Origin of the sequence: Mannheimia kashgarensis, assembly GCF_041807705.1 — a bacterium.
Taxonomy (GTDB): Bacteria; Pseudomonadota; Gammaproteobacteria; order Enterobacterales; family Pasteurellaceae; genus Mannheimia.
This window is the reverse complement of record NZ_JBGTYY010000019.1, coordinates 1-43,984: the sequence shown is the minus strand read 5'-3', so window position 1 is coordinate 43,984 and position 43,984 is coordinate 1. Positions and strand designations below refer to the sequence as shown.

Annotated in this window: 49 protein-coding genes, 2 pseudogenes and 1 other annotated feature; of the genes and pseudogenes, 24 read left to right on the top strand and 27 right to left on the bottom strand. The window is 38.4% G+C overall.

Going from position 1 to position 43,984, the window contains the following annotated elements:
* Positions 1-163 precede the first annotated feature (163 nt).
* Positions 164-2,359: a YccS family putative transporter gene (gene yccS, locus ACERCF_RS08550; RefSeq protein ID WP_373625313.1), complete on the top strand. Its 2,196-nt coding sequence runs from the start codon at positions 164-166 to the stop codon at positions 2,357-2,359.
* Positions 2,360-2,410: 51 nt separating this feature from the next.
* Here the strand turns inward: yccS and ACERCF_RS08545 are convergent, their stop codons facing one another.
* A complete protein-coding gene (locus ACERCF_RS08545; protein WP_373611795.1) occupies positions 2,411-3,652 on the bottom strand; it encodes a PqiA/YebS family transporter subunit in 1,242 nt (413 codons plus the stop codon).
* A gap of 286 nt (positions 3,653-3,938) precedes the next feature.
* On the opposite strand from ACERCF_RS08545, the gene ilvC reads away from it, so the two are divergent.
* On the top strand, positions 3,939-5,420 hold the full coding sequence (gene ilvC / locus ACERCF_RS08540; protein WP_373625312.1) for a ketol-acid reductoisomerase: 1,482 nt from the start codon (positions 3,939-3,941) through the stop codon (positions 5,418-5,420).
* A gap of 334 nt (positions 5,421-5,754) precedes the next feature.
* Here the strand turns inward: ilvC and ACERCF_RS08535 are convergent, their stop codons facing one another.
* The 5 genes from ACERCF_RS08535 to ACERCF_RS08515 form a co-directional block, all read right to left on the bottom strand.
* Positions 5,755-6,891: an IS1595 family transposase gene (locus tag ACERCF_RS08535; RefSeq protein WP_373625311.1), complete on the bottom strand. Its 1,137-nt coding sequence runs from the start codon at positions 6,889-6,891 to the stop codon at positions 5,755-5,757.
* Between the two features lie 321 nt (positions 6,892-7,212).
* Positions 7,213-8,295, bottom strand: a complete 1,083-nt coding sequence (locus ACERCF_RS08530) for a restriction endonuclease subunit S (protein ID WP_373625310.1) — start codon at positions 8,293-8,295, stop codon at positions 7,213-7,215.
* Positions 8,283-10,385 carry an HsdM family class I SAM-dependent methyltransferase gene (locus tag ACERCF_RS08525; RefSeq protein ID WP_373625309.1) on the bottom strand — a complete coding sequence of 701 codons (2,103 nt, stop codon included), beginning with the start codon at positions 10,383-10,385 and terminating at the stop codon, positions 8,283-8,285. The genes ACERCF_RS08530 and ACERCF_RS08525 overlap by 13 nt, the downstream gene beginning before the upstream one ends.
* A complete protein-coding gene (locus ACERCF_RS08520) occupies positions 10,375-10,569 on the bottom strand; it encodes a hypothetical protein (RefSeq protein WP_373625308.1) in 195 nt (64 codons plus the stop codon). Before ACERCF_RS08520 ends, ACERCF_RS08525 begins: the two co-directional genes overlap by 11 nt.
* Before the next feature lie 35 nt (positions 10,570-10,604).
* Positions 10,605-10,937, bottom strand: a complete 333-nt coding sequence (locus tag ACERCF_RS08515; RefSeq protein ID WP_373625307.1) for a helix-turn-helix domain-containing protein — start codon at positions 10,935-10,937, stop codon at positions 10,605-10,607.
* A 131-nt stretch (positions 10,938-11,068) separates the two neighbouring features.
* On the opposite strand from ACERCF_RS08515, the gene ACERCF_RS08510 reads away from it, so the two are divergent.
* The 5 genes and pseudogenes from ACERCF_RS08510 (at position 11,069) to ACERCF_RS08485 (ending at position 13,990) form a co-directional block, all read left to right on the top strand.
* Positions 11,069-12,106: an IS1595 family transposase gene (locus tag ACERCF_RS08510; RefSeq protein WP_373625306.1), complete on the top strand. Its 1,038-nt coding sequence runs from the start codon at positions 11,069-11,071 to the stop codon at positions 12,104-12,106.
* Positions 12,107-12,110: 4 nt separating this feature from the next.
* Positions 12,111-12,560, top strand: a complete 450-nt coding sequence (locus tag ACERCF_RS08505) for a hypothetical protein (RefSeq protein WP_373625305.1) — start codon at positions 12,111-12,113, stop codon at positions 12,558-12,560.
* Positions 12,561-12,723: 163 nt separating this feature from the next.
* Positions 12,724-12,855 (top strand): annotated as a pseudogene (locus tag ACERCF_RS08495) (hypothetical protein); the annotation flags it as partial.
* 51 nt (positions 12,856-12,906) lie between these two features.
* Positions 12,907-13,680 carry a type II toxin-antitoxin system RnlA family toxin gene (locus tag ACERCF_RS08490; protein ID WP_373625303.1) on the top strand — a complete coding sequence of 258 codons (774 nt, stop codon included), beginning with the start codon at positions 12,907-12,909 and terminating at the stop codon, positions 13,678-13,680.
* A 1-nt stretch (position 13,681) separates the two neighbouring features.
* The gene (locus ACERCF_RS08485) at positions 13,682-13,990 is read left to right on the top strand and encodes a type II toxin-antitoxin system RnlB family antitoxin (protein WP_148363072.1); all 309 of its coding nucleotides are present in this window, start codon (positions 13,682-13,684) and stop codon (positions 13,988-13,990) included.
* Positions 13,991-14,026: 36 nt separating this feature from the next.
* On the opposite strand, the gene ACERCF_RS08480 is transcribed toward ACERCF_RS08485, so the two are convergent.
* Positions 14,027-14,524: a hypothetical protein gene (locus ACERCF_RS08480; RefSeq protein WP_148363071.1), complete on the bottom strand. Its 498-nt coding sequence runs from the start codon at positions 14,522-14,524 to the stop codon at positions 14,027-14,029.
* Between the two features lie 123 nt (positions 14,525-14,647).
* Here ACERCF_RS08480 and ACERCF_RS08475 point away from each other — a divergent pair, with 123 nt between their 5' ends.
* Entirely contained in the window at positions 14,648-15,058 is a 411-nt protein-coding gene (locus ACERCF_RS08475; protein ID WP_373625302.1) for an HI0074 family nucleotidyltransferase substrate-binding subunit, read from the top strand.
* The gene (locus ACERCF_RS08470; protein WP_373625314.1) at positions 15,051-15,350 is read left to right on the top strand and encodes a nucleotidyltransferase family protein; all 300 of its coding nucleotides are present in this window, start codon (positions 15,051-15,053) and stop codon (positions 15,348-15,350) included. Before ACERCF_RS08475 ends, ACERCF_RS08470 begins: the two co-directional genes overlap by 8 nt.
* A 73-nt stretch (positions 15,351-15,423) precedes the next feature.
* Here the strand turns inward: ACERCF_RS08470 and ACERCF_RS08465 are convergent, their stop codons facing one another.
* Entirely contained in the window at positions 15,424-16,281 is an 858-nt protein-coding gene (locus ACERCF_RS08465) for a phosphoribosylaminoimidazolesuccinocarboxamide synthase (protein WP_373625301.1), read from the bottom strand.
* Between the two features lie 193 nt (positions 16,282-16,474).
* Positions 16,475-16,598 (top strand) — a sequence feature (His leader region).
* Between the two features lie 22 nt (positions 16,599-16,620).
* On the opposite strand from ACERCF_RS08465, the gene hisG reads away from it, so the two are divergent.
* Positions 16,621-17,520, top strand: coding sequence for an ATP phosphoribosyltransferase (gene hisG / locus ACERCF_RS08460; protein WP_373611800.1), 900 nt, complete (start codon positions 16,621-16,623; stop codon positions 17,518-17,520).
* A gap of 88 nt (positions 17,521-17,608) precedes the next feature.
* Complete coding sequence (hisD, locus tag ACERCF_RS08455) at positions 17,609-18,892, top strand: histidinol dehydrogenase (RefSeq protein WP_373611801.1); 1,284 nt, start codon at positions 17,609-17,611, stop codon at positions 18,890-18,892.
* A 29-nt stretch (positions 18,893-18,921) separates the two neighbouring features.
* On the opposite strand, the gene plsX is transcribed toward hisD, so the two are convergent.
* From plsX to yceD, 3 genes are read right to left on the bottom strand one after another with little or no spacing between them, the layout of a single operon-like run.
* A complete protein-coding gene (plsX, locus tag ACERCF_RS08450) occupies positions 18,922-19,953 on the bottom strand; it encodes a phosphate acyltransferase PlsX (protein ID WP_373625300.1) in 1,032 nt (343 codons plus the stop codon).
* A gap of 18 nt (positions 19,954-19,971) precedes the next feature.
* A complete protein-coding gene (rpmF, locus tag ACERCF_RS08445; RefSeq protein ID WP_006251723.1) occupies positions 19,972-20,142 on the bottom strand; it encodes a 50S ribosomal protein L32 in 171 nt (56 codons plus the stop codon).
* Positions 20,143-20,158: 16 nt separating this feature from the next.
* Positions 20,159-20,683: a 23S rRNA accumulation protein YceD gene (yceD, locus tag ACERCF_RS08440; protein WP_373611803.1), complete on the bottom strand. Its 525-nt coding sequence runs from the start codon at positions 20,681-20,683 to the stop codon at positions 20,159-20,161.
* Positions 20,684-20,901: 218 nt separating this feature from the next.
* Here yceD and ACERCF_RS08435 point away from each other — a divergent pair, with 218 nt between their 5' ends.
* The 4 genes and pseudogenes from ACERCF_RS08435 (at position 20,902) to ACERCF_RS08420 (ending at position 25,033) form a co-directional block, all read left to right on the top strand.
* Positions 20,902-21,696 carry a cytochrome C assembly family protein gene (locus ACERCF_RS08435; RefSeq protein WP_373625299.1) on the top strand — a complete coding sequence of 265 codons (795 nt, stop codon included), beginning with the start codon at positions 20,902-20,904 and terminating at the stop codon, positions 21,694-21,696.
* Positions 21,697-21,814: 118 nt separating this feature from the next.
* A complete protein-coding gene (locus tag ACERCF_RS08430) occupies positions 21,815-23,098 on the top strand; it encodes an HlyC/CorC family transporter (protein WP_373611805.1) in 1,284 nt (427 codons plus the stop codon).
* A gap of 392 nt (positions 23,099-23,490) precedes the next feature.
* Positions 23,491-24,935: pseudogene (locus tag ACERCF_RS08425) on the top strand (sodium-dependent transporter).
* The gene (locus ACERCF_RS08420; RefSeq protein WP_373611808.1) at positions 24,935-25,033 is read left to right on the top strand and encodes a methionine/alanine import family NSS transporter small subunit; all 99 of its coding nucleotides are present in this window, start codon (positions 24,935-24,937) and stop codon (positions 25,031-25,033) included. Before ACERCF_RS08425 ends, ACERCF_RS08420 begins: the two are co-directional and overlap by 1 nt.
* A gap of 49 nt (positions 25,034-25,082) precedes the next feature.
* On the opposite strand, the gene ACERCF_RS08415 is transcribed toward ACERCF_RS08420, so the two are convergent.
* On the bottom strand, positions 25,083-25,343 hold the full coding sequence (locus tag ACERCF_RS08415) for a GrxA family glutaredoxin (protein WP_373611809.1): 261 nt from the start codon (positions 25,341-25,343) through the stop codon (positions 25,083-25,085).
* 136 nt (positions 25,344-25,479) lie between these two features.
* Between ACERCF_RS08415 and srmB the strand changes: the two genes are divergently transcribed.
* Positions 25,480-26,814 carry an ATP-dependent RNA helicase SrmB gene (srmB, locus tag ACERCF_RS08410; protein ID WP_373625298.1) on the top strand — a complete coding sequence of 445 codons (1,335 nt, stop codon included), beginning with the start codon at positions 25,480-25,482 and terminating at the stop codon, positions 26,812-26,814.
* A 69-nt stretch (positions 26,815-26,883) separates the two neighbouring features.
* On the opposite strand, the gene ACERCF_RS08405 is transcribed toward srmB, so the two are convergent.
* The 4 genes from ACERCF_RS08405 to ACERCF_RS08390 all read right to left on the bottom strand — a co-directional run bounded on the left by ACERCF_RS08405 (position 26,884) and on the right by ACERCF_RS08390 (position 29,273).
* Positions 26,884-27,177, bottom strand: a complete 294-nt coding sequence (locus ACERCF_RS08405) for a YfcZ/YiiS family protein (RefSeq protein ID WP_006252261.1) — start codon at positions 27,175-27,177, stop codon at positions 26,884-26,886.
* Between the two features lies 1 nt (position 27,178).
* Positions 27,179-28,219 (bottom strand): LLM class flavin-dependent oxidoreductase, encoded by a 1,041-nt coding sequence (locus ACERCF_RS08400; RefSeq protein WP_373625297.1) that lies wholly within the window; start codon positions 28,217-28,219, stop codon positions 27,179-27,181.
* Between the two features lie 82 nt (positions 28,220-28,301).
* Positions 28,302-28,940: a thiol:disulfide interchange protein DsbA gene (dsbA, locus tag ACERCF_RS08395; RefSeq protein ID WP_006248321.1), complete on the bottom strand. Its 639-nt coding sequence runs from the start codon at positions 28,938-28,940 to the stop codon at positions 28,302-28,304.
* Positions 28,941-29,003: 63 nt separating this feature from the next.
* Positions 29,004-29,273, bottom strand: coding sequence for a YihD family protein (locus tag ACERCF_RS08390; RefSeq protein ID WP_006248320.1), 270 nt, complete (start codon positions 29,271-29,273; stop codon positions 29,004-29,006).
* A gap of 86 nt (positions 29,274-29,359) precedes the next feature.
* Between ACERCF_RS08390 and mobA the strand changes: the two genes are divergently transcribed.
* On the top strand, positions 29,360-30,442 hold the full coding sequence (gene mobA / locus ACERCF_RS08385; protein WP_373625296.1) for a molybdenum cofactor guanylyltransferase MobA: 1,083 nt from the start codon (positions 29,360-29,362) through the stop codon (positions 30,440-30,442).
* Positions 30,443-30,486: 44 nt separating this feature from the next.
* On the opposite strand, the gene fbp is transcribed toward mobA, so the two are convergent.
* On the bottom strand, positions 30,487-31,491 hold the full coding sequence (gene fbp / locus ACERCF_RS08380) for a class 1 fructose-bisphosphatase (RefSeq protein ID WP_373625295.1): 1,005 nt from the start codon (positions 31,489-31,491) through the stop codon (positions 30,487-30,489).
* A gap of 138 nt (positions 31,492-31,629) precedes the next feature.
* Here fbp and ACERCF_RS08375 point away from each other — a divergent pair, with 138 nt between their 5' ends.
* The 5 genes from ACERCF_RS08375 (at position 31,630) to ACERCF_RS08355 (ending at position 35,250) form a co-directional block, all read left to right on the top strand.
* Positions 31,630-32,403, top strand: coding sequence for a D-hexose-6-phosphate mutarotase (locus ACERCF_RS08375; protein WP_373625294.1), 774 nt, complete (start codon positions 31,630-31,632; stop codon positions 32,401-32,403).
* Positions 32,404-32,529: 126 nt separating this feature from the next.
* Positions 32,530-33,480 carry a beta-ketoacyl-ACP synthase III gene (locus ACERCF_RS08370; protein ID WP_373611816.1) on the top strand — a complete coding sequence of 317 codons (951 nt, stop codon included), beginning with the start codon at positions 32,530-32,532 and terminating at the stop codon, positions 33,478-33,480.
* 9 nt (positions 33,481-33,489) lie between these two features.
* On the top strand, positions 33,490-34,239 hold the full coding sequence (gene trmB / locus ACERCF_RS08365; RefSeq protein WP_373611818.1) for a tRNA (guanosine(46)-N7)-methyltransferase TrmB: 750 nt from the start codon (positions 33,490-33,492) through the stop codon (positions 34,237-34,239).
* A gap of 30 nt (positions 34,240-34,269) precedes the next feature.
* Positions 34,270-34,611 carry a YggL family protein gene (locus ACERCF_RS08360; RefSeq protein WP_373625293.1) on the top strand — a complete coding sequence of 114 codons (342 nt, stop codon included), beginning with the start codon at positions 34,270-34,272 and terminating at the stop codon, positions 34,609-34,611.
* Positions 34,612-34,716: 105 nt separating this feature from the next.
* Complete coding sequence (locus ACERCF_RS08355; RefSeq protein WP_373625292.1) at positions 34,717-35,250, top strand: YggT family protein; 534 nt, start codon at positions 34,717-34,719, stop codon at positions 35,248-35,250.
* 59 nt (positions 35,251-35,309) lie between these two features.
* On the opposite strand, the gene ykgO is transcribed toward ACERCF_RS08355, so the two are convergent.
* Both ykgO and ACERCF_RS08345 read right to left on the bottom strand, forming a co-directional pair.
* Complete coding sequence (ykgO, locus tag ACERCF_RS08350) at positions 35,310-35,435, bottom strand: type B 50S ribosomal protein L36 (RefSeq protein ID WP_025218041.1); 126 nt, start codon at positions 35,433-35,435, stop codon at positions 35,310-35,312.
* Between the two features lie 11 nt (positions 35,436-35,446).
* Positions 35,447-35,719: a type B 50S ribosomal protein L31 gene (locus ACERCF_RS08345; protein ID WP_373611970.1), complete on the bottom strand. Its 273-nt coding sequence runs from the start codon at positions 35,717-35,719 to the stop codon at positions 35,447-35,449.
* A 196-nt stretch (positions 35,720-35,915) separates the two neighbouring features.
* Here ACERCF_RS08345 and rpe point away from each other — a divergent pair, with 196 nt between their 5' ends.
* Positions 35,916-36,593: a ribulose-phosphate 3-epimerase gene (gene rpe, locus ACERCF_RS08340; RefSeq protein ID WP_373625291.1), complete on the top strand. Its 678-nt coding sequence runs from the start codon at positions 35,916-35,918 to the stop codon at positions 36,591-36,593.
* 196 nt (positions 36,594-36,789) lie between these two features.
* Positions 36,790-37,020: an acyl carrier protein gene (acpP, locus tag ACERCF_RS08335; RefSeq protein WP_159629021.1), complete on the top strand. Its 231-nt coding sequence runs from the start codon at positions 36,790-36,792 to the stop codon at positions 37,018-37,020.
* 47 nt (positions 37,021-37,067) lie between these two features.
* Here the strand turns inward: acpP and ACERCF_RS08330 are convergent, their stop codons facing one another.
* From ACERCF_RS08330 to ACERCF_RS08295, 8 genes are all read right to left on the bottom strand, one after another.
* On the bottom strand, positions 37,068-37,637 hold the full coding sequence (locus tag ACERCF_RS08330) for a DNA-3-methyladenine glycosylase I (protein WP_373625290.1): 570 nt from the start codon (positions 37,635-37,637) through the stop codon (positions 37,068-37,070).
* A 77-nt stretch (positions 37,638-37,714) separates the two neighbouring features.
* The gene (gene nlpD / locus ACERCF_RS08325; RefSeq protein ID WP_373625289.1) at positions 37,715-39,013 is read right to left on the bottom strand and encodes a murein hydrolase activator NlpD; all 1,299 of its coding nucleotides are present in this window, start codon (positions 39,011-39,013) and stop codon (positions 37,715-37,717) included.
* A 17-nt stretch (positions 39,014-39,030) separates the two neighbouring features.
* On the bottom strand, positions 39,031-39,234 hold the full coding sequence (locus ACERCF_RS08320; RefSeq protein WP_373625288.1) for a hypothetical protein: 204 nt from the start codon (positions 39,232-39,234) through the stop codon (positions 39,031-39,033).
* 12 nt (positions 39,235-39,246) lie between these two features.
* The gene (locus tag ACERCF_RS08315; RefSeq protein ID WP_373625287.1) at positions 39,247-39,744 is read right to left on the bottom strand and encodes a LysM peptidoglycan-binding domain-containing protein; all 498 of its coding nucleotides are present in this window, start codon (positions 39,742-39,744) and stop codon (positions 39,247-39,249) included.
* 20 nt (positions 39,745-39,764) lie between these two features.
* Positions 39,765-40,349: a YqaA family protein gene (locus tag ACERCF_RS08310; RefSeq protein ID WP_373625286.1), complete on the bottom strand. Its 585-nt coding sequence runs from the start codon at positions 40,347-40,349 to the stop codon at positions 39,765-39,767.
* The gene (surE, locus tag ACERCF_RS08305; RefSeq protein ID WP_373625285.1) at positions 40,336-41,124 is read right to left on the bottom strand and encodes a 5'/3'-nucleotidase SurE; all 789 of its coding nucleotides are present in this window, start codon (positions 41,122-41,124) and stop codon (positions 40,336-40,338) included. The genes ACERCF_RS08310 and surE overlap by 14 nt, the downstream gene beginning before the upstream one ends.
* A 162-nt stretch (positions 41,125-41,286) precedes the next feature.
* On the bottom strand, positions 41,287-42,306 hold the full coding sequence (gene truD, locus ACERCF_RS08300; protein ID WP_373625284.1) for a tRNA pseudouridine(13) synthase TruD: 1,020 nt from the start codon (positions 42,304-42,306) through the stop codon (positions 41,287-41,289).
* A gap of 18 nt (positions 42,307-42,324) precedes the next feature.
* Positions 42,325-43,984, bottom strand: a 1,660-nt coding sequence (locus tag ACERCF_RS08295) for an autotransporter outer membrane beta-barrel domain-containing protein (RefSeq protein ID WP_373625283.1), incomplete at its 5' end; no start/stop codon positions are given.

The following is a 43,984-nucleotide window of genomic DNA, read 5'->3' as shown; positions in this document are numbered from 1 at the left end:
TTTTTGTGATGAAAGTTATCGGCTCTCTAAGCTACACAACGAAGTGCTTTCAAGGGACGAGACGAGATGCCGATAACGGGTTGTGTTGCTTAGTTTAACTCATTTGAGATATACAAGGGGCGGGTTCAGTGCCCGCTCGTAAATAAAAATTTGCAAATAAAATATGAACAAATTTTTTAAAAACCTGCAAAACAGTTGGCTTTCAGAAAGTGTGATTAAAACCTTGCCGATGTTTATTTCGCTCAATATTGCAGCGGTAAGCATTTGGCAGCTTGGCATTTCACACTTTGCAATGCCGCTGGTGTTAGGCATTATTGCAGGTGGTTTGGTTGATTTAGACAATAGCCTTATTGGGCGAGCGAAAAATCTGATTATCAGCCTAGTGGCATTTTCGCTCTCCTCCATTGGGGCAAGTCTTTCTCTGTATTTAGGCTGGCTTTTTATGCCTGTGCTGATGATAGGAACGTTCTTTCTAGTAATGCTTGGAGCAGTTGGGCAGCGTTATAGTACCATCGCTTTCGGCACGCTGATTGTAGCCGTTTATAACAGCTTAACCTATACCTCTGAAGTATTGTGGTATAATAATGTGGTAATGATTCTGCTCGGCACATTGTTATATGGTTTAGTAGGGATTTTAGTCTATCTGATTTTCCCAAACCGAACGGTGCAAGAAAATTTAGCTTCTGCTTACCTCGCCTTAAGCCACTATTTGCTGGCAAAGTCTGCCTATTTTGACCCCGATGACGACGATCTCAACGCCAAACAGCTTGCCCTTGCCAAAGCGAATAGTGAAGTAATGGCAGCCTTTGATAAAACTCGAGTGTCATTATTTTATCGGTTAAGACGACAACACAAACAGCAACGTACACAACGAATGTTGCGTTACTATTTTACCGCTCAAGATATTTTAGAACGAGCGAGTTCCAGCCACTATCAATATCACGAACTGTTCCAACAATTAAGCAATAGCGATTTAATGTTCCGTTTTCAGCGAGTGATGGAATTACAAGCGATGGCGTGCCAAAAAATTGCGGTGGCGTTACGCCATCGAGAACAGTATGAACACAGCGTGCGTGGCGAAAAAGCCTTGCAGGGGCTGCTTAACTCTTTGGCGTATCATCAAGAACGAGGCTTAAAAAGCATTTACCGATGGGAATCCGTTGCGGAGAATTTAGCTAATATTGAACGTCAATTAGCTCAAATTGAGCAAGGGGCAAGTCGTTCAGAGCATATTGAGCCATTAAGTAAAAATTTCACAAAATCTAACCGCTTGGTAGCCGAAAATATTACGGGTTTAGACAATATTATCCAAGCGATTAAAGGGCATTTAACCTTTGAATCTCAACTGTTCCGCCACGCCGTTCGCCTTTCGATTGTGGTGCTTTTATGTAGTGCTATCGTGCCGCTTTTAGGCTTCGACAACAAAGGCTATTGGATTTTGCTCACTGCGGTTTTTGTCTGCCAGCCTAACTATACGGCAACCAAAACTCGCTTAATCTACCGTGTGATCGGCACAATTTTTGGCGTAATCGTGGGTGGAATGTTTGAGTTGTTTAATGTAACGCTCAGTCCGGAAGCTCAGCTTGGTATTATTGTATTGGCAGGCTCTCTTTATACTTTTTTCCGTTTAGTTCATTACGGTTTCTCGACTTTCTACATTACTGTGCTAGTAATGATGAGTCTTGATATTGCAGGTGTAAGTGTTGAAAGTGGAGTGTCTGCTCGGCTATTAGACACTTTATTAGGAACAGCCATTGCGTGGTTAGCTGTAACATTTTTATGGCCAGACTGGAAATACCTCAATCTGCAAAAGAATTTGCATAATAGCCTGAAAGCCAGCGGAAATTATTTACGGCACATTATTGCTCAACTCCAATTTGGCTATAACGAGCAACTGCCTTATCGCATCGCTCGCCGTGATGTACACAATCATTTATCGGCATTAAGCAATACGATTACCAATATGTACAGCGAGCCACAAAAGTACGCCAATGATTTAGCCTTCGCCCCGAAATTATTAGGCATCGGCTATACCTTGCTAGGTTATATTTCAACATTAGGAGCTTACCGCATCGCTAGCCGTGAAATTAACCGACAAGTGGATTTTTCCGCAATGTTCTTTTCACACGGACGAGAAGTAGCAAATATTATCGACAAAATCGCCGACGACAGCCGTTCATTTGCAAAATTATCGGAAAAATTGACCGCTATCGACCAAGACCTCGCCCAATTCGAGCAAGAACACCAGCAAAAACAAGATGAGTTAGCGTTGGTTTTGATTCAACAACTGAGGTTGATTACTCAGCTATTGCCACAGCTGCAGAGTTTGTTGAGGGTGGAATTACAGAATCAAATTTAATTAAATGCGGACAGGCACAGGACCCGTCCCCGTCCGAAAAATCTTGAATTATTATGATCGAGCTTTCTCATTATCATAATGAATCTTCCACAACATTCGGGCATCTAAATTAGCCGAAGCGAACATTGTCAAAAAGACCGCTGCACCAAAATAGAATGCGGCTTCCCCTACAGAGAAACTTAAGATTTGCCCTCGTTCAAGTAAAGACATCATCAACGAAAGTACAAATAAATCAAGCATCGACCAACGTCCAACGAAGTGAACATAGTGGAGAAGTTTCATTTGTAAGTGAATCGGGTGTTTCCATTTGTAGTGAATAGCAAGCAGTAGATATAAAATAATCGTAATTTTACTGACAGGCACAGCAATACTGGCAATAAACACGATGGCGGCAACCGTATAGCTGCCCATTTCCATAAATAAAATCACCCCTGACATTAATGAATCCCCCGAAGTTTGCCCCACCATTTCAGTCAAAGAGATCGGGAAAATATTTGCAGGGATCATCATAATTGTCCCTGCAATTAAACACGCCCATACTCGTTGAATTTTAGTATTATCGGCAACCGATAAATTGCTCTCGCAACGAGGGCAGCGTTGTTGCCCTTTCAGATCCAAAATGGTTTCATCAAAACAGTATTCGCAAGTAGGACAAAGTGTTGGTTTGCTTGCATGATCGAAAGGTAGCGAATGATATTCAGGGTAAAATCTTTCCCACGCTTGCTTAGGCTCTATTTTGATAAAAAGCAGTGTAGTTAAGATCACAACCAAGACAAAAGCAAGAATATTAATATCAAAAGAGAGATCTGCATAATCTCGAATTTTAAATGCGGCAACGGCGAGGGCAACTAAATACACATCAAGCATCACCCATTCTTTGATTTTGGTAAGGAAAATCAACGTATAACGTGGGCGTTGGCGGAGTATGCGTTGCAGCTGAATAGTGAGAATTAACAGCACGAATGCCACCGGCATGATAACGGCACACACTAATACCATAAATGCAGTGTAAGGATAGCCTGAGGTCGCCATTTTCCAAATACCGTCCCATACGGTTGCATTGATTTTCACACCAAGTAAATCAATGCTAAGTAGCGGAAAGCTAAGTGCGAAGGGGAGCAAAATTAAAATGGCTAGTGCTAAAAATGCGCTACGATGTAAGCTCCAGGTATTGCCTTTTCGTATAACATTATTACAAACAGGGCAAAGGAAGTCTCCTTTTTCGCTCAACGGAACTCTCACACTTTGTCCGCATTCAAGGCAGGTTTGTAGAATGATGCTTTTTATCTTCATTTGTATATATATCTTCTGTGAATTTAAGTAGTTATTTTCTACTTTATGACAGAGATTGCAAGCGGTTACAAAAAGCATCGCTTTTTGAACATTGGCTTTGCCAACGGCAGTGAAGCTATGAACACCCCTTACAAAGGGTTATGAATAAATTTTCAAAAATTTGCAAAATGATAATTCGTTGCGTATTTTGCAATATTAAATACTAATATTTTCAATTTACGCAATAATGCTTTAGTGTATAATCACTTCAAATATCATTCATTGACTCATTATAAGGATCAAACAAATGTCTAACTATTTCAACACATTAAATTTACGTCAAAAATTAGATCAATTAGGATGCTGCCGTTTTATGGACCGTAACGAATTTGCAGATGGTTGCGATTTTTTAAAAGGCAAAAAAGTGGTTATTGTAGGTTGTGGTGCGCAAGGTTTAAACCAAGGTTTAAATATGCGTGATTCGGGCTTAGATATTGCTTATGCCTTGCGTGCAGAAGCAATTGCGGAAAAACGTGCATCATTTAAACGTGCTTCAGAAAATGGTTTCGTAGTAGGTACCTACGAGCAATTAATTCCGGAAGCTGATTTAGTGATTAACTTAACGCCAGACAAACAGCACTCAAAAGTAGTGGCTGATGTAATGCCATTAATGAAACAAGGTGCGGCATTCGGTTATTCACACGGTTTTAACATCGTTGAAGAAGGTGAGCAAATCCGCCCGGATTTAACGGTTGTAATGACAGCACCAAAATGCCCGGGTACAGAAGTGCGTGAAGAATACAAACGTGGTTTTGGTGTGCCTACATTAATCGCCGTTCACCCTGAAAACGATCCGAAAGGCGAAGGTTTAGCGATTGCGAAAGCGTGGGCAAGTGCAACCGGTGGTGATCGTGCAGGTGTGTTAGAGTCTTCATTCGTGGCTGAAGTAAAATCAGACTTAATGGGTGAGCAAACCATTCTTTGTGGTATGTTACAAGCAGGTTCAATCGTATGCTATGACAAATTAGTGGCAGAAGGTAAAGATCCAGCTTACGCAGGTAAGTTAATCCAATTCGGTTGGGAAACCATCACTGAAGCGTTAAAACAAGGCGGTATCACATTAATGATGGATCGCTTATCTAACAGTGCGAAATTGCGTGCATTCGAGCTTTCTGAGCAAATCAAAGAAGAATTAGCGTTCTTATTTGAAAAACATATGGACGATATCATCAGCGGCGAGTTTTCATCAACAATGATGGCTGACTGGGCAAATGGCGATGCTAACCTATTAAAATGGCGTGAAGAAACAGGCAAAACTGCCTTTGAAAACGCCCCACAAGCAGACGGCATCAAAATTTCTGAACAAGAATACTTTGATAATGGTGTGTTAATGGTTGCAATGGTTAAAGCGGGTGTTGAATTAGCCTTTGATACGATGGTTTCAGCAGGTATCTACGAAGAGTCTGCATACTATGAATCACTACACGAATTACCATTAATTGCAAATACGATTGCTCGTAAACGTTTATATGAAATGAACGTGGTAATTTCAGACACAGCTGAATACGGTAACTACCTATTCTCACACGTTGCAAAACCGATTTTAGCGGAAAAAATTATCCCAACTTTAGAGAAAGGCGATTTAGGTGAACCAACGCCAGCGGTTGAAATCGACAACATAACATTACGTGATGTAAACGATGCAATCCGTAACCATCCAATCGAGTTAATCGGTCAAGAATTACGTGGTTATATGACGGATATGAAACGTATTTCATCTCAAGGTTAATTTGATTACGCTATGGGCAAATGGTGATTTGCCCCTACAAGCGGTCAGATTTTCGGAAAATTTTGCAAAAGTGCGGTAGAATAACCCGGTATTATGTAGCAGTTGCACAAAGTCCGAAAATTGACTAATTTACCGCATAAATTTGAATGCCTTTCCGAATGAAAATTGTGAAAGGCATTTCTTTTACCTCAAATTCTAACTTCAACCTCGCAATTTTTCACATTAAATTTCCATTTTTTTAAACTCAAGGCATAGCTATTCCGCTCAACCTTCATTCAGGTAAGCTATTTCTTTCTATATAATTCTATCTAAGTCTATTAACGCCTATACGATTCTATGCTGCCATCAGAATTTCATCGTATGCAGCTTGTTCTTCAAGTCGCTTAAAGTATTGTGATGAAATTTCGTTAGGTGCAAAGGCTTTCATACCGAGAAGCTCACCTTCACGATGATTTCCTTGCCAGTAACCGATCCACTCTTTGAGCGGCAATACCCATAAGCAACGTTTGAGGACATCTTCAAAGAGTTCCCCATTTGATTTACGGCGGTTATCTGAAAAGAATGCAGCTTGATTAGCATAATGTAAGGCATATTTATTATCGGTTTTATGATGTGTGCCACGCATTAAATCACGCATTCTGGCATTAAAGGATTCTGCTAGATTGTTGTTTACACCTTTCGCACTATAAGCCTCTTGATGATTCACCGACCAACGGGTGTAGTGAAAATCAAGACTTTTATAAGCAGGGTTTTCATCACACATAATATCACTGCCTGCTTTCACAAAGCGTTGATTCAATGCAAAAACAGTATCCGCATTTTCGGTGTAATCCATTGCAACAATGGTACGATTTGCTCCAGATATATTACTATCATTTGCAGCACGTTGTGTAATAGCGAATAGACAACGTTTAGTCGTTCTAAATTTAGGATATTTGCGACCTTTCTCATCGGCTTTTTGACGTTGTTTATGATTGTTTTTACGAAAATTAGTTGGACGCAAGGTAAAGTTGATCCACATTCCATCTTCGTGAATTTCGCCTGACAATGAACTTAAATCGCGCGTTTTAAATAAAGCTTCTCGAACTTTCCCACAAAGTACAAATGCCGTTTTGTAGTTCAAATTAAGATGACGACTAACATCAATCGCACTAATGCCTTTTGAGCTATTTACCATCATTAAGATGACAGCAAGAATATCGACTAAATCAACTTTATGAAAGGCAAAGGCTGTATTCGTTGTAATATAAAAATGGCGTTTGCAATGTTTACAACACCAACGTTTACGAGAAGGAAGGAAATAGGCTTCGTGGCGAATACCACAATGCGGACAGCATACATCACGAACATTATCAGGGTTTCCCCAGCGATGAGTTTTTAACAGGTGAAAAGCATCTTCTTCTGTAAGGCGTAAAATATCTTTTAAATTGATGTTTTTTGATTTGCTTGAAAGTAAATAATGTTGAGCCATTGCGAATTTCCTTTGTGTAGTACAAGGCATCCGAGATTTGCTAAACGCCAGACACAAAAAATCGCCCATCTGAAAAATCAGATCGGCTCAAAGCGTTTATGCCTCGAATACCGTTACCCACAAGGAACTTGTGGAAGGCTCATTAAAAATGAGTGAAATTGCGATTGTTAAAACAAGAAATTTACAAGATGAAATTTGCTGCCACCTAAACAATTGCTCGCACACATAATTAATATGTGCTAATTGGTGATTGAATAAAGTTGTATTCTTTGACTAATTATATAATTTAGTAGATTCTCGTCCTTTAGTAAATTCAAGCCATTAAAAACTAATTTCAGTAGATAAAAGCTCACTAACTTTATCATTTAATTGTTTTTTTATTTCTAATATATTAAAATGCTTTTTGGAAACCTCTCTCATTTCATCTAAACAATAGTCACCATTACTATCTATAGGTATTGAAATCTTAACATTATCGATCATTCGTGGTGTTAATTTTGAAAACTCATTTTTATTATTAATGCCTTTTCTACCTTTTGATAGATTTCTTAATATTGGCTCTAAAATATATACAACGTAATCTAAATCGATATCAAATGTTTTAGGTGTTAAAATTACTCTATCTGCATTTATAGAAAAACATCCCTCTATTATTTTTGTAACTCCAGCAATACCATTTATTGATATTGAAACATAACGACCATCATAGTCGTAAGTATTCATATACCCTAAAGGCTCATCATTTGCGGCAGAATAAATAGGGTATTCCCCTGCATTTTGCTTACAATAATTCTTTGTATATAGACTATTTCCTCTAGTTACATAAAAAAGTTTATGAATGGGTTCATTTATATAATTATATTTATCAGAATGAGGTATTTTCACATCAATTCTATTGATATAATTTTGTCTATCTTCAAGCTCTTTCTTTTTAATCTCTATAGACTTATATTTACTAATAATTAGATTTTGTGATTCAATATCGTAGTTCCCATTATCATCAATAGGAACTTCAATTAATAATCCTTTAATATTTCTCCACGATAATGATGGGACATCACCTTTCTTTTTATGGAGAAAAAATATAGGTTGAAGAATATATTTAAAATACTCTAATACCAAATTTTCAACTTTAGGTATTAGAATTGCTCTATGCCCCCCAACATTATGTTTACCATGTAATACTTTCAAAGTACCTGCGTATTCTCCATCTGTTGAATATGTTAAGTTTTCACAGTCATAATCATAAGAATCAATAAATCCAAAATGCCCAATTGTTGTTCCAGTGAAAACTTCGTAATCACCACTATGCTGATTACAATATGTTTTAGTATATTTGCTATTTCCTCTTTTACAATCAAATAGTTTTTCTAGCGTTATACTTTTATAGTTTAATTTAGCCATTCAATTTCTTCCTTAAAATCTTTTAGAGTTGAGATCATATCTGATAATAGATCTTGAAACTCTGTAGGACTTACAAAAGTTTTAGCTTTTTTTAAACCAATTTCAACTTTTTCTTCTTCTGTCCACCAATTTTCGATTATCCAAGACTTGTCAGAGTCAAACTCATCAATTGGTATCAATTTTAGTTTACGATCATCTTCAATATAAGATTTAATTGGCTCAATAAGCTCTTTTTTATTAAAGTTTTTAAAAAAGTTATATTTTATAGCGGCTTCTTTTAAGTCATTATCGTCTATATCAAACCTATAAGAATCTAGACTTTCACCAATAGAGTTAGCTATATATGTAAAAACTGGATAATCTTGTTTTGCATGTTCATTTATTTCTTGATGTGTTTTCTTTCTTATAGTAAGAATATATGTTTTTTTAGGTGTATTAAAGAATGCACCAACAGGTAGTGAAATAATATTTTCTATAAAGAAATTATTTAACATATATTTCTTTAGATTATGATTTATATAATTAGAGAATATTCCATCCGGTAATACAACTGATGCGACCCCGTTATGTGATAAAGACTTCATTATCCACTCTAAAAATAAACTTTCAACTCCTCCTCCGTTTAATTTATATTTATCAGTCTCTTTAGCTGAATCCATCATTGGTTTGGACTGAAAATATGGAGGGTTTGCTAATATTATATCGTATTTATTTTCTTCAAGATTTGATAAAGTACCTAACATAGTTTTATGTAAATTAAAAGTTTTGTTCAATAATTCATTAGCAATATTTTTAACATCTTGTAATGAGTTATTATCTTGAAATAGTTGCGAAAAATAAATAAGCATGTTGGCTTTAGCTAAAATAATAGTTAAATCATCTTTATCTGACATCATTTTATCAAAGCCATAAAGTTCTATCTTACTTTTCAGTTCACCATCATGATAACTGTAAAGATCTTGTATTTTTGTTTCAACAGATTCGAGAAGAAACTTTCCAACACCACAAGCAGGATCACAGATTTTCATACCTTCCTTTATATCGACCATTGAAACCATTTCATTAACAATCTTTAATGGAGTAAAAAACTGCCCCATATTAGAAGTTTCATTTGAATTTTTCATAAATGTTTCAAATAGTTTTGATTTAAAGTCATTTGATATCCTTAAAAATTTCCCATTATTTTTTTCATAGCGTTCAAATTCTTCAATAACTTGTTTAAATATTTTATCAGTATCATCAATACTGATGTATTCATTATAATCACCTCGTTCAACATGAAATACTTGTCCATTAATAATACTGGTCCCATCCTTACCTTCTGGAAACAAAGTTTTCATAGTCTCCCTTGCTCCATCAATATATTTTCCTAAAACATCAGCATCAGTTGTAACTGGATTCTCTCTTTTATATTCATTAGAGTACATTTTAGATATATAAGAAAAAGAGTTTTCTCCTTTTAATACACCAATATCAGACAAGTATTTAAATAAGAATAATTCAACAAATGTATAGAGTGACTTCTTTGATGATGCAAATGTTAGGTTAACTAAAATTCTATTTATCTTTACTGCTAAATCGGTTGGATCTAACTCTTCCTTTTTTAATATCTTATCATTATCATTACTAATAGATTGGCTAATATCATTTATTAATTTAGCTATTTGTTTGGCGTTTTCTTTTGGCTTTATTTGTAAATCAACGATATTCCCATCTTCATCTAATATAGGATTACCAGTATTTGGGTTAACCCAAATAAATCTATCTCCATCATTTACTACATAAATCAGAGCATTAACAGCTTTAGCTACATCAATTTCTTGATTTATTGCATTTGATATGTCTTTATTTGTTTTGAATTTATTAGGATGCTTCTGTTCACAATATATAACGATATTTTTATGGTTATCAATAATCAATACATCAGGTTTTTTTCTTAATAAATTTCTACTTATTGAAAAATTTTTTATGTATTTTGACTTCATTAAGCTTGAGATCGTAGTTGAACCTAAGCTAAAACATTCATATTTATCAAGAATATGAACGCTATGAGAAAACAATTCATTTTGTATTAGTTGCTCAGATTTCATTAACAACCTCCCAAAATAAATTTGCAAGGTTGATATTGAGGGGATAAGCTACTTGTAGGCTTGTAGGCTTGTAGGCTTGTAGGCTTGTAGGCTTGTAGGCTTGTAGGCTTGTAGGCTTGTAGGCTTGTAGGCTTGTAGGCTTGTAGGCTTGTAGGCTTGTAGGCTTGTAGGCTTGTAGGGACATTTTTGTTCCTTATTGAGTTAGTGTCAAATTAGTATTTATTGTTTTTCTGATATTTCTTTAAAAGAAATAGCAAAGGCATCCTTTAAATTTTTAGGCATAGCACGATAGTCTGCAATCAGCTTTTCTTCTTGCTCTGAGATAGTATTTTTTTGCATTACAGCTTGAAACATCTCACCTTCACCACTCACGAGCCAATTTAAATTTACTCCCGCTTTAGCAATGCCTGACATTCCTTCTGCATTAGGTTCACGTTCACCACCGATATAACCCTGCATCGTACGATAAGCTATTCCTGCCTGTTCTGCGAAGTCTGTAATTTTCCAATTTTTAGCTTCACAAACTTGTCTTAATCTTTCTGATATACACATTTGAGCGTTCCATTTTCAATTTACAATTGACAAATTACGCAAATGAGCGTATATTTGTTTTGAATTCAAACGCATTTTATCACGTTTGAGCATATTTAAAATCTCTATTAACATAAATTTTAAACAAGACGATGACCCAGCATTTCTTACTTTCTAGCAAAGCTCGCACGCTTTCTTCTTACGAGATTGCACAACTCTCGGAAGAAGATGCGTATGATTTGCTTTGTGAATTAAGATGGGGTGGAAAAGAATTTATCACTTGTCCTAAATGTGGAGTGCAACATAAGCCTTATTATATTTCTACACGTAAACAATGGCGCTGCAAACATTGTAATCATACTTTCAGTGTCACTTCTGGCACCATTTTTGCCAATCGCAAGAAACCGATTAAGGTTTATCTTTATGCTTTAATGGAATGGGTAAATGCCGTCAAAGGCTTATCTTCCCTTCAATTAGCACGTAATGCAAAACTTAATCCTCACACGGCATTTGTTTTATCACATAAATTCCGCAAGGCATTAGTGGAAAGTCGTGATATAAAACCCCTTTCAGGTGTAGTGGATATGGATGGTACTTATGTTCATCCTGCACCACGTAAAGCAAATAAGAAATCTGACCGTATTGACTATCGCTTAAAGGAAAATCAGAATCCTGATAAACGTTGTGTCATGGTTGCACGTGAGCATTATTCGTCAGAAGAAAAAGCCAGTAATGCGCTGCATTGTGGGGCAAAACGCTCTCACGTTTTTGTGGCACATACGGAATCGCAATCGGTAGTGAAAAATTTTGCCGATAAATTCATTAAACCGAATACGCAAATCAATACCGATGAAAGTACGGCTTATGATGTCTTGTTACCTTACTATAATTTGAGAACTGTAAACCATAAGGAAGAATATCGCAGCGATTTAGGTGTAACAAACAATCAGGCAGAAAGTTTGTTCAGTCGTTTCAAACGTATGTACTACGGACAAGTTCACCGAATTAGTAATGAATACCTACTTAACTATGCTAATGAAATTGCGTACCGTGAGGACAATCGCCGTACCTCAAATAAAGCGCAGTTTATTGATGTATTAAGCCGATGTTTGAAAACATCCAACGATAACAATGAATGGTGCGGTTATTGGCAACGAAAAATTATTCATCAAGAAGTGATTTGGCAGTAGATATATGGCATACAACCTAGATAAGAAGCTCAAAGAATTTGAGTTTGAACGTAAACAGGTATTACATCATCTAGCCTTACTTGATGCAAACATTGCCACATTAAAACGTGCTATTGAGCTTACTCAGCAGGAAAGTGATATAGCACTTTATAATACGGAAAACTTTGTGTACCGTTCCAAATATAAACTCTTTAAAGGTAAAATCCGCAAGTACATCGTACAAATGATGAGAGAAGCACCCAATAAAGCCTTTACAATTGCCGAACTCACTCAGCGCATTTTTGATATTGAACAAAATCCTGATACACCGTCTGAAAAGCACCTTGATTCCGTTCGTAAACAACTGAATGAGTTTTACAAAAGAGAATGGATTGATAGTATTAATCTAGGTTATATGAAGTATTTAAGAAAGCAACCTTTATTTTGTTGTTTTTGTGTGCAAAATCAAAGATAATGACTAGATAGTTTTACTTGATATTATTATGTAATTAGTTGCAGTATATAATGTGTGATAGAAATCAATTTAAGGATCTAAATTTAGACAGAGAGCAATTAGAAAGCTGTTTAAAACAATTTTGTCAGTCTAGACAAGCTACACCAGAGTTAGTAGAGGATAAATCATCAAAATTGTTTATAAAATCATTAAAGCTGGTATCGAGCCAGCTCGCATAGTTTTTCATCTAAAAACTAATGGAACGACGACTATTCAAGTCAGTGAAGGAAAGAATAAAGAGTTAAATATAGAAGTTGCTGAATATATTAGATTAAATTTATGTCAAAATGAAATATCTAGTCTAAATATGTCTATTTCAGGTATTAATGCTAGTATCATTGATTTAATATTAGATGAGATTGAGTCTATTAGAGAAAAAAACGATGTTATAGTTGAGTCAAAACAAATAGCTGGCGGTACGTTATACCAATTAAAATCCTTAACATTTAACGATCAACTTAATATTTCTTTTTATCCATCAAATAATCGATTACTAATTCAGGGCAGACCTTTATCTTGCTATAAAATAGTAGCTTATGCTCTTTCTATGGAAATAGATACTGATACTCTAGCTAAAATTCTTTATAAAAAAGATGAACTTGATAAAGTTATTGTAAGAACAGAAATTTCTGAAGATTTACTAAGAATGAAGTTATGTAAATCATACGATAAGTTACCAAACCTGATTAGAAATCTTCTAGTATCAAGCTATTGTGTTAAGGCTGCCTCGCCCCACTTACTTGAATATTCAATGCTTACATATTGTGAATTAAGAGCTTTAGAAGGTGTCATCAAAGCAAAATTTCTTGAAAATGGAATAGTGGAAATACCAAATAATATTGGAGAATTATTTAACTGTACAGCTACCCCTATTACTTTAAATACAGATATTTTAATTAGGCATGCTAAGTTAAATGGTATACGCTCAAGTCTTGAACAAGCTTATGCTTATTATAGACAGCGGAGGCATTCTTTATTTCACATGGAGGGATTTACTGAGGCAACTGCCAAAGTAAATTCATTGCAGGAAGCGTTAAATATAGGCGATAAAGTTTATGCACTAATAGAGAATCTTTATTAAAATGTTATTTACAATAGATATTTATACTACTCAATCAGGGAATAACCTCGTTGTATGTACTGGAACAGATTACCTGAATCCTTTTTCTTTGTTAAAAGAAATTAAGGAAGAGTGGGTTCGTACCCATAATTCAGCACCTACAGAAATGCTTTTTGATATGTATTATACTAATGGTGATTCTGATAATAGATTTGCAAGAATATCTTTTGATGGTAAATCATTTAACCCCAATACTTTTTCTATCGTGTCACCCCAAAATATTGATAGAGAGATAGTTTATCTACAAAATAAAAAATTCCAAAGTTTATAATAAAATAGAGGTAATTCTACCTCTATTTCTTCATTCTTACTCAAGAGGTTTTAATCGCCATTCAGAACGCCTGAAAAATCTTCGCTTTAGTGTCCGTTTATGTAATTCAACTTCTTTCCGTTCAATAATTCCTTTCTTATACAGTTCTTTCAATACCCGAGCAACAGCTAATTCATGTTCTATTTGGGGTAGAGGATAATTTTTGCCAGTGTCTAATTCCAACGCCGCCTCTGTAATAAAGTATAATGTTTTCCAACTATCACTTTGCTTTAATACTCTTGCAACCAACAATTGAAGATTTTGCTTAAACAATCGAGGTTTTATTAGCCTTGAAACATTAAATTGTGTTTTGATTTGCCTTAAATCGAAATTGGGTTCAATGTATATCAAGGTATTCTCAAAACAAAGTATTTTATCCTCTAAATCTGATTTCTGTTGTTTTAACTGCTCAAGTTGATGTTCAAGAATCGCTTTTTCTTTATAGCTACTTTCGATTAATTTGGTAAGTTGAGAAATAAGGTGGGATTCTGCCATAATAAAAATCTCCATTGAGTTAAACTTTCAATGGAGATTCTAGTATTTTCAAGCGGTTAGGTCTTTGTGCAACTGCTACATAATACCGGAATAACCGCACTTTTGTTTTTTTGGAGCTATAAGATGAGTGATAAGTTAGATATTATGCCACTAATTAGAGCAGTTCAGCGTTTAGATGAAGGATTGCGCTATCAAACAGATATTGGTGATATTCAAATTAGAGATGGTTTAATTCAGCGTTTTGAGTTTACTTATGAATTAAGCCACAAGATGCTTAAACGATATTTAATGTCAAACTCAGCAAGTCCAGCTTTGATTGAACAAATGAACTTTCAAGATATTATCCGAACAGAAAATGAGAAAGATCTATTGTTGGGAAATTGGCTAGATTGGAAAGAATATAGAGATATGCGAAGTAGAACAAGCCATACCTATGATGAGGAAACGGCATTAGAAGTGGTAGCTGGCATCCCTAAATTTTTGGCTGAAGCCCAATTTTTACAAGGCAAATTAGAGAGCTTAATTAATCGCTAATTTAGATATTACTGATAAAGAGCTAGAAATTGTAAAATCCATTCTCAACGAGTTTATTCCTAATTACCCTGTTTGGGCATTTGGTTCAAGGGTAAAGGGAACAGCTCGCCAATATTCCAATTTAGATTTAGCGATTATTACCGAAACGCCTTTGAGTTTTTTAGAGCGAGATAATTTAAAAGAGGCTTTTTCCGAATCGGATTTAGTTTGGAAAGTAGATATTGTCGATTGGGCAACCACAAGCGAAGAATTTAGAAAAATTATTCAGCAGAAATATGTTGAAATTCAATAGTAGAAAACCTGTAAGCTCTTACTTACAGGTTTTCTTTTGCAAAAAATCAATGAAAAATGACCGCTTGTAACCACTATTTCGTTAATAAATCTAACGCTTCTTGGTATTTTGCCACCGTTTTTTCGATTACCTCAGCAGGCACTTTCGGCGCTGGAGCTTGTTTGTTCCAACCGCTGTTTTCCAGCCAATCACGCACGAATTGTTTATCAAATGAGGGCGGATTTGTGCCTTCTTGGTAAGTTTCTACCGACCAAAAACGGCTAGAATCTGGGGTTAGCACTTCGTCCATTAAAGTTAATACACCATTTTCATCTAAGCCAAATTCAAATTTTGTATCACAAATAATAATGCCTTTGGTTAGGGCATAGTCTGCCGCTTCGGTGTAAAGTTTTAATGCGGCATCACGCACTTTGGCGGCTAATTCTGTGCCGATTTGGCGTTCGCACTCTTCATAGCTGATATTAATATCGTGATCGCCTACTTCTGCTTTGCTTGATGGAGTAAAAATAGGTTCTGGTAGTTTGCTGGCTTCCATCAAGCCTTCAGGCAATTTCAAGCCACAAATTGTGCCAGTTTGTTGATAATCTTTCAGCCCTGAACCGGTTAAATAACCACGCACGATAGATTCAATTTTCACCGGTGTTAAACGTTTACATACCACCGCACGGTGTTGAATAGCTTTTGCTTCTTCTTTTGGCAGCACATCAAATACGCTATCGCCCGTAAAATGATTCGGCATAATGTGAGCTAATTTATCAAACCAGAAATTAGAAATTTGCGTGAGAATTTCGCCTTTGCGTGGAATAGGATCATCTAAGATCACATCAAATGCTGATAAACGATCGGTTGCAACCATTAACATTCGTTTATCATCAATTTCGTAGAGATCACGCACTTTGCCAGAGTAGATTTTTTTTAAGCTGATTTGCATTTTCGCTTTCCTATGTGGTCGGGATTGAATTTGTAAAAAATTACTGAAATTATACCGCTTTGCGCAAACGTTTGCCATTGCTTGTTTATAGAACCCAAAAAATTTATGAAAAAAGACTTGCTATTGCCAAAATTTAGGCGTATCTTTTAAATAATTCATTTGGAGAATTAAAAATGACATTTATTCGTACTCATCATCACCATCATTTCCCTGAATAATCTTTCGGGCATTTGGTGTGTGCGGAAGATAAATCTTCCGAGTATGCATAAAGGCAAAATCTAACCCTCTCGGAAGTTATTTCGAGAGGGTTTTTTTCATATTGAAAAGAAGGAAACGACAATGGCAACACAAAATCGATTAAGAATTGCAATACAAAAAAAGGGGCGCTTAAGCCAAGAGTGTAGCGAATTGCTTAAACAGTGTGGGGTGAAAATTATTTGGAATGATCAACGCCTCATCGCTTATTCCGAAAATATGCCGATTGAAATTTTGCGTGTGCGAGATGATGATATTCCCGGCTTAGTGTTTGATGGCGTGGTTGATCTCGGCATTTTAGGCGAAAATGTGTTAGAGGAAGAAGAATTAGGACGTTTAGCCGCGGGCGAAGAGGTTCAATATAAAAAACTTCGCCAGTTGGATTTTGGTGGCTGCCGATTATCGCTTGCTCTTGATCGTGATGCCAATTACCAGAACATCAAAGATTTAGAAAATGCGGCGATTGCTACTTCTTATCCAAACCTTCTAAAACGTTATATGAAAGAGCAAGGAGTGCCATTTAAGAGCATTTTATTAACAGGTTCTGTTGAGGTTGCACCAAGTGCCGGCATTGCTAATGCGATTTGCGATTTAGTGTCATCAGGAGCAACATTAGAAGCGAATGGATTAAAAGAAGTAGAAGTCATTTACCGCTCAACTGCTTGCTTAATCCAACGCCAGGAGCCTCTTTCGGCTGAAAAACAAGCATTGGTAGATAAATTACTTACCCGTATTCAAGGCGTACAACAAGCCTCAGAGTCCAAATACATTATGTTACACGCCCCAAAAGACCGCCTAGCCGACATCACGGCACTTTTACCAGGGGTAGAAAACCCGACTATTTTACCGTTGGCAAGCGATTCCAGCCGTGTGGCGATGCACGTGGTCAGCCAAGAAAATCTGTTCTGGGAAACAATGGAAAAATTGAAAGAGGCAGGAGCGAGCTCGATTCTCGTCTTGCCGATTGAGAAAATGATGGAGTAAAAATCAACGTAGGGGCGGGTCCTGTGCCCGCCCTAAAAGACGTGAAATAACGGGCGGGCACAGGACCCGCCCCTACAAAGGAAAAAATATGCAAACCCTAATTTGGAACACTCTCACTGAAGCCGAACAACACGAAGCCCTCACTCGTCCTGCAATTTCAGCCTCTGACGAGCTGAAAAGTGCGGTAGGAAATATCTTAGATTTGGTGAAAGCTCAAGGCGACAAAGCCTTGTTTGAGCTGACAGCTAAATTTGATAAAACCGAACTCAGCGGCTTAATTGTTCCTGCTGAGCAAATTCAATCGGCGGTCGAGCGTGTCTCGTCTGAACTCAAAGTCGCCATTCAAAACGCCAAGGCCAACATCGCCGCCTTTCACCAAGCCCAAAAACTACAGGAAGTGGATCTGGAAACCCAATCCGGTGTGCGTTGCCAAGTCATTACCCGCCCGATAAATAGCGTGGGGCTTTATATTCCGGGCGGATCTGCCCCACTTTTCTCGACAGTTTTAATGCTTGCTGTGCCGGCAAAAATTGCAGGTTGCAAGCACATTGTGCTTTGCACACCACCACCGATTGCCGATGAAATTCTCTATACAGCAAATTTATGCGGTGTTGAAACTATTTATGCCATTGGCGGCGCACAGGCGATTGCGGCGATGGCATTTGGTACGGAAAGTGTCGCCAAAGTGGATAAAATTTTCGGGCCAGGCAATAGTTTTGTGACAGAGGCTAAACGCCAAGTGGTACAAGAAGGAACGGCAATTGATATGCCGGCTGGTCCGAGTGAAGTATTAGTGATTGCAGATGAATTTGCTGATCCTGCATTTGTGGCGAGCGATTTACTCTCTCAAGCAGAACACGGGGTAGATTCTCAGGTTATTTTAGTCACCCCAAGTAACTCATTAGCCAAAGCGGTTGATGAAGAATTGGAAAAACAGGTTGCGGTACTGCCTCGTGGTGAGACAGCAAGGAAAGCACTTGTTCACAGCCGTACTTTTATTGCAGAAAATCTGCAACAAGCGGTCGAAATTAGTAATAAATATGCACCTGAGCACTTAATTGTGCAAACTGAAAATGCTCGCTCATTGTTAGCAGAGTTAGATAATGCAGGCTCAATTTTCTTAGGAGCATATTCACCAGAAAGTATGGGAGACTATGCAAGTGGCACGAATCACGTTCTGCCAACGTATGGCTACACGAAAACTTACTCCAGTTTAGGCTTGGCTGATTTTAGTAAGCGAATGACGGTGCAAGAGCTAACGCCACAAGGTTTTTTAGCGTTAGCAGAAACTGTAGAGAGAATGGCAAGTGCTGAATTGTTAGAAGCCCACCGTAATGCAGTTAGCTTGAGAGTAAAGAAATTACAGGGCTAAAAGAAAAATAAGCGAACAGATTTGTTCGCTTATTTTATTTCTGTTTGACTTAAACCTTGCAAAATTTTATTCGGAATATCGCCCTTAATTTGCTGAATGGCATAATCAATCGCATAGTAAAAGGCATTAATGTTTGCTCCGCCGTGGCTTTTTACAATCACTTTTGATAAGCCGAGCAGTGTTGCCCCATTGTGTCTGTCTGGGTTGATTTCTTGCAGTTTGCGGTAGTAACGATAGAAAATCAATTTAAGCAAGTATCGTTTGGTATTGCGGCAAATGCTTGAGTCTGCTTTCTCTTTTTTAAATAAGGAAATAATATTTTTTGCCGCACCTTCCAACGCTTTGAGGGCGATATTGCCTGTGTAACCATCACAAACAATCACATCTGTTAAGTAACTGGTGAGTTTGTCGCTTTCAATAAAACCGATGTAGTTTAAATCTTGTCTATGTTTGAGCTGCTGGTGAACAGCTTGAAGTTGTGCTGTGCCTTTGTTCTCTTCTGTACCAATATTCAACAAGGAAATGCGAGGGTAAACTAAACCTAGCATTACTTGTGCAAACAGATTACCCATTTCTGCAAATTGTTGTAGCTGGTAGCCGCTTACTTCGATATTTGCCCCTAAATCTAACATTACCGTTGATTTTCCGTTCATTGTAGGAATGAGTGAGGTAAGGGCAGGGCGTTCAATGTTAGGGAGTGGCTCAATGAGTAATTTAGCTAGCCCCATTAATGCACCTGTATTTCCTCCACTTACACAACCTTGGGCTTTTCCCTCTTTTACTGCCTCAAGTGCTAAACGCATAGAGCTGTTTTTACTTTGGCGGATTGCTTTAGAAAAAGGAATATCAGCATCAATGACCTGTTCGGTATGATGAAATTGAATTTTAGGGTGATGCTGTAGAGTATATTTTTGTAATAGTGGCATTACTTGGTGTTGATTACCAAATAATAAAAATGTGAGATTAGCATTTTTTTGAAGAGCTTGTGCTATAGCAGGAATAGTAACACGGGGACCGAAGTCCCCGCCCATCACATCTACTGCTAGAGTGATATCATTCAAGATAAACCTCGAAAGGAATTACTTGTTGATTACTTTACGACCACGATAGTAACCGTCTGCAGTAACGTGGTGACGGAAGTGTGTTTCGCCACTTGTTTTATCTACTGAAACTGCTGCAGTTGTTAATGCATCGTGTGAACGACGCATATCACGACGTGAACGAGATTTCTTATTTTGTTGAACAGCCACGGGCTTTCTCCTAGATCTAGTTTTTCTTTAAATTAGCTAATACTGCGAACGGATTTGGTTTGCTTGCCAGTTCTTCCGGCAATTCGCCAAATACACGTTCACTCACGGACACTTCACAGTGTTCTTCACTATGCATCGGGACTAGAGGTAATTCAAGAATAAATTCATCTTCAATCATATCTAGTAAATTTACTTCACCGAACTCGTTTACTTCGATAGGTTCATAAATTTCGGGCAAGATGTCCGCCTGATCCATGTTAGACACCGGACTGAAACAAAATGAACAGTCTAGCGTGTGTGTAAACGGGTTATCACATCGTTGGCAATCAAATTCCACATCAATTTTCGCTGTGCCTTTAATCACAGTTAAACGTTGTGGATCGATATATAACGAGAGTGTCACTTGTGCATCACTTAGCACATTACATACTGATTCACCCAAGCGTTTTAGAAGCTCACCTGAAATGTAACCTTCATAATCCACTCGACGCTGAGCGTCTTTGTAAGGGTCAATCGTAAGGGGTAGTTTTACCTTTTGCATAGGGTGTGCATATTACAGATAGAAAGCAAATTAGTCAAAGGAAAATTATTTTTTTGATGTAGAATATTCACTGAAATGAAGCGGCTTTTTTGACTTAACATAAAAAGCAATTACATTTCGGAATAATTTTTCATCTAGTTATCGCAAAAACTAGCTAAAAAGCCGACTTTTGATTAAAATTCTGAAAGTTATTATTATTTGACGAGATTCGAGAAAATATGTTACTTCCTATTTTAGCTATTGCAGCTTATGCCTTAACGTTGCTTTGGGTTGCCCCCACCTTAGTGAATTTGGAAAGTGCAACGGAAAATAAAAAGCCGAATATCACCCTTGTTTTTGGACTAGGTCTATTAGCGATTCTTCTGCATTGTGCCTTGTTATACAACCAATTATGGCTAATAGAAGGGCAGAATTTTACGGTAACGAATGTGATCTCTTTAATGAGTTTCATTATGGCGATTTGTGTAACCTTTGCGTTACTTAAATGGAAAACTGCGTGGTTTCCTCTGCTTGTTGTATATGCCTTTGCAATTTGTAGTGTGGCGGTAGCCAGTTTTGTGCAGGGAAGTTTTATCCGCAATATCGAAGAAAATGCTGGGTTTATTTTCCACTTAGGCATTGCATTATTTTCTTATGCGTTATTTTTCCTCGCCTTAATTTATGCATTCCAATTAAAATGGCTAGACAATAAACTCAAAAGCAAAAAAATGTTCTTTTGCTCAATTCTTCCACCTTTAATGTCAGTTGAACGTCATTTCTTTACCTTAACACTAGCAGCACAAGCAATGCTTACACTCACACTATTTTCGGGAGTGATTTATTTACATAACTTTTTTGAGCCGGAACATATTCACAAAGCCATTTTCTCGTTTTTAGCGTGGATTGTGTATAACATACAAATTCTCGGTCAATGGAAATTACGTTGGCGAGGAAAACGGGTGCTTATTTATTCGATTTCGGGTATGATGTTGCTCACAATCGGCTATTTCGGTAGTCGTTTGATCGTCCACTAATTGCTACAAGCGGTTAAAAAAGCCCGATTTTTTGCAAATCGGTTTTTTTAGGCGAAGTGAGTGATAGCAATTATCGAATAGCAATCACTTTATGATTAATTTATATAGGAATTGAATTTTGGACAGTATTCCCCTGAGTAGTTTATTTATTACCTTAGCTATTCTTTTAGTACTTTCAGCTTTTTTCTCAGGCTCAGAAACGGGCTTGATGTCTTTAAACCGTTATAAAATGCGTCATCTTGCTGAGCAAGGGCATAAAGGGGCAAAATTAGCGGAAAAACTCTTAGCACGAACGGATGTTCTACTTAGTCTCATCTTAATTTGTAATAACCTTGTTAATATTGCTGCTTCCGCGATCGCAACGATGATCGGTATGCAACTTTCCGGAGAAAAAGGAGTTGCGGTTGCAACAGGGCTGCTAACTTTCGCAATGTTGGTATTTTCTGAAATTCTACCTAAAACAATTGCTGCTACTTATCCTGAGAAAGTGGGGTTTTTTGCTAGCTTTATTCTTACGCCACTAAAAAAGTTATTAAATCCAGTTGTCTTTTTAATGAATTTAATTATTGCGGGGTTATTAAAATTACTGCGTATTCAACAAAAGGATAAACAAGGGTTAAGTGCTGAAGAATTGCGTAGTGCTGTGCTAGATGCAGGGAAGTTTATTCCTGCCGAACATCGTGAAATGCTCGTCTCTATTTTAGATATGGAAAAAGTAACGGTTGATGACATTATGGTACCTCGCAATGAGATTAGTGGCATTGATATTGATGATGATTGGAAAGCAATTATGCGTCAGCTTAATCATGCTCCTCACGCTAGAGTGCTAATTTACAAAGGCGATATAGATAACAATATTGTGGGTATTTTGCGTGTGCGTGAAGCATTTCGTTTAATGTTGGAAAAGAATGAATTTACCAAAGAGATGTTAGTGCGTGCAATTGATGAAGTTTATTTTATTCCTGAAGGAACTCCATTAACGACGCAATTAATGAATTTCAAAGCTAATAAAGAGCGAATTGGTTTAGTGGTTGATGAATATGGCGATATTAAAGGCTTAGTCACCCTTGAAGATATTTTAGAGGAAATTGTTGGCGAGTTTACCACTTCATCAGCTCCAACGCTTGAGCAAGAAGTTCAGCAACAATCAGATGGCACAGTGATTATTGAGGGTTCAGCAAATTTAAGAGATCTGAACAAACTATTTGCTTGGGATTTACCTATTGATGAAGCTCGAACATTTAATGGCTTGTTATTGGAGCATTTAGAAAAAATTCCTCATGAAGGAATGGAGTTCGAGCTATATAACTTAAAAGTTACTATTCTTGAAGTGAGTGAAAATATGGTGAAACAAGCGAAGGTCGAACCTTCCTCTATAGAAAAAAATGAGGCAGTAGAGTAACCTATCCCTTATAAAAATAACACATCATTGTAGTAATGGTGTGTTATTTTTTGTTAAGAATTTAACCAAATTATTATGCTGGATGAATATATTCTTTTCAATTCATTTATCTAACAAATGCCATTTTTTAGATTTTATATCTGATAAATTTATACATATTGAAGTTTTATCCTGTTTTTGTGGCGTTTTTTACCTGTTTTTATTTTATTTTTCTGCTTTACTTTCATTTGGAATTTCGGCATATTTTGCTTCCAAAGTGTGAATAATCACATTTTATACAATTTAAAGTTATTTTTTATATAAACCGTTATAAGTTTGAGGTATCTACCGTGTCTATTCAATCATCATCTGCTCCACAAAGAGAGACCTTTGCCGGTCGTGGGGCATTTATTATGGCGGCGATTGGCTCTGCCGTAGGCTTAGGAAACATCTGGCGTTTCCCTTATACCACTTATGAAAATGGTGGTGGTGCATTTATTCTGCCATACATCATCGCATTATTAACCGCAGGCTTACCGCTGTTATTCTTAGATTATGCTATCGGGCATAAATATCGTGGCGGTGCACCGCTTTCTTTTCGCCGTTTCAGCCCTAAATTTGAAACCTTCGGCTGGTGGCAAGTGTTAATCAATGGATTATCGGTATTTACTATGCAGTGGTTTTAGGTTGGGCTGCAAGCTACACCTATTTCTCGCTGAGTGGTGCGTGGGGCGATAAACCTGTTGATTTCTTTATCGGTGAATTTTTGAAAATGGGCGACATCTCTCAAGGTGTTAGCTTTGAATTTGTCGGTGCGGTAACGGGGCCATTAATCGCGGTGTGGTTAGTGGCAATTGTAGTATTAGCACTTGGTATTAAAAAAGGGATTTCTGCTGCTTCAAACTTGTTAATGCCATTATTAATCGTAATGTTCCTAGTGTTAGTGGGCTATTCATTAACTCTACCGGGGGCAGCAAAAGGTTTAGATGCACTATTCACACCAAACTGGGATAAACTTACAGACCCAAGTGTGTGGATTGCTGCTTATGGTCAAATCTTCTTCTCGCTCTCTATCTGTTTCGGGATTATGATCACTTACTCTTCATATCTCAAACCAAAAACAGACTTAACAGGTTCAGGCTTAGTAGTGAGTTTTGCTAACAGTGGTTTTGAATTATTAGCAGGTATCGGTGTATTTGCAGCACTTGGCTTTATGGCAACAGCGGCAGGTCAAGAAGTGAATGAAGTAGCGAAAGGCGGTATCGGCTTGGCATTCTTTGCATTCCCAACCATTATTAACCAAGCACCAATGGGATCGTTAGTCGGCGTGTTATTCTTCGGTTCACTAACCTTTGCTGCATTAACCTCATTTATTTCTGTGGTTGAGGTAATTATTTCTGCAGTACAGGATAAATTGAACGCAGGACGTGTAAAAGCAACGTTATTAGTGGGTATTCCAATGATGGCTGTATCAGTAACTTTATTTGGTACAACTACAGGCTTACCAATGCTTGATGTAATGGATAAATTCGTGAACCAATTTGGTATTGTAGCGGTAGCGTTTGTTTCATTAGTGGTGATTGTAACCAGTGAAAAACTCAGCACGTTAGAAAGACATATTAACGAAGTTTCTTCATTTAAAGTTGGCTTTATCTGGCGCTTATGTATCGTAATTACCGCAGGTGTACTGGCATTTATGCTATTCAGCGAAATTGCAAAAGTATATCGTGAGGGTTATGAAGGCTACCCAAGCTGGTTTGTAAACACCTTTGGTTGGGGTATGGCGATTGGTTTAGCGGTAGTTGCTTACCTACTTTCAAAATTAGCGTGGAAAAATGAATCAAAAGGAGAACTATAATGAGTACCGCAGCAATTATTACGATGGTAGTTGCAATGACGATCATCTGGGGCGGTTTAATTTTTGCAATTAAACGTTTGCCGAAAGAAGAGCAATAATTTGTAAAAAACTAACAAAGAAGACCGCTTGCAAGCGGTCTTCTTTTCATTAAATAATGCCAAATTTTTCTTTCACAAAAGCTTGGAAATCAGTACAGCCACCAACGTGAGCATCATCAACAAAAATTTGTGGTACGGTGGCAACAGGCTTGCCAACACGAGGTTCTAAATCTTCTTTTGATAAACCCTCTGCGATCATATCAATAAATTTAAAATCAAAATCGCTTAATTCAGTTTTCATTTTCTCGGCTAATTGTTTAGCACGCACGCAGTACGGGCAAGATAAACGCCCATAAATTTCAACAAACATCTTTTTTCCTCTCTAAGTTGTGAATAACAAGAAGTCATATTTTACCAGTTTTTTGCAAATCAAGCATTGTTTTATTCGCCTCACGCCAACCTTTTAATGTGATATACTTTACCAAAATTATTGATGAGAACAGAATATGTCCCAACTAATGACCTTTGAGGAGCTTGATTTAAGCCCTCAACTTCTAAAAGCCTTAGCGAAAAAAGGCTACAGCCGCCCTACCGCAATTCAACAAGCAACTATCCCTGCAGCCCTTGAGGGGCTTGACTTACTCGGTTCTGCTCCAACAGGTACGGGGAAAACAGCCGCATTCTTACTGCCTGCTATTCAACATTTATTAGATTACCCACGCCGCAAACTGGGGGCTCCTCGCATTTTAGTGCTAACACCAACCAGAGAGCTGGCAATGCAAGTGGCGGAACAAGCTGAAGAGCTGGCACAATTTACCAACTTGAGTATTGCGACCATCACAGGTGGCGTGGCGTATCAAAATCACGGTGAAGTGTTTAACAGCAACCAAGATATTGTGGTGGCAACGCCAGGTCGCTTAATGCAATACATCAAGGAAGAAAATTTTGATTGTCGAGCGGTTGAAGTGCTGATTTTTGACGAAGCAGATAGAATGCTGCAAATGGGCTTTGGGCAAGATGCGGAGAAAATTGCGGCAGAAACCCGCTGGCGCAAACACACTTGGTTGTTCTCAGCCACACTTGAGGGCGAATTGCTAGAAGATTTCTCTGAGCGATTATTAAACGAACCCATCAAAGTAGATGCAGAGCCAAGCCGCCGTGAGCGTAAAAAAATCCAGCAATGGTATTATCACGCCGATAACGTAGAGCATAAAACCAAATTATTGGCGAGACTGATTAGCGAATTTTCGATTGAAAAAGCGATTGTGTTTGTCCGCCGCCGTGAAGATGTGCGAGAGTTAAGTGAAACCTTGCGTAAACGGGGCTTGCGTTCTACTTATCTGGAGGGCGATATGGCACAAACCCAACGTAACCAAGCGATTGCTCGCTTAAAAGAGGGCATTGTGAATGTGCTGGTAGCAACGGATGTGGCGGCTCGAGGTATTGATATTGATGATGTGGATTTCGTCATTAACTATGACTTGCCATATAGTGCGGATACTTACCTCCACCGCATTGGACGTACCGCTCGTGCAGGCAAAAAAGGTTCGGCTGTTTCTTTAGTTGAAGCCCACGACTACAAGCTACTCGGTAAAATCAAACGTTACACCGAAGAAGCGTTAAAACCTCGTATCATTGAAGGCTTAGAACCTCGCACCAAAGCCCCGAAAGACGGTGAGTTGAATGTCACCAGCAAAAAAGAAAAAGCCCGTATCAAAAAGAAAAAAGAGGCAAAAAAAGAATCTGCGAAGCAAAAAGTGAAAGTTCGCCACAAAGATACTAAAAATATCGGTAAACGCCGTAAACCAAGTAGCGCGTCGGCATCGGTTAAACAGGTATAATGAAACAAGCGGTTATTTTCTGAAGATTTTTTGCAAAAAGTTCATCAAAAATAACCGCTTGTTTCATATCTATCTTACCGCCATTTGAAATAAGATTACTTCTGCTTGGCAACTGAAAGTTATCCACATTTTCATCAGAAAGCCATCTATAATGGGTGTGATTTCACTTTGAATGTCGCAAGGCTCGGTTTCTACCGATTTTGCTTTTTGTGTGAAAAATTCGACCGCTTGTACAGCTATTTCTTCACTATCATACACTGCTTCAAAGGCAATTTGGCGGTCTGAGTTATCTAACATAGAGTCGCCTTTTAGCTTACACATATTATGTGCATCAGCGGCTTTTTGTTGCATTGTTTTGCTCATATCACACCTTATCTGCAATCTCTTTTAACCAAGTATAGGATTGATGCTGTTTTTGCTCATCGAAAATATAACTCACCGCCATAATTTCATCAATTTCAATGCGTGCTTTTAATGACTTGAGCTGTTGTTCAACGCTCTCTCGGCTACCGATAAGTGAACAAGCAGTCATTTGGCGAACAACGGTTTTCTCTTGGTTGTATAACGCATTTTGTTGGAACGCAACAGGCCCGAAATGCGGTACGATTTCCGCTTTCACAAAATTTTCCCACACTTTATCATCAGATTCGACGGGCGGTTGTAAATAGTTTTGGGCATTGGTAACAACATTTAAGAAAAACTGAGTCTGAGTGGTAGCAAGCTGTTCTGCCTCTTGGTCGGTTTCTGCCGCAATCGCATTCACACCTAAAATCACATAGGGTTTATCTAACACTTCAGACGGCTTAAAGTGTGTGCGATAAATTCGCACCGCATCGTCCATAAAACGAGGAGCGAAATGTGAAGCAAAGGCATAAGGCAAGCCACGTTCTGCTGCTAAATAGGCACTTTCAGGGCTTGAGCCTAAAATATAAAACGGCACATTCAACCCCTGTGCAGGGTAGGCAGACACAGGATTTGTGCCTTCAAAATAACCTTTTAGTTCGCTGATTTCATCAGGAAATGGCAGACTTTGTGCATTACGGCGTAAAGCGGTAGCGGTTCGCATATCGGTGCCTGGTGCTCGCCCAAGCCCAAGTTCTACACGGTTAGGGTAGAGTGTTTCAAGCGTACCGTATTGCTCTGCCACAATATAAGGACTATGGTTAGGCAACATCACGCCACCTGATCCCACTCTTAATTTTTCAGTGTGAGAAAGGGCATGCTGAATGAGGAGCTGTGTTGCCGAGCTGGCAAGGTTTTTCATATTGTGGTGCTCTGCAATCCAATAGCGTTCAATGCCGATACTTTCCGCGTGTTTTGCTAATTTCACCATAGAATCGACCGCTTGTTTGGCAGTTTGCCCTTCACGAATAGGTACAAGGTTTAGGATAGATAACTTTGTCATTTTGTTCTCCGAGTTTGCATATAAAAAATGCTGAATAGGATTTACCTACTCAGCATTGTAAAACCCTAACTATTTTAAGGGGTTATTTCTTACTTAAGAACACAACCGCATCAACATAACGTTTGATGAAATCATTCGTTGATGAAGAATCTGCAAAGCCTTCTAAGTTGAGTTGGTATTGACCATTTACGAAGAATGCAGGCACACCACGAATTTGGAAGTCTTCCGCTAATTGAACTTGTTTATTCACTAAGCCATTTACCGCAAAGCTATTAATGCCGCTATCAAACTGTTCAGCTGTAATGCCGTTTGCTAAGAATACAGAGCGAATATCGTCCATTGATTTGAATGCGTCTTTTTGAGCACCTTCAAATAATGCGGTTTTTACTTTATCTTCCGCACCTAATGCCATTGCTAATGCCCAAGCACGAGTTAAATCTTCAGATTGGCGACCTAAGAAATTAACGTGATATTGCACTAATTTGCTATCGCTTGGTAATTTTTCTTTGATTTGGCTTGGGATTTTGTAGCTTAATTCAAAATCATAACAGTGTGGGCAGTAGAATGAGAAAAATTCCACCACTTCTTTTTGTGCAGAAGGTGCTTTACGCACTTCGATATATTCTTTGCCTGCGGTTGGATCAGCAGCGATTGCCGTTGAGTTAAATGTAAAAAGGGCAGAAAGTGCAACAAATGCCGTTTTTAATGCCAATTTTTTCATAATGATTCCTTCAAAAATGTTGATAAATAATAAATGCTAAACTAGTTAACGGATAAGACAATCTTAATCGTTTAAAATTCCACGAGCTCGCAATAAAGCCGTTTTAAAATCATCTTCATAATCTTTTTTTATGCCAGGAATAGGCTCAAATTTGCCTGCATTTCGCATTTTAAGCTGATAGATTAACACTTCATCGCTTAACGCTTTGAAATTATCAGGCTCGCCCACTTCAACTGAAAGCTGCTGCAAAATATCAATGAGGTGTAAGTCAGGATTTTTACGCCAATGTTCGCCAAGTAACTCTAATAACTCTTCTAAACGTTCGCATTTCATCTTTTACCCCTTAAAAAACTTGTTGGAAATTAAACGAAATAATATACTTTTACTCTTATTTTTGCAAAATTTTAAGGGATAAAGCTGTGAGTAAAACAATAGAAGAACGCATTTCAGCCGTGATTTTAGCGGGCGGTTTAGCTCGTCGAATGAATGGGGTAGAAAAAGGGTTACAACTTTTTGAAGGAAAACCGCTTATTTCACACATTTTAGCCCGACTTTCACCACAAGTTAGTGACATTTGGCTTAATGTCAATCGTTCTATTGAGCAATATCAGCAGCTTTATCCTGCTTTTTCTTACTATCAAGATAGCTTGCCTGATTTTCAAGGTCCACTCAGTGGAATGCTGGCAGGATTTGAGCAAATTGAAAGTGACTATTTGCTCTTTGTGCCTTGCGATACGCCCTTTATTCCAACAACTCTATTGCAAAAATTACAAACGGCATTGCGAATTAATCAGGCACAAATTGCCTATGCTCACGATGGAGAACGTCCACACCCAACTTTTGCATTAGTTCATCGTTCTGTTAAGGAGAAACTTATTGCCTATTTAGCATTGGGCGAACGCCGATTACTTTGGTTTTTTCAATCGCAAAAAAGTGTGGCAGTCGATTTTTCCGAACAAAAATCGGCATTCACCAACGTGAATACATTGGAAGATTTAAGCCGAGTAAGCCAATTCCCTGTAAAAAACCTTGCAATTACAGGCTACAGCGGCACAGGTAAAACCACCTTATTGGAAAAATTAATCCCAAAATTGACCGCTTGCGGTATTCGGGTTGGGCTGATTAAACATTCCCACCATAACGTTGATGTAGATAAAAAAGGCAAAGACAGCTACCGCCTACGTGAAGCAGGAGCAAACCCGACAATGATTGTGTGCGATGAACGTTGGGCATTAATGACAGAAACCAAACAAGCGGTCGAATTTTCTCAATTAATTGCAAAATTCAACCCGCAAGAGGTTGATCTCGTTTTCGTAGAAGGCTTTAAACACGAAACCTTGCCAAAAATTCAGCTCCACCGCAAAGGGATTGAAAAACCATTGCCAGAGCTAGACCAATGGACGATTGCCACCGCAACGGATTACCCGCTTGAGAGAGAAAATTGGTTGGATATTAATGATGTGGAGCAAATTGCGGAATTTATAAGAAACTGGATTAAGTAAAATTAAGGCGAACTTGATGTTCGCCTTTTGTTTTAGATAGCGTTCTATTTCGCAAATTCTTGCATAAATTCGCCCGCTTGTTTTACCATTGAACTTGAGCCTACAAAGAATGGTACACGTTGGTGGAGTTCGGTTGGTTTGATGTCTAAAATTGGGTTAAAGCCATCGGTTGCCATTCCGCCTGCTTGTTCTGCTAAGAAGGCAATAGGGTTGCATTCATAGAGTAAGCGTAATTTGCCTTTTGGGTAAACGGTTGAAGTTGGGTAGATGTAGACTCCGCCTTTTAATAAATTGCGGTGGAAATCTGATACCAATGAACCGATATAGCGTGATGAATATGGGCGTTTGGTGGCTTCGTCCGTTTCTTGGCAATATTTAATAAAGCGTTTTACTCCTTGAGGGAAGGTGACATATTGTCCTTCGTTGATGGAGTAATATTTCCCTTCCGTTGGGGTTTTGAGATCTGGGTGGGAAAGAATAAATAAGCCTAATGATGGATCGTAAGTAAAGCCGTTCACGCCATTACCTGTGGTGTAAACCAACATTGTTGATGAGCCATAAGTGACATAGCCTGCGGCAACTTGTTTACGTCCTTCTTGCAAGAAATCTTCTTTGGTTACAGGTGTGCCAATAGGCGAAACACGGTGGTAGATCGAGAAGATCGTGCCAACAGATACATTCACTTCAATGTTAGAAGATCCATCAAGCGGATCGGTCATTAAAATATATTTTGCATTGCGACCACGTTCGGTATCAAAAGCAACAAAGTCATCATCTTCTTCTGAGGCAAAACCAGCTACATCTTCACGGGCAAGCAAGGCTTTTTTCATTGTTTCGTTTGCGAAAACATCAAGCTTCATTTGAGCTTCGCCCTGCACATTTTCAGAACCTGCGGTGCCTAAAATATCTTGGCTTAAGCCCGCACGGTTGATTTCACGATGAATAATTTTGGCGGCTAAACGAATTGATGACAAAATACCACTTAATTCGCCTTTCGCTCCGGGATATTCGGCTTGTTTTTCAATAATAAATTCGCCGAGGGTTTTCATATTTTTCTCCTTATCTATGTTAGAATATAGGATATTATAGCGACTACCTAAATGGGGTAGAAAATTAATGCTTGATTTTGTGATCTAACTCACATTTTTGTTGCTTTTCAATCATTTTAGTCATCAAAGGAAAATATTATGAACTTGAGCAATGAATTAAAATTAACCAAATATAATGAATTGGACGTGCTGGAAGTGAATCACAGCAAAGTCAAAGCCAAAATTGCGTTGCAAGGGGCTCAACTGCTAAGTTGGCAGCCATATAATGCGGAGCAAGATGTATTGTGGTTAAGTGAAATTGAGCCTTTTAAAGCAGGCTCAGCTATTCGTGGTGGCGTGCCGATTTGTTACCCTTGGTTTGGAACAGTAAAAGAACCTGCCCACGGCACGGCTCGTATTCGAGAGTGGAATTTAGTTGAACATTCTTGTTCTAGTGAAAGCGTTCGTTTAGTGTTCGCTTTAGAACAGGAAGCCAAAATAGAGATGATTTTAGGAGAAACTTGCGGGCTATATTTTACACATTTAGGCTCAGAGGCTGCACAGTTAGCATTGCATACTTATTTTAATGTTGGCGATATCACAAAAGTGGAAGTGCAAGGCTTGCCAACTCGCTGTTTTGATAAGCTAACCGATCAAGAAGTTGAAGTGCCATCTCCTCGCCAAGTCGATCAAAACATAGACTGTATTTATGCAGCGAACCCAACAAATATCATTCAGGATTTCACTTACCAAAGAGCCATTGTGGTTGAACATCACAATGCAACAGAAACAGTTTTATGGAATCCTTGGCATAAACCAACAGGCGGAATGAGCGAAAATGCTTATCAGAAAATGGTTTGTGTTGAAACTGCTCGGCTGAATATCTTACTTCAGCCACAAGAAGTGGTAAGTGTTAAAATTTCGGTTCAATAAATTCACAAGCGGTTGTTTTTAGTAAAAAAGTTACCAAAAACAACCGCTTGTAAAGTCTATATATTTCTCTATTTTCACGCTATAATAACGGATTACTATTTTAATCGATTGAGAATAATCAAAAATATGAACAGCAAGATTTTAGCAACGGGAAGCTATTTGCCGGGTCAAATTCGCACCAATGCTGATTTAGAAAAAATGGTGGACACTTCTGATGAGTGGATTGTAACTCGTTCGGGCATTCGTGAACGCCGTATCGCCGCAGCTGATGAAACTGTTGCAACAATGGGTGCAAAAGCGGCTCAACAAGCGTTAGAAATGGCAAAAATTGATGCTAATGAAATTAGTTTAATCGTGGTGGGTACAACCACCAATTCTCACGCTTACCCAAGTGCGGCTTGCCAAATTCAAGGCTTATTAAATATTCAAGATGCGATTGCCTTTGACGTAGCCGCAGCTTGTACAGGTTTTGTGTATGCGTTAAGCGTTGCCGATCAATTTGTGCGTAACGGGCAAGTGAAAAAAGCATTAGTAATCGGTTCAGACATCAATTCTAGAATGCTAGATGAAACTGACCGCAGCACCGTTGTGCTATTTGGCGATGGAGCAGGGGCAGTGATTTTAGAAGCGAGCGAAGAGCAAGGAATTATTTCCACCCACTTACACGCTTCACCAGATTTGGATAATAACCTGACGTTAAAAGGTCAAAAACGTGGCGAAGAGCGTTCGGGCTTTATCGAAATGCAGGGCAATGCGACTTTCAAAATTGCGGTTAACCAGCTTTCAAGCGTGGTAGAAGAAACGCTTGAGGCAAACAATTTACAAAAATCTGACCTTGATTGGCTCATTCCACATCAAGCGAATTTACGCATTATCACTGCAACGGCGAAAAAATTAGAGATGGAAATGGATCAAGTGGTGGTTACCCTTGATAAATACGCCAATACCAGTGCGGCAACTGTGCCTGTTGCCCTTGATGAAGCGGTACGTGATGGGCGTGTGAAACGTGGTCAATTATTACTCCTCGAGGCTTTCGGCGGCGGCTGGACTTGGGGTTCTGCATTAGTGAAGTTTTAAGGCGAGAAAATGTCAGAAAAGCAAACTTTTGCAGATAAAAAACGTAAAACGGTTGAGCAAGCTGAATTTACCGAAGATGGTCGTTATTTAAGAAAAGTGCGTAGCTTCGTGTTGCGTACTGGTCGTTTAAGCGATTATCAACGTGATATGATGAACAACAACTGGGCGAATTTAGGGCTAGATTATCAGCCAACCCCGTTTAATTTTGAGCAGATTTTTGGTAACAACAACCCTGTTGTGTTAGAAATCGGTTTTGGAATGGGCAAATCGCTAGTTGAAATGGCAGAACAAAATCCAGATAGAAACTATATTGGTATTGAAGTGCATACCCCGGGCGTTGGGGCTTGTATTGCTTATGCACTAGAAAAAGGGATAAAGAATTTAAGAGTGATTTGCCACGATGCAACCGAAATTCTACGAGATAGTATTGCCGATGGCTCATTGGGCGGATTACAGCTCTATTTCCCCGATCCTTGGCAGAAAGCAAAACACCACAAACGCCGTATTGTTCAACCTGAATTTATCACACGAGTGATTGAAAAATTAAGCCCGAACGGCTTTATTCATTTTGCAACCGATTGGGAAAATTACTCAGAGCATATGCTCGACGTGTTACGCCAATTCGAAGATAAATTGCAAAATACATCAGCAACCAATGATTTTATTCCACGCCCAGATTTTCGCCCTCTAACCAAGTTTGAAGAAAGAGGACATAAGCTAGGACACGGTGTGTGGGATTTATATTTTGTAAAAAAATAGCAATAGTTTATTTAATAGAGGAGAGAAAAAATGGCAGTTCAACGTAATGCTCGTCAGCGTAAAAAAATGCACTTAGACGAATACCAAGAGTTAGGTTTTGCAATCAAATTCAGCTTTGTTGAAGGTACGGGTATTGACCAAATTGATGAAACGGTTGATCGTTTCATTGATGAAGTTATTCGTCCAAACGGTTTAGCCTTAGAAGCAAACGGCTACTTAAATTGGGAAGGTTTAATTTGCTTAGAAAAATTAGGCAAATGTGATGAATCTCACCGCCAATTAGTGAAAACTTGGTTAGAAAACAACGGCTTACAAAATGTACAAGTAAGCGAGTTATTCGACATTTGGTGGGATTACCCAGCACAAGCTTAATTGATTAACACAGATACAAGCGGTCATATTTTTCTGAAAATTTGCAAATTTTTTCGTAAAAACGACCGTTTGTTTTTTAATTTTAAGTATAAAAGAGAGAAATAAATGGAATTTTTAGCCCCTGTTATTTCGTTAGTTGTTGGCTTCTTTAGTTTTATTTTAGTGTTAAGAACGTGGTTACAATTTTGCCGCGTTGATCCACGTTTACCTATTTCACAAACTTTGCTCAAAATCACTGAGCCTTTAGTCGCTCCAGTTGGCAAATTAATTCCAACGGTTAAAAACATCTGCTTTCCCGCACTCTTCATTGCAGCGGCATTAGTCACGTTACAATTTATCTTATTTGGCGTTGATGTACCTCGCTCCGTTTTAATCGGCTTATTAAGTTTAGTGAAAACCTTTGGACAAATTCTCTTTTTCACTACCTTAATTCGAGCATTAATGAGCTGGGTTACACAAGGCAACCACCCACTTGATTATACCGTTGCCCAAATTACTGAACCTGTGCTTGGCTTTATCCGCAAACTGCTACCAAGAACAGGAATGTTGGATTTCTCGGTAATGGTGTTAGGTTTTGGATTATTACTGTTAAATAGCTTGTTCTACCAAGTTTTTGGCGGGTTATGGGCTGCGGCTTAAGCCTAAGCCACTTTAACTAATAAAAAACTCCGTAGGTTAGAAACTTACGGAGTTTTTTGTTAACGCTGACGAGCTTTAAATCTCGGATTGGTTTTGCAAATTACATAGAGTTTACCTTTGCGTCTGACAATTTGGCAATCAGGGTGGCGTGTCTTTGCTGATTTCAATGAGTTTAAAATTTTCATTTTATGTCCTTCTATTTTTTATTTGAAAGGGTTGTAGCAAAGCCTTTAAATCTATCTTTAAATTGACTTGCACGACCTTCTGTATTCACTTCACGGCGTTTACCTGTGTAAACCGGGTGTGATGCTGATGAGGTATCTAAGGTATAAAGTGGATACTCTTTACCATCTTCCCATACCATTGTTTTGTTTGTTGAGGCACAAGAGCGAATAACCCAACCTTGTTGTACAGAGGCATCATAAAACAGTACTTCACGATAATTTTCAGGATGAATCCCTTTTTTCATATTTTCTCCAGAATTTTGACAATAGGCTCATTAACCATAATTAAATTATGGGATATATATTATACGAAATTTTATTCTTATTCCATAACTTTTTTATGGAATTTAAAGAAAAAGTGAATTTTTAGATCTAGATCTGATTTTCATTTTTAAAATTATGGTAATCTAGCAATTATTCATTCATAAATTGTGAGGAAATATGAGCAAAAATCCTTATTTGATTGCCCCTTCGATTTTATCGGCAGATTTGGCGAGACTTGGTGACGATGTGGCAGAAGTGCTAAAAGCTGGAGCGGATTTAATTCATTTTGATGTGATGGATAATCACTATGTGCCAAACCTAACTTTCGGCCCTGCAATTTGTAAAGCATTGCGAGATTATGGTATTCAATGCCCGATTGATGTGCATTTAATGGTAAAACCTGTTGAGCGTTTAATTCCAGATTTTGCCAAAGCAGGGGCGAATTATATTACTTTCCACCCAGAAGCAACGGAGCATATTGACCGCAATTTACAGCTAATTTGTGATTTAGGTTGTAAGTCGGGCTTGGTGTTTAACCCTGCAACACCGCTGCATTATTTAGATTATGTGATGGATAAAATCGATGTGATTTTGTTGATGTCGGTAAACCCGGGCTTTGGCGGACAATCTTTTATTTCCTCAACCTTAGATAAATTGCGTGAAGTACGCCGCCGTATTGATGAGAGTGGCTATAATATTCGCTTAGAAGTTGATGGTGGGGTGAAAGTGAATAATATTGCGGAAATTGCCTCAGCAGGTGCAGATATGTTTGTAGCTGGTTCTGCGATTTTTGACCAGCCTGATTACCAAGCTGTGATTGAGCAAATGCGAGCTGAATTAGCTAAGGTTCGTTAAGCAGATCGGGAAATTTGAACTATCGCTATAGATTAAAGACAAACATAATGGTAGAATGGCGAAACTGATTACAGTTTTATTCTTGTGTATTGAAGTAGTCTGGTTAGACCTTTTTATAAAAGGTTGTATCTAAAATTATTTCGATTACACTAATTAACTCTCGCACTTATGCGATATTCACTATAGGAAAAACAAAATGAGCATTGAAGAACGCGTAAAAAAAATCATTGTTGATCAACTTGGCGCGAAAGCAGAAGACGTTAAACCAGAAGCTTCATTCATTGAAGATTTAGGTGCTGACTCTTTAGATACAGTTGAATTAGTAATGGCTTTAGAAGAAGAATTCGATATTGAAATTCCAGATGAAGAAGCTGAAAAAATTACTACAGTTCAATCAGCGATTGATTACGTTCAAAGCAATCAATAATTTGAATTGAGATGAGGCGACCACTAAGTCGCCTTATTTTTTTATCGCTATTTTGTTTTACAGATGCAATTATTCAAATGGTCATCAACTAATCCCATTGACTGCATAAACGCATAGCAAGTGGTTTCCCCTACGAAAACAAATCCTCGCTTTTTTAATGCTTTAGACATCGCCTTTGAGTTCTCCGTTCTCGCTGGAATGGCTTGAAGGGTTGGTACATCATTAATTTGTGGTTGATGATTTACAAACGCCCAAATAAAGTCACTGAAATCTTCGCCTTTTTCCTGCATCGTAAGATAGGCTTTCGCATTTTTGATAATGGCTTCTAATTTTGCACGGTGGCGGATTACCCCGGCATTTTGCATTAATTGATCGAGATCGGGTTCTGTCATTTGAGCGATTTTGACGGGATCAAATTGATGAAATGCTTGGCGATAGGCTTCTCGCTTTTTCAATACCGTAATCCAAGATAGCCCGGCTTGTTGTCCTTCAAGGCAAATTTTTTCAAACAGCTTGAGGCTATCAAATTCAGGTTTCCCCCATTCTTCATCATGATATTTCACATAAATATCACTACCTTCACACCAATCGCATCTTATTATTTGTCTATCTGTCATTTGCAAAATTCCAATAGAAAAAGACCGCTTGTAATTAGCTAAGGATACAAGCGGTCTAAAAAGGTAAAAATTTACCATTATTTTCTTGGTAAATAACGAGCAGGATCGACAGACTTACCTTTGTAACGAATTTCAAAGTGAAGTTTGTTAGTATTTGTGCCTGTGCTGCCTAAAGTACCAATCTTCTGACCTGCTTTAACGGTGTCTTGCTCATCAACATCAATGGTGTTGTTGTGTGCATAAGCACTTAAGAAATCATCGGTATGTTTGATGATGATTAAGTTCCCATAGCCTTGCAGAGCATTACCTGCATACACCACTTTACCTGCTGCCGCTGCACGCACATCTTGACCTTTCGTACCTGCAATATCTAAGCCTTTATTACCGCCTTCTGCAGATGAGAAGCCAGCAATAACACGCCCATTTGTTGGCCATTGCCATTTGATTGATGAAGCTGGTGCTGCTGTATTTGAACTTGATACTGAATTTGCCGTTGTTGCTGTAGTTGCTCGAATAGTAGAGCTTGTTGGGTTCTCAATTTGGCTTACTTTACCTGCTGAAGCTGTTACTGCTGAAACTGTACCGGCTGAAGCACGAATACCGCTATTCGCAACAGGTACTTCTGCATTGCCGGCACCTGCTTTTACAGGACCAGTAATGTTGCCATCAGATGCATAAGTTGTACCATTTGCACCTTGCTGATAAGTAATTTGCGGTTCAACAGGCACAGTAATTTTTTCCTCAACCGTAATGGTTTCAGTAGCCGATTTACCCGTTTTGATTTTTTGCCCAACATTTAATTGATAAGGCTCACTCATATTGTTGAGAGCAGCGATTTCTTTGACATCTTTACCCACAATATAAGCAATTAAGAACATTGTATCGCCTTTGCGAACTGTGTAAGTTGAGCCGTCATAGAAGCCTTTTTGAATTTGGTTATACATCGGTGCATTGTTAGCATCGCGAGGAATCTCAAAATTCTGATCGACTTTTTTCTCTACCGTTTTGGTTTTCTTCACGATTTTAGTCGTGGTTGTAGGCTGTGGAGGTTGCTCTGTAATCACAGGATTAGTGATAACAGGCTGTGGTACAGTCGCAATCGGCTGCGGTGTAGAAATAGGTTGTGGCACAGAAGAAACAGGCTGTGGAATTGTTTGCACAGACGTGTTCATTGAGCTTGGCATTGGTGCTGATTGAATATCTGACTGCCAACCACCATTTGAGTTTATTGTACCCACATTGGTATCTACAGGCTGCATTACACCTGGGCTTAGTTCATTATTGCCCGAAGCATTTACCACTGGTGCAGGATTGTTCGAGGAACAAGCAGCTAAAATAGCAGAAACTAAAGGTAAAAGAATAAATTGCTTTTTCATTAAATGATTATCCTAAATTATTTCATTTTATCAGGCATAGAAGTTGGCTTGATATCAGACGGTAAACTATAACTTCCTTGACTTGCTCCAGAGCCTGCAACAGGCTCTAATGTGCCTGAGGGTAATAGGTTCGGATCATCAAGATTGTCTTGTTTTGAGCTTGTTCCACAAGCGGTCAAAAATGCACAAGAAATTGCAAATGTCAAAAATGATTTTTTCATTCCATCCGCCTATTAACGCACACGCAATACTTGGCCCACTTTTAATGTAGCATTTGCATTTAAGCCGTTTAAGTTTGCAATATGGCTCGCACTTGTGCCTGTTAAGTAGCCGATTAAATAAAGAGTATCGCTTCTACCCACTGTATAAGAGCTATCGGTGTAGCAACCTTTGGTAATTTGTGAGTAAATTGGGGCATTATTGCCATCACGCACAACTTGGCAGTTGCCTACAGTTTCTACTTGAGAGCCATAGCTACCGCTTGAAACCGGCATTGGAGCAGGAGCTGCAGAAATCGGTTGTGGAGCTGAGTAAACAGGTTGTGGTGCCGGAACTGCAACAGGCTGATTCATTGAAGCAGGCATTGGTGCAGTTTGAATGCTATCCGCTGCTTGCCAGCTTGCATTTGCTTCTGTCATTTCTGAAGATGAAGTATTTGATTCACTGGAAGTATTTGAACAACCCACTAATGCAAAAGATGCAAGAGATAAAACAAAAAGTGATTTTTTCATTTTCTATTATCCTTAAAATTTTAGTTCAATAATTTATAAAGAAGATAGGTAACTACCGCAAGTAGGATAGTTCCCCAACCAATTAATTCAATAGAGTGGCGAATTCTAACTTCATATTTTTTTCCACCCCACGCAGAAAGTTTTGCAACCAAAATAAAACGAGCAAAACGAGAAATTGCAGCGGTTATTACGAATGGGAAAAATGCCATCTGTAATACGCCTGAACATACGGTAAATACTTTGTAAGGAATCGGAGAGAACCCTGCTAAAAATACCACTGCCACGCCCCAAGTTTCAAACCAATCCTTTGCTCTATCAAAGTTTGCTTGCATTCCCCAGTTGGCAATAACACCTTGCACCCAGTCGGTTGCATATAAGCCGATAAAATAACCGATAATACCACCTAACACGGAAGCAATGGTGGTATAAAGTGCATATTTAAACGCATTTTCTGGCTTTGCCATCGACATAGGAATCAGCATTACATCAGGCGGAATAGGAAAGAAAATTGCCTCAATAAAGCTGACGAAACTCAACCAAAATGCCGCAAAACGGTGTTTTGACCATTCCATTGTTTTGTCATAAATTTTTTCAAACAGTTTCATTAAAAATGCCTTTTAAAGTCGCAATCATTTTATGTGCGGTTATATCCACTTGGATTGGAGTAATAGACACACAATCTCGATTTAACGCATAAAAATCTGTGCCGTAGCTTTCATCAATAGGATCGCCTGTTACACCAATCCAGTAAACATAGGCATTACGGGGATCTTTCTGTTTTACAATTTCAGCTGCCGGTGATCTCGCACCTAAACGGGTGATCATCGTACCTTTAAGTTCTGAATAAGGTAAATTTGGCACATTCACATTTAAAACGTGGTTTGTGGGGAACACTTGGCTTTCCATTTTTACCAGCAAATCTAATACAACCTGAGCCGCAGTTTCAAAATGGTTTTCTCCATCTAAAAACGAGGAATGTTTACGTCCAACTAGCGAAACCGCAATGCTCGGTAATGGCAAGTGGCGACCTTCTAATGCCGCTGCCACTGTGCCTGAGTAAACCACATCATCGCCTAAGTTCGCCCCGTGATTAATGCCCGAAACTACCAAATCAAATTTTTCGGCAAATTTGCCATCAAATAAGCCATTTAAGGCTAAATGGACACAATCGGCTGGCGTGCCAGCAATTACCGCATAATTATATTCATCAAAACGATGTACACGCAGAGGATCAACTAGTGTTAAACAACTTGATGCCGCACTGCGGTTACGATCGGGTGCGATAATCGTAACAATATGCCCAGCATCTCGTAATGCTTTGGCTAAGGTTTGAATGCCGACAGCGTGAAAACCGTCGTCATTACTGATTAAAATTCTCATAATTTCCTTTAGATCTTACTGCTAAAGAGATACTAAGTATAAAAGTAGTCAATTCTAACAATTTTTCGACAATTTTTTTAGTCTAAAAGTGTAAAAAGCGGTAAGATTTTAAGAAAGTTTTGCAAATTGCAAAAAATCTAATAAATCTAACCGCTTGCTAAATTAAACTTCATTCTCTTCTGATAAAAGAATCAGCTCTCGTACCAGTCCTGTAGCATAACTGCCTGAATCTAAAAAGAATTTCAATCGTAATCCGTCTGTTTCAAACTGCCATTTGAGATATTGAGGCTTACACAGCATTGCTCGGCGAGCATTATTCATTCGCTCTTTTTTCATCAATGCCACTAAATCAGCGTGTTGCTCAATGATGGATTTCTCCGTTGGATTGCTTTCTACCTCAAGGGATTTTTCACCGATGAGAGGAGCAGTGAGTAACACATCGGAACTAGTTAAACGTGCTTGTGTTTCGGCAATATCTTCTTGTTTTACACAGAAAAAACTATTTGAGCCAGCCAGCTGAACATAATCATTCTCTAGCACTTGGTTTATCAAGCCATCAGCAATACGTTGGGAAACCACTAAATTAAACACTTCCGAGCGAGCAGCTGAAAGATAAAAACTGCGTTTTTTACGATCTTTTACGGTAATCTCGCCTTTTGCCCAACGCAGAGCTTGGGTTAAGTTATGTCCATCTCGCCCGAAGCGCTGTTCGGTAAAATAATTAGGAAATCCGACCGCTTGTATTTGCTGTAAGCGATGAATGAGATCATCGCTTTTTTTAACATCACGTAGTAATAATTCAAAATGATTACCTGCTAAAGAACCAATCCGAATTTTACGATTATGGCGAGTAACGGCTAACACTTCTACACTTTCACATTCAAAGGTGGAGAAATCGGGCGTTTCTTTGCCTGCCAAATGTAAGCAGAACCATTGCTCGGTAACGGCGTGGCGGTCTTTTAAGCCTGCGTAGCTCATCTCTCGTTCCGAAATGCCTGCAAATTTTGCCAATTTTTCACCAACAAAAAGGGTATTCGCATTCGTTTTACGGATTTTAACCGCAACAAATTCGCCTTCGCCAGAGAGTTCATAGCCTAATTCTTCACGCACAATAAAGTCGATGAATTCGGATTTTAAATGTCCGCTTTGTAATGGTGTACCCCAAATATATGCTAAATTCACTTTCACCTCGATAAAAATTTACCATTCATAGCCTATTTTAAAAGACAGAGATTTTTGATTTTGTCTTTTATTGCCTTTTAAAATGCCTGCATTAATGCGGGTATTCCAGTTATGGAACGATAAGGAAATGCCCATTTCTTGTTTGAATTGATTTCCTATTCCCTGTTCCAAATTCCGTGCGTTTATTTGGGTTTTCAATTTTCCGTGATTAACATTTAAGATATAACTGCTGATCTCAGGTGTAATTTTTACTTTGTTAATATCGAACGTTTTACTGATTGATAATCCTGCTTGATAGCTTACTAAATCCACTGAAGGCGTGTTTATGTTTGCCATAGGTAATGGGTAATTTACACTTGATAGATGGTAGTAGCGTACGCCCATAGTTGGTTTAATATTAAAACCTTGAACCGCCCAATACTTACTAATATTGGCTCCAACTACTACAATATTACGATTAAATTTAGCGGATTTATCCATATAAGTAACGGTATTTTGGGCTTTACCTAAACTTGTATCAATACCAATAGATATGCCATTTTTCCACTCTTTTTTACCATAAAGAGATAACATTGTTGTTGTCCCTTTACCATTGAATGATTGTTTAAAATCATTTTTTGATTGGGATTTTGATAGTATCGCCCCGATAACAATGTTGTTATTCAATACGCTCTCTACTCCTAGATGAGTTTGAGTTAGTCTCTGATTAAAATTGTTTATAGTTGAACGATAGGTGCTATCTGTTGTGCCAATCTTTGCCCATACTTTCTGGTTGTTTGTACTTGGGGAAATAATGGCTTTATCTACCTCAGTAGTTAAGCTGAGCAGGGCATTGATTTGTGCTGCTGGCTCAGAAACAAAAATCGTACTATCTTTGTATTCAGGCAGAGGCTCAGCAGTAACACTCTCACCTTTTTGTGTGGTTTCTACCAAACCTGTATATTCAGGTAGAGGATCAGCAGTAACACTCTCGCCTTTTTGTGTGGTTTCTACCAAATCTGTATATTCAGGCAGAGGCTCAGCCGTAACGCTTTCACCTTTTTTTGTAATTTCTACCAAACCTGTATATTCAGGCAGAGGCTCAGCCGTAACGCTTTCGCCTTTTTTTGTAATTTCTACCAAACCTGTATATTCAGGCAGAGGCTCAGCCGTAACGCTTTCGCCTTTTTGTGTGGTTTCTACCAAACCTGTATATTCAGGCAGAGGCTCAGCCGTAACGCTTTCGCCTTTTTTTGTAATTTCTACCAAACCTGTATATTCAGGCAGAGGCTCAGCCGTAACGCTTTCGCCTTTTTGTGTGGTTTCTACCAAACCTGTATATTCAGGTAGAGGCTCAGCCGTAACGCTTTCGCCTTTTTGTGTGGTTTCTACCAAACCTGTATATTCAGGTAGAGGGTCAGCGGTGACGCTTTCGCCTTTTTGTGTGGTTTCTACCAAACCTGTATATTCAGGTAGAGGATCGGCGGTGACGCTTTCACCTTTTTTTGTAATTTCTACCAAACCAGTGTATTCAGGTAGAGGATCAGCAGTAACACTCTCGCCTTTTTGTGTGGTTTCTACCAAACCTGTATATTCAGGCAGAGGCTCAGCCGTAACGCTTTCGCCTTTTTTTGTAATTTCTACCAAACCTGTATATTCAGGCAGAGGCTCAGCCGTAACGCTTTCGCCTTTTTGTGTG

What these genes read in the sequence shown, in the direction of transcription:
- ACERCF_RS08515 (WP_373625307.1), bottom strand. Translation starts at nt 10,937, where the DNA reads ATGTGTATATCAGAAAGATTAAGACAAGTTTGTGAAGCTAAAAATTGG.
- ACERCF_RS08480 (WP_148363071.1), bottom strand. Translation starts at nt 14,524, where the DNA reads ATGGCAGAATCCCACCTTATTTCTCAACTTACCAAATTAATCGAAAGT.
- ACERCF_RS08375 (WP_373625294.1), top strand. Translation starts at nt 31,630, where the DNA reads ATGAACTTGAGCAATGAATTAAAATTAACCAAATATAATGAATTGGAC.
- surE (WP_373625285.1), bottom strand. Translation starts at nt 41,124, where the DNA reads ATGAGAATTTTAATCAGTAATGACGACGGTTTTCACGCTGTCGGCATT.
- acpP (WP_159629021.1), top strand. Translation starts at nt 36,790, where the DNA reads ATGAGCATTGAAGAACGCGTAAAAAAAATCATTGTTGATCAACTTGGC.
- ACERCF_RS08475 (WP_373625302.1), top strand. Translation starts at nt 14,648, where the DNA reads ATGAGTGATAAGTTAGATATTATGCCACTAATTAGAGCAGTTCAGCGT.
- ACERCF_RS08390 (WP_006248320.1), bottom strand. Translation starts at nt 29,273, where the DNA reads ATGAAATGCGAACGTTTAGAAGAGTTATTAGAGTTACTTGGCGAACAT.
- ACERCF_RS08415 (WP_373611809.1), bottom strand. Translation starts at nt 25,343, where the DNA reads ATGTTTGTTGAAATTTATGGGCGTTTATCTTGCCCGTACTGCGTGCGT.
- hisD (WP_373611801.1), top strand. Translation starts at nt 17,609, where the DNA reads ATGCAAACCCTAATTTGGAACACTCTCACTGAAGCCGAACAACACGAA.
- ACERCF_RS08505 (WP_373625305.1), top strand. Translation starts at nt 12,111, where the DNA reads ATGGCATACAACCTAGATAAGAAGCTCAAAGAATTTGAGTTTGAACGT.
- ACERCF_RS08345 (WP_373611970.1), bottom strand. Translation starts at nt 35,719, where the DNA reads ATGAAAAAAGGGATTCATCCTGAAAATTATCGTGAAGTACTGTTTTAT.
- ilvC (WP_373625312.1), top strand. Translation starts at nt 3,939, where the DNA reads ATGTCTAACTATTTCAACACATTAAATTTACGTCAAAAATTAGATCAA.
- ACERCF_RS08400 (WP_373625297.1), bottom strand. Translation starts at nt 28,219, where the DNA reads ATGACAAAGTTATCTATCCTAAACCTTGTACCTATTCGTGAAGGGCAA.
- ACERCF_RS08525 (WP_373625309.1), bottom strand. Translation starts at nt 10,385, where the DNA reads ATGAAATCTGAGCAACTAATACAAAATGAATTGTTTTCTCATAGCGTT.
- yccS (WP_373625313.1), top strand. Translation starts at nt 164, where the DNA reads ATGAACAAATTTTTTAAAAACCTGCAAAACAGTTGGCTTTCAGAAAGT.
- ykgO (WP_025218041.1), bottom strand. Translation starts at nt 35,435, where the DNA reads ATGAAAATTTTAAACTCATTGAAATCAGCAAAGACACGCCACCCTGAT.
- ACERCF_RS08320 (WP_373625288.1), bottom strand. Translation starts at nt 39,234, where the DNA reads ATGAAAAAATCATTTTTGACATTTGCAATTTCTTGTGCATTTTTGACC.
- ACERCF_RS08545 (WP_373611795.1), bottom strand. Translation starts at nt 3,652, where the DNA reads ATGAAGATAAAAAGCATCATTCTACAAACCTGCCTTGAATGCGGACAA.
- trmB (WP_373611818.1), top strand. Translation starts at nt 33,490, where the DNA reads ATGTCAGAAAAGCAAACTTTTGCAGATAAAAAACGTAAAACGGTTGAG.
- ACERCF_RS08420 (WP_373611808.1), top strand. Translation starts at nt 24,935, where the DNA reads ATGAGTACCGCAGCAATTATTACGATGGTAGTTGCAATGACGATCATC.
- ACERCF_RS08355 (WP_373625292.1), top strand. Translation starts at nt 34,717, where the DNA reads ATGGAATTTTTAGCCCCTGTTATTTCGTTAGTTGTTGGCTTCTTTAGT.
- hisG (WP_373611800.1), top strand. Translation starts at nt 16,621, where the DNA reads ATGGCAACACAAAATCGATTAAGAATTGCAATACAAAAAAAGGGGCGC.
- nlpD (WP_373625289.1), bottom strand. Translation starts at nt 39,013, where the DNA reads ATGAAAAAGCAATTTATTCTTTTACCTTTAGTTTCTGCTATTTTAGCT.
- ACERCF_RS08315 (WP_373625287.1), bottom strand. Translation starts at nt 39,744, where the DNA reads ATGAAAAAATCACTTTTTGTTTTATCTCTTGCATCTTTTGCATTAGTG.
- ACERCF_RS08490 (WP_373625303.1), top strand. Translation starts at nt 12,907, where the DNA reads ATGTCTATTTCAGGTATTAATGCTAGTATCATTGATTTAATATTAGAT.
- ACERCF_RS08530 (WP_373625310.1), bottom strand. Translation starts at nt 8,295, where the DNA reads ATGGCTAAATTAAACTATAAAAGTATAACGCTAGAAAAACTATTTGAT.
- yceD (WP_373611803.1), bottom strand. Translation starts at nt 20,683, where the DNA reads ATGCAAAAGGTAAAACTACCCCTTACGATTGACCCTTACAAAGACGCT.
- ACERCF_RS08510 (WP_373625306.1), top strand. Translation starts at nt 11,069, where the DNA reads ATGACCCAGCATTTCTTACTTTCTAGCAAAGCTCGCACGCTTTCTTCT.
- ACERCF_RS08435 (WP_373625299.1), top strand. Translation starts at nt 20,902, where the DNA reads ATGTTACTTCCTATTTTAGCTATTGCAGCTTATGCCTTAACGTTGCTT.
- rpe (WP_373625291.1), top strand. Translation starts at nt 35,916, where the DNA reads ATGAGCAAAAATCCTTATTTGATTGCCCCTTCGATTTTATCGGCAGAT.
- srmB (WP_373625298.1), top strand. Translation starts at nt 25,480, where the DNA reads ATGTCCCAACTAATGACCTTTGAGGAGCTTGATTTAAGCCCTCAACTT.
- ACERCF_RS08535 (WP_373625311.1), bottom strand. Translation starts at nt 6,891, where the DNA reads ATGGCTCAACATTATTTACTTTCAAGCAAATCAAAAAACATCAATTTA.
- ACERCF_RS08330 (WP_373625290.1), bottom strand. Translation starts at nt 37,637, where the DNA reads ATGACAGATAGACAAATAATAAGATGCGATTGGTGTGAAGGTAGTGAT.
- fbp (WP_373625295.1), bottom strand. Translation starts at nt 31,491, where the DNA reads ATGAAAACCCTCGGCGAATTTATTATTGAAAAACAAGCCGAATATCCC.
- ACERCF_RS08465 (WP_373625301.1), bottom strand. Translation starts at nt 16,281, where the DNA reads ATGCAAATCAGCTTAAAAAAAATCTACTCTGGCAAAGTGCGTGATCTC.
- ACERCF_RS08405 (WP_006252261.1), bottom strand. Translation starts at nt 27,177, where the DNA reads ATGAGCAAAACAATGCAACAAAAAGCCGCTGATGCACATAATATGTGT.
- ACERCF_RS08370 (WP_373611816.1), top strand. Translation starts at nt 32,530, where the DNA reads ATGAACAGCAAGATTTTAGCAACGGGAAGCTATTTGCCGGGTCAAATT.
- ACERCF_RS08310 (WP_373625286.1), bottom strand. Translation starts at nt 40,349, where the DNA reads ATGAAACTGTTTGAAAAAATTTATGACAAAACAATGGAATGGTCAAAA.
- ACERCF_RS08485 (WP_148363072.1), top strand. Translation starts at nt 13,682, where the DNA reads ATGTTATTTACAATAGATATTTATACTACTCAATCAGGGAATAACCTC.
- ACERCF_RS08360 (WP_373625293.1), top strand. Translation starts at nt 34,270, where the DNA reads ATGGCAGTTCAACGTAATGCTCGTCAGCGTAAAAAAATGCACTTAGAC.
- ACERCF_RS08520 (WP_373625308.1), bottom strand. Translation starts at nt 10,569, where the DNA reads ATGTCCCTACAAGCCTACAAGCCTACAAGCCTACAAGCCTACAAGCCT.
- dsbA (WP_006248321.1), bottom strand. Translation starts at nt 28,940, where the DNA reads ATGAAAAAATTGGCATTAAAAACGGCATTTGTTGCACTTTCTGCCCTT.